At 57.4% G+C, this 43,845-nt stretch carries 29 protein-coding genes and 1 pseudogene (1 of these 30 running past the window's edge); 13 read left to right on the forward strand and 17 right to left on the reverse strand.

What is annotated here, in order from left to right:
* Nucleotides 1-112, reverse strand: the start of a protein-coding gene (locus ACT3HL_RS13645; RefSeq protein ID WP_256309288.1) for a hypothetical protein. It extends 1,631 nt beyond the left edge of the window; only the first 112 of its 1,743 coding nucleotides appear in the window; the start codon lies at nucleotides 110-112; its stop codon lies beyond the left edge, outside the window.
* A gap of 608 nt (nucleotides 113-720) precedes the next feature.
* Between ACT3HL_RS13645 and ACT3HL_RS13650 the strand changes: the two genes are divergently transcribed.
* Nucleotides 721-2,517, forward strand: a complete 1,797-nt coding sequence (locus ACT3HL_RS13650) for a hypothetical protein (protein WP_256309287.1) — start codon at nucleotides 721-723, stop codon at nucleotides 2,515-2,517.
* A gap of 536 nt (nucleotides 2,518-3,053) precedes the next feature.
* Complete coding sequence (locus ACT3HL_RS13655; protein WP_256309286.1) at nucleotides 3,054-3,512, forward strand: DUF555 domain-containing protein; 459 nt, start codon at nucleotides 3,054-3,056, stop codon at nucleotides 3,510-3,512.
* 167 nt (nucleotides 3,513-3,679) lie between these two features.
* Here the strand turns inward: ACT3HL_RS13655 and ACT3HL_RS13660 are convergent, their stop codons facing one another.
* The 7 genes from ACT3HL_RS13660 to ACT3HL_RS13690 all read right to left on the reverse strand — a co-directional run bounded on the left by ACT3HL_RS13660 (nucleotide 3,680) and on the right by ACT3HL_RS13690 (nucleotide 18,059).
* Nucleotides 3,680-5,077: a Cdc6/Cdc18 family protein gene (locus ACT3HL_RS13660; RefSeq protein WP_123124665.1), complete on the reverse strand. Its 1,398-nt coding sequence runs from the start codon at nucleotides 5,075-5,077 to the stop codon at nucleotides 3,680-3,682.
* Between the two features lie 1,118 nt (nucleotides 5,078-6,195).
* Nucleotides 6,196-6,876, reverse strand: coding sequence for a hypothetical protein (locus ACT3HL_RS13665; RefSeq protein WP_256309285.1), 681 nt, complete (start codon nucleotides 6,874-6,876; stop codon nucleotides 6,196-6,198).
* Nucleotides 6,877-7,822: 946 nt separating this feature from the next.
* Nucleotides 7,823-9,364 carry a hypothetical protein gene (locus ACT3HL_RS13670; RefSeq protein ID WP_256309284.1) on the reverse strand — a complete coding sequence of 514 codons (1,542 nt, stop codon included), beginning with the start codon at nucleotides 9,362-9,364 and terminating at the stop codon, nucleotides 7,823-7,825.
* 448 nt (nucleotides 9,365-9,812) lie between these two features.
* A complete protein-coding gene (locus ACT3HL_RS13675) occupies nucleotides 9,813-10,145 on the reverse strand; it encodes a hypothetical protein (RefSeq protein ID WP_256309283.1) in 333 nt (110 codons plus the stop codon).
* A 113-nt stretch (nucleotides 10,146-10,258) separates the two neighbouring features.
* Nucleotides 10,259-12,394 (reverse strand): phage NrS-1 polymerase family protein, encoded by a 2,136-nt coding sequence (locus ACT3HL_RS13680; RefSeq protein ID WP_256309282.1) that lies wholly within the window; start codon nucleotides 12,392-12,394, stop codon nucleotides 10,259-10,261.
* Nucleotides 12,395-12,997: 603 nt separating this feature from the next.
* Nucleotides 12,998-17,272 (reverse strand): hypothetical protein, encoded by a 4,275-nt coding sequence (locus ACT3HL_RS13685; RefSeq protein WP_256309281.1) that lies wholly within the window; start codon nucleotides 17,270-17,272, stop codon nucleotides 12,998-13,000.
* A 250-nt stretch (nucleotides 17,273-17,522) separates the two neighbouring features.
* Complete coding sequence (locus ACT3HL_RS13690; protein ID WP_120083793.1) at nucleotides 17,523-18,059, reverse strand: hypothetical protein; 537 nt, start codon at nucleotides 18,057-18,059, stop codon at nucleotides 17,523-17,525.
* 11 nt (nucleotides 18,060-18,070) lie between these two features.
* Between ACT3HL_RS13690 and ACT3HL_RS13695 the strand changes: the two genes are divergently transcribed.
* Nucleotides 18,071-18,325: a hypothetical protein gene (locus tag ACT3HL_RS13695; protein WP_112077717.1), complete on the forward strand. Its 255-nt coding sequence runs from the start codon at nucleotides 18,071-18,073 to the stop codon at nucleotides 18,323-18,325.
* A gap of 69 nt (nucleotides 18,326-18,394) precedes the next feature.
* On the opposite strand, the gene ACT3HL_RS13700 is transcribed toward ACT3HL_RS13695, so the two are convergent.
* The 4 genes from ACT3HL_RS13700 to ACT3HL_RS13715 all read right to left on the reverse strand — a co-directional run bounded on the left by ACT3HL_RS13700 (nucleotide 18,395) and on the right by ACT3HL_RS13715 (nucleotide 22,641).
* Nucleotides 18,395-19,129: a DUF192 domain-containing protein gene (locus tag ACT3HL_RS13700; protein WP_112077718.1), complete on the reverse strand. Its 735-nt coding sequence runs from the start codon at nucleotides 19,127-19,129 to the stop codon at nucleotides 18,395-18,397.
* The gene (locus tag ACT3HL_RS13705) at nucleotides 19,126-19,629 is read right to left on the reverse strand and encodes a hypothetical protein (protein ID WP_445087337.1); all 504 of its coding nucleotides are present in this window, start codon (nucleotides 19,627-19,629) and stop codon (nucleotides 19,126-19,128) included. Before ACT3HL_RS13705 ends, ACT3HL_RS13700 begins: the two co-directional genes overlap by 4 nt.
* Nucleotides 19,626-21,950 carry a hypothetical protein gene (locus tag ACT3HL_RS13710; protein ID WP_445087338.1) on the reverse strand — a complete coding sequence of 775 codons (2,325 nt, stop codon included), beginning with the start codon at nucleotides 21,948-21,950 and terminating at the stop codon, nucleotides 19,626-19,628. The genes ACT3HL_RS13705 and ACT3HL_RS13710 overlap by 4 nt, the downstream gene beginning before the upstream one ends.
* A gap of 124 nt (nucleotides 21,951-22,074) precedes the next feature.
* On the reverse strand, nucleotides 22,075-22,641 hold the full coding sequence (locus tag ACT3HL_RS13715; RefSeq protein ID WP_445087339.1) for a hypothetical protein: 567 nt from the start codon (nucleotides 22,639-22,641) through the stop codon (nucleotides 22,075-22,077).
* Nucleotides 22,642-22,963: 322 nt separating this feature from the next.
* Here ACT3HL_RS13715 and ACT3HL_RS13720 point away from each other — a divergent pair, with 322 nt between their 5' ends.
* The 10 genes from ACT3HL_RS13720 to ACT3HL_RS13765 all read left to right on the forward strand — a co-directional run bounded on the left by ACT3HL_RS13720 (nucleotide 22,964) and on the right by ACT3HL_RS13765 (nucleotide 34,723).
* Nucleotides 22,964-23,629 (forward strand): hypothetical protein, encoded by a 666-nt coding sequence (locus ACT3HL_RS13720; protein WP_251331494.1) that lies wholly within the window; start codon nucleotides 22,964-22,966, stop codon nucleotides 23,627-23,629.
* A 113-nt stretch (nucleotides 23,630-23,742) separates the two neighbouring features.
* Entirely contained in the window at nucleotides 23,743-23,931 is a 189-nt protein-coding gene (locus ACT3HL_RS13725; RefSeq protein ID WP_199710303.1) for a hypothetical protein, read from the forward strand.
* On the forward strand, nucleotides 23,928-24,419 hold the full coding sequence (locus ACT3HL_RS13730; protein ID WP_251331496.1) for a hypothetical protein: 492 nt from the start codon (nucleotides 23,928-23,930) through the stop codon (nucleotides 24,417-24,419). Before ACT3HL_RS13725 ends, ACT3HL_RS13730 begins: the two co-directional genes overlap by 4 nt.
* A complete protein-coding gene (locus ACT3HL_RS13735; protein WP_445087340.1) occupies nucleotides 24,412-26,046 on the forward strand; it encodes a DUF7139 domain-containing protein in 1,635 nt (544 codons plus the stop codon). Before ACT3HL_RS13730 ends, ACT3HL_RS13735 begins: the two co-directional genes overlap by 8 nt.
* A complete protein-coding gene (locus tag ACT3HL_RS13740; protein ID WP_445087341.1) occupies nucleotides 26,043-28,367 on the forward strand; it encodes a helicase HerA domain-containing protein in 2,325 nt (774 codons plus the stop codon). Before ACT3HL_RS13735 ends, ACT3HL_RS13740 begins: the two co-directional genes overlap by 4 nt.
* Entirely contained in the window at nucleotides 28,367-30,223 is a 1,857-nt protein-coding gene (locus ACT3HL_RS13745) for a hypothetical protein (RefSeq protein WP_445087342.1), read from the forward strand. Before ACT3HL_RS13740 ends, ACT3HL_RS13745 begins: the two co-directional genes overlap by 1 nt.
* Nucleotides 30,224-30,500: 277 nt before the next feature.
* A complete protein-coding gene (locus tag ACT3HL_RS13750) occupies nucleotides 30,501-32,093 on the forward strand; it encodes an AAA family ATPase (RefSeq protein WP_445087343.1) in 1,593 nt (530 codons plus the stop codon).
* Between the two features lie 436 nt (nucleotides 32,094-32,529).
* Nucleotides 32,530-33,615 carry a replication factor A gene (locus ACT3HL_RS13755; RefSeq protein ID WP_445087344.1) on the forward strand — a complete coding sequence of 362 codons (1,086 nt, stop codon included), beginning with the start codon at nucleotides 32,530-32,532 and terminating at the stop codon, nucleotides 33,613-33,615.
* Nucleotides 33,581-34,339: an RPA family protein gene (locus ACT3HL_RS13760; RefSeq protein WP_445087345.1), complete on the forward strand. Its 759-nt coding sequence runs from the start codon at nucleotides 33,581-33,583 to the stop codon at nucleotides 34,337-34,339. Before ACT3HL_RS13755 ends, ACT3HL_RS13760 begins: the two co-directional genes overlap by 35 nt.
* Before the next feature lie 6 nt (nucleotides 34,340-34,345).
* The gene (locus ACT3HL_RS13765; RefSeq protein ID WP_445087346.1) at nucleotides 34,346-34,723 is read left to right on the forward strand and encodes an HNH endonuclease; all 378 of its coding nucleotides are present in this window, start codon (nucleotides 34,346-34,348) and stop codon (nucleotides 34,721-34,723) included.
* 48 nt (nucleotides 34,724-34,771) lie between these two features.
* On the opposite strand, the gene ACT3HL_RS13770 is transcribed toward ACT3HL_RS13765, so the two are convergent.
* From ACT3HL_RS13770 to ACT3HL_RS13790, 5 genes and pseudogenes are all read right to left on the reverse strand, one after another.
* A complete protein-coding gene (locus ACT3HL_RS13770; RefSeq protein ID WP_445087347.1) occupies nucleotides 34,772-35,557 on the reverse strand; it encodes a hypothetical protein in 786 nt (261 codons plus the stop codon).
* 180 nt (nucleotides 35,558-35,737) lie between these two features.
* Nucleotides 35,738-39,376 carry a helicase-related protein gene (locus ACT3HL_RS13775; RefSeq protein WP_445087348.1) on the reverse strand — a complete coding sequence of 1,213 codons (3,639 nt, stop codon included), beginning with the start codon at nucleotides 39,374-39,376 and terminating at the stop codon, nucleotides 35,738-35,740.
* The gene (locus ACT3HL_RS13780; RefSeq protein WP_445087349.1) at nucleotides 39,376-42,231 is read right to left on the reverse strand and encodes a DUF1156 domain-containing protein; all 2,856 of its coding nucleotides are present in this window, start codon (nucleotides 42,229-42,231) and stop codon (nucleotides 39,376-39,378) included. Before ACT3HL_RS13780 ends, ACT3HL_RS13775 begins: the two co-directional genes overlap by 1 nt.
* A 7-nt stretch (nucleotides 42,232-42,238) precedes the next feature.
* Nucleotides 42,239-42,856, reverse strand: a complete 618-nt coding sequence (locus tag ACT3HL_RS13785; RefSeq protein WP_445087350.1) for a DUF7680 family protein — start codon at nucleotides 42,854-42,856, stop codon at nucleotides 42,239-42,241.
* A pseudogene (locus ACT3HL_RS13790) lies at nucleotides 42,853-43,845 on the reverse strand (ATP-binding protein); the annotation flags it as partial. The pseudogene ACT3HL_RS13790 and the gene ACT3HL_RS13785, both read right to left, overlap by 4 nt.

Here is a 43,845-nt window from a genome sequence, read left to right on the forward strand (position 1 = left end):
TTTCGAGGTGCGGTGACTCGTAGAGGCCGCGCATGGTGAGTTCGTCGAACCGGTCGTCCTGTTCGACGTCGCCGTTCGTGAGCTGGTCGTCTCCGTTGTGGTAGTACGTCATCTGGTAGTCACTCCATCTGGGTGAGGTCTGAGGCGATCTGAACCGACAGCGGCGCTGCTGTCGACCCTCTCTCACTCCCTCAGCCCCATTTGGGGTCCAAAACTGAGCGCAAGCTAGCCAATCGCGTCTTTAGGAACGTGTCACGTCTTCAGGTGTCCCCCGGTCAGTTCCCGCCCGCATTCGCTGGGGGTAGTCGATGAGCGTGTTCGGGCGGGATTATGAGGGGTAACGTCCGAGGACAGGCTACTGTGCTATGGACTGGGTGGTCGGTAGCCGATACGATTATATCTATATCCTGAGTAGCTAATAGTGAGCCTTGAACGGCTCATCATAACAATGTGGGAAAGGCGATTCTCGTCTTTCCACTTCCACACTTCTTGAGCGATTGCGACGTTCTATAACGGTCTGTGAGGACGAATTGAGAGGCTATGGGCGACGATGAGTGTTGCTGGCGCGAGCGATCTAGTCGGAGGCTCTGTTAGAAGGGAGCGGTATTTCGGGGGTTTTCATCAGAAAACCGCATTACTGCGCGGTGATAGGCGCGATACAGTTATAGACGGTTCGAGCGTCTATGCGAATGGAAAGCACGGTCGCTTTCCCACATTGTTATGAGTGGAAACACCGACAGTGTCCACCTCTCTGAGGCTGGTCACGAGAAGAACGGTAGAACCGAAATCGAATATGAGAATCCGACCCACATTGCCCGTCGCTACGATGGGTGGTTCGACGATCTCCGCTCCCTCGATTGCGAGGAACGCCGTCGCTTGGACGGTAACGTGGAGTCGCCGACTATCCGCTGGCACGCTGGCCTCGATGAGTCCGAGCGTCGCCTCGATGCGGACGGCGTGGAGTCGCAAGGCGCAATCTCTGAATTCACGTCTGGCTCCGAACACGAGTTCGAGAGCGAGAGTTCCGATGATTACTACGGCTGGTACAACGACCAACCGATGGTCCCATCCCGTAGTGATGAGCGGAGGGCTGAGATGAACGCGAGAGGCCGTCCGGCTGATGCGATCACTGAACCCGACGCTCTCTCGACTGGCGAGTACATCTACATGGGCCACGACCGCCTGACCGACCCAACTGGCGATCAGTTGACGGGCACAGCGTCTGGTCTTGAAGAGTACATCCCCACGAGTTCGTCTACTGCCCCCGTACAGTTGGGACAGAAGCTCGAATCTGTCGAAACCCTCGACCTAGACACTCAACGGCTTCGTGAGCTGAAGATCATCCCCAACGATGAACAGACGCCTCGCGAATCAGAAGGTGTCACGACGTCCGAATTAGAAGTGCTGCTTCCCTATGGCGAAGTTGCCTCCCTTCGGAGCGTCGTGCCGAACCCCGAGGACTACTCTCGGTCGTCGATAACCGGAATCGAATTCCGCCTAGCGTTGGATGAAGAGCTCAAGCGGAGCTCTCATGGTATCGACGAAAACGGTCACATGACAGGTGTGGCTGCTCTCTTGAATCAACACACAGACATCCTTGCTCGTTTCCGCACGGAACACGATCGCACGCTTCCTGAGCGACGGGATCGAAACCGGCGGAGCTTCGAACAACGGTTCAAACAGCAGATCTACGACCGAGCTGCTCCGTTGCGCGAGCTGGGTAAGGAAGATCCCGATCTTCGTGAAGAAATTCTTGCCGAGACACGCAGACTGCTTGACGGGAATGCACTGCACGAAATTCGGAAACCACCGGTCACTGTCGCTTCCCAACTTGCACGCCGTGTGCAGGCTGGGACGGACATCACGACCGCGTTCCTTTCGGTTGTCGAAGAGGAGCAGACCGACCCGAGAAACGTCATCAGGATCAACGCGATTTTGAAGGCGAATCTCGCGTCCTCGAAAGGCTATGTCACGACACAGGGCGTCGTGAAGAAAATCTACTATCCACCAGTTCCTAGCCTGAAGTTTGCTATGATTCTAAAGGATGGTAACCGCCGCGAGGATGAGGTCCGCGTTTCCGTCTGGGAGTCCAGCGAATACGAAGAGACTGCGTCAACGGCTGACCCCGATGATGTCGATGGCGAAGTCCTAATCTCGAAGAAGACCCTCATCGAACCGAACGAGGGCGACACTGTGCGTCTGGTGGATTTCAAGCTTCCACGCCAGAGATCCAAGCAGACGTACCAAGGTCAACCGAAGCTCGATTCACGATGGGCATCTGAAATCGAGATTGTCGAACGCGCTCCTGTCAAGTCATCCGATCAGACGTCGACGACTGCCAGACCGCAATATGTTGGTCGTTCGTCGAGTCCGTCTGACGATGGTGAACCAGTTCCCCGGAGTGAGGCTGCGAATTTCGACGGTGAAGTCTGTGTCTCCTGGCCCGAGCCAGTGATGATTGCTGACTTTATCGCCGATGAGCTCACCCGCATTGCCCAGACTGGTGATACTGCATGAGTACACGCGTAGTGCGTACTCCTCGGTATGGATTCGATGACGGAATACCGTCTCCGTACTGTCACCCCGAAATGTAACGAACCCTAACAACCACCCGAGTTCCCCCGACGAACTCAGAAAACTAATCCTTCCTTTTCACAGACCACAGAGCGAGCGGTCTTGATATCGATCGCGATCTCGCAGTCATCCATGTTTAGGATATCGAGACGATATCGAAAGAAGTGGAATGTGGGGGATGTGACGGATGTGACGGATGTGAGGCTACAGTAAATGTGAACGGCAAATCATCTTATAACGTGACAGCGTTGGGTGCGGTACGGTTGCGAACCGGGATGTTTAGTCATCCCGGCCGCTGACGCGACCGGTCGAAACACCCTCCAACAACACGGAATTGGCTCGGCTCGGCCCTCGTTGTGTCATTGACGTGGGCGGATCGAGCGGATTCTCCCTCCACCGATGACACCGAGACCTCCATCGACAGCGAATAGGAGACGGCGATACACAGTTGATGCCCGCGTAACTGGTCGGCGATCGCGATGACGAGCTGGCGCAGCGACGACGAGATGAGTATCGATGAGCAGTGGTACGAAATTCAGTTGTCGGTCCCGTGGGTCGTCGCCGGCGCGAAGAGCGTCCAAGACGCAATCAACATCGCAGTTGCGGAAGTCGGTACGCGAACGAAGTCAACAGAAGCCCGGTCGTCGGAGATCCTCGTCCAAGATGTCGTCTGTCCCTCCTGTGGGTATGAAATGGAGGCGGCGCTCTGTACGACGGATTTTGCGCTGGTCGTACTGACTGTTATCGTCGAGATGTTGGCAGAGTCTCACGAGGAGAGCGAGCGTGTCGCGAAGCGCGAGTTGGGCGTCCGCATGAAGGACATCCCGCTCACGGTGTTGGAGACGCGACCGGTTGACGAAGCGGATGAAAAGCCAGAAATGAACTTCGCGGATCTTGGTCGCGACGTCCAATCCAGAAACGAAACAAAGCAAACGTGAGTTTAAGCGGGGTCAAACCGAAGGATTAGCATAAAATATTCCCGAGAAGAACATTATGCGTGAATAATACATTCTATATGGTTTTTACTGTAAATAGATCCTACCGGTTCATCATACTTCCAGAGGACTACACTAAATTCTTTTATCACAACCTCAAAGCGGTCTAATCAGGCGAACCGTTTCAGCGAGGATTTAGAGATTTCTCTAAATCGAGTATCCTCCATTACAATATCAAGGATAGTCTCAGGATTGTGGAGTAGCCGATGAGAGTTATGGCGGCCGCCGCCTTTTCCCATATTTACCTCTTTAGTTTCAATTACCTGACTGAGTTGCATCTCATCGAGGATATCCCGGAACCGCCGTATCCCGATCGTGTCCATATCTATTGCGTTAGTGATCTGCTGGTACGCATCATATAGTTCACCTGTGATAACATAATCGTCGCGCGAGTAGAGCGACTTGGCAGAGATTGAGAGGCATGCGGCTTTCATTTGAGTTGGGGTTCCCTGGAGGAAGTCGCGGAATCGATCCTTTTCAAGTGTGTCCTGAGCGCTTCGCACATGATCTTCTCCAACAACGTCTGATCCCTCGCGATCAGCAAGCTCTCCCGCTGTCCTGAATAATCGCATTGCCTTTCGCGCATCTCCGTGTTCCTGTGCTGAGAAAGCCGCAACAAGAGGAATAACGTCATCGGTTAGGACTCCATCACGGAAGGCGTCATCACGGCCTCGAAGAATTTCTTGAATTTGATTTGCGTTGTATGGGTCGAAATTGAGTTCTTGGGTCTGGAAGGCACTCTTCGTGCGTGGGTTTAGCTCGTCGAAGAAATTGATTTGATTGCTTATTGCGATAATTCCAATTTGACACGACGTATCATTCGATTCGACAGCCTTCGCGAGACTCATCAAAACGTGGTCGCTCTTGAGAAGGTCGACTTCGTCGAGAATGATGATAGCCGAATCATAGTGATCGAGAATCTGCCAGAGGCGTTTGTAGAACTTGTCTTTCGGTAGCCCGGTATCGGGCATTTTCACGATGTCTTCATCCTCGTCATAGATATCCTCGTCGTTCAGCTGTTGCCCGATTGTCGAGATGACTTGAACTTCAGTTGAGGATTTCGAACAGTCTAGATACGTATGACCTATTCGGATATCCTCAACAGATGCATTGACAGCGCGACGAGTGACGTATCGGGAGACAAGAGATTTTCCCGTTCCTGTTTTCCCGGTAATTGAGATATGATTTGGGGCACCACCATAGACAGCGTCGTTCAGACAGCTGCTGATAGTGGAAATATAATCGTCACGTCCGACAATTCGATCGCCATCAGGTACCCAACCGACACGGACCATCTCCTTATTTTGGAAAATTCCCTTCCGTTGAGAAAAGAGCGGGTCGTCAACTTTGAATTGTGTACCGTCCCCGTCGCTTGATGGCGGTTTTCCATTCTCGTCTGGACTCCCCTTCGGTTCCGATGTTTGGACGCGAGATCGGTCGTCTTGACCGTCTGAAGACGCAGATTCCAAATCTCGACTTTCATCGGAAGTCGAGGTCCCGTTTGACATAGAGGCATCGACGAAACCTGATTACTTAAATGTATTCCCACCTCGACTTCCGACGTAAATCTACCACCGAAGAGAATATAGTGGAAGGACTACCTCGGCCTCCGAACAACCACAGACCCCCAACACACACACCCCTTCGGTTCCGTCGTTACCGATGAACGTGTACCCCTCACAGGAAGCATAGGTACGATCACGGTCCAGAGGATAGAACGCGCCTCTACGGCGTTTCTCTGCGTTTCAATCTGTTACCGAATTTCGTCTCGAACAAATCAGTCGCTCCGCTTCTGCATATCTAGTACTTTGTCCTGCGGAATTGTTTTAGCTGTATTGGCATAAAGCTATGGGTAAACTAACTCAAATTTTACATATTTTTATCGTGAGATAGGATACGGATCACCTCTAATATTTTCAGTCTAGTTACCTGCTTTCGTGGCCGCTAACGTCGGAACCGGTGGGGTGTGTCTGATCATCCTATCCTCGATCTGGGCGGTCACCAATTCATCTAACGCCGGAACCGAAGGGGTGTGGGTCAACCATCGTGGGCTGGTAGAGTCTCCCGAGTATAACTCTCGTCTCTAACTTTCATATTCCATTTGTGGGATGCCGAATTATTCACTCTCAACGAGAGTTCTGAGGTAGTCTCCACCTGTCTTTTCATCTTATTTGTTCCGCTCTAATACTAAGAGAGTAGATTCACATGCTAACGTCGGAAATGGTGCGGTATCTCATCTTGATCTCTGGTGAGCTAATACGATCTATCCTTCATTTACGACGGAAGTCTTGGGGTGTCCCTTTGTGTTAACGTCGGAACCCGTGGGGGGCCGACCATCTCTCCTTACGACGGAACCGGAGGGGTGTCCCCTCTCTGAATTTTCTCTCCCCACGTTGGATCGTGGTATGTCCGATGTTCCGATTCACCTGTTCGTATGGAAGAGCGAGCCCCCGTATGAGATATCACCTGCACTCCCCTGTCAGGCCAAGCACTACTCAACATTGGGGTCCTGAACGGCATAGCCAAAAATAAAGTTGCATATTATTCTATCGCCAAGACGGGAAACTCTGAGCTCTCCCACTGCTGTTGGAGGACACAAACAAAGCGGTGTAGTAGCACTTCACTATTACTCTCGGAATTCTTCATCGAGGAGGTTGCGCTCGGCGGGGTCGCCGTCGTACCTGAACGAGACGAGTTCGTGGAAGTCTTGATTCGTCCGATCCTCAAGGTACACGCTGTAGTCCGTGTCCGCGTCGGGTTCGTCATCTTCGCCGTAGCCGAGGATGAGATACTCGGTCTCCGTCTCGTCGACGACGAAGTGAGCCCGCTCGACAAACCACTTATTCTCGACTCTGTACCAGCCCTCGTCCTTATTGATGTGGAAGATGCGTCCGTACTCTGGGTTCCCACCGTTTTTCGAGACTCTGATGGGATACATCGTCGGAACGACGTACTCGTCGGAACTCTTCCAGTCATCGATATCGACGGCCAGATCGAAGGTAAGGTCGACAAGCCAGACAGGGCCGTGATATTCGGTGTGATCCTTGTATTCGTTAATGATCCGGTAGAAATGGTACGGGTCGGAAACCGAGGCGGTGAGCGGGAAGACAGGCTCATCCGAGTCAGGCGTCGGGGTCGAACTCTCCCCACCATCATTCGTCCCGCCACTAGCGCTAGAGCTGGAGCAGCCGGCGATCGCGGTGATTGCTCCAGCACCGGCGAGCGCACCGCCCTCCTGGAGGAATGATCGGCGACCGAGAGTACTGTTCGAGTGCTGTGCGTCCGTGGAGGTATTGTTGGAGTTCATGATTGGAATGAACGAAATCGACCGAGAACAGCGGTTACACCGCCTCTTCGATCTCCATCACTCCTCTTCAGGGCCCACTACTCACACGATGCCGAGGAAGGAGCTTGGTGGGTGTTCATAGTCAGAACTAGCAGTGAAATGCAAGCATAACTCTTCGCGAACCACATTCAATGTAGCCGCCACATTTCACGATGTGTAGCGGGTTGCTCTGACCGCAATTGGTGACGTTAACGGTATCTCCAGATGAGATGAAGTCGTACGAAAGGCTCAAATCCTACGTTACTGTCCGAACGTAGATGCCGTTTGGTGTTGCGTAGGACAAGAACGGAGCGCCGGAACTGGCATCCGTCTGAAAACTGCTGGCGGATGGTCGAATGGTACAGAAAGTGACGATGCGAGAGCCAGGTGCGTCGTCAGACGTGGCATTGGCAATACTGGCCGACCTCCAAGGACCACGCTCTCAAGCGTATGGTCGGGTCGGCTGTGACTCTCGACGGGGACTCTGCGATGAGTTCGGTGGCGTTGCCAGATTGCTTTCTAGTGTTGCTATGAGTGGACACGGGCAGGACTCGTGCCAAGACTCCGGGAACGGAACCGATGGAAACAGAGTCGAACGGTCGGTGAGGGCTAGCGATTGATCGTCGTGAGGCCCGCGATCTTCGACGAAGGCAGTGATAAGCCGACCTCATCGATGGGGCGAGCACTAATAGATGGTCGAATCGCCCCTCACCTCCTTCAGGGGGCAAAAACTGGAGAAAAGAAGCGCCAGAGGGAACCAGAAATGGGTAGAAGCTAGTCAAGGGTCAAGAGCCGATGCAACCGCATACCGCTTGAGACCAGCGAACCGCCGTCGTACCGGGGGCACTCGGCAGATTTTCGATGCACAGTGACGGCGTGCCGGAGGGCGACGTTCACCCTAGCCGGACGGGAATATCCCGCGCCGCCCTTACTGGGCGGGAGCTGGCTCCGACTCGATGTCGCTGCCGGCAGGAGCGAGGTCCTCGGCTGCCGCCTGGACTGCCGCTTCGATGGCCGAGATATCACTGTTGTAGACGCTGAGAACGGCGTCCGCTGCATCCGATTCTCCGCTCTCGAGCGCGCCTAGTCGCGCCCGGGTCGCGTTAATGGTTTCAGCCATCCACGAGTCGCGAATCTCCCCGCCCACCGTCGAGATGTGCTCGGGCTGGATGGAGACGTTCACGCCGGCGTCCGTCTCGTACTGGTGGACCTTGCCGACCACTGCGACGAACGACGGGGTCTCGGCCGAGCGGAGCACAGCCATCGGCTCCTGCTGGTACTGCCCCGCGTAGATGTTCACAACTTCACCACCTGCCATGACGCGCCCCTTCCAGAACTCGGAGTCATCGCCGACATCCGAGGTTTCGATGAGAGCACCGACCACGAGCACGCGGTTGACCGCCTCACCCGAGGGGAGTAGCGTGAACTTTGGCGCACGATCGTCGCCCTCGTCCTCTGGACGGGTGAACGAGTGGGTCGCCATGTTCAGCTCTTCAGCGAACACGCGCTTGGCAGGTTGGCGCTGCGTGGCGGCGTCTGCGAGGGCTGCGTTACTGAGGCCGGCATTCTCTCCCGAGTAGGAGATCTCCTCGACCTCGTCGACGAGGAAGTACTCGCCGATGACCGGGCCCCGGATATCATACGTCCTGCCGATGAGCAACTCACGGAGCTCCGTTTCGACGACGCTGGGATCGAGGGCCTCAGAAGCCATCTCCATGGCGTCATCGAGACTCACTTCGGAGACTGCCTCAGTCATCTCAGCGTTGAACAGCGTGCGGACAGCACGGTTGCCATCGTCGAGGATGGCCTTCAGGCGAAGATCGAACACGCCATCGACGTCACCGTGTTCGGAGCAGCGACCGTTCTGGAGGACGCGCGTGCAGTCCTCGCTGGGGCAGCGCTTGATGAGGCCCGAACCCTCATCGAGGCCGACGAGCGTCCCAGTGGCGCGAATCGACCCGTCCGTGGGTTCGACGGCCTCCTCGGACTCCGTGACGCTGCTCGCCTTGTTGAGCGAGATGGAGTACTTGCCCTCGTACTCGTTCGTGACCGCCGAGGTGATGTCGTAGGTGACGCCTTCCTCGAGTGTCGGGAGCGAGTCAGTGTTCTTCGCCCAGACAACGAACTTCATTTGGGCCGTTTCGTCGGCGATGAGGCCGACCTGCCGCATGGAATCGGAGTGCGGCTCCCAGAGGTCGACGATCTGCGCCCGGACGTCCACCCATTCCTCGTCACCGAGGTTCGAGATATCCTCGAGAGCTATCCGGTCGAAGCCCCGGGAACTGCTGTTACCGGTGCCGACGAAGCCGGCAACCGCCTTGACCCCGTCCGAGAGGTCGTTGGATTCGAGGTCGTAGTCGTTGATGACGTTACGAACTGTCGTCTCGACCGCCGTCTCGATCGGAACGGAGAACTCCTGCATGGCCGCAATTCGCTCTTCAATGCTCGACACGGGGATCTCCACGCCCATCTCGCCGAACTCGCCGCTGATGTCTTCCGCGCGCTGTGCTACGTCTGTGGTAATGTTTGCACACATGTTTGTCACTCTCTGAGGGGATTTCTGAGAAACGGCTTCGGGACTGGGCACTCGACCGTCGCGCCCCACCCCACCCGCTCTCCCTCACCCCCTTTGGGGGCTAATACTCACGGGAGACGCAAGCAGGATAACCGGAAAGCGACGATTGGGACATCCCGACCGCCGCCGTATGGACTGATTCACTCCGAGGTTGAACCCCGGATCTCGGCGAGAATGAACGCAGTCACCGCTGCGCCCCTCTCTGACTTCCCTCACCCCTCTTTGGGGACCAAAACTCACGCTGCGAGGAGCTGGGGAAACCGAGAGAACAGAGGCACTTTGCCCGTCCGAGCCGTCTAGTCGGAAAGCAGTACGTACAGAATCGCGTTCACATCCTCGACGACTAGAAGGTGTAGTCGTCGCGATCGCGAGCTTCGGCACACGCCTCGCAGAGGATGTCGAATGGCGGCCACCCGGTCAGTCCGTCGGCATCTTCGAGGAGCGTGGTCGGGACCAGGCCCGACATCCCACACCCACCGTCACACGACGCCCAGGAATGGCTGACCGCGGCGAACGTCTCGCCATGTGGGTCATGGTGGGGCTTCCTGAACTCGGGGCCATCGCCGGTCTTGAACTGAACGCTCACGGGTTCTCGCGGCTCAATTTTGGCTTCGGTCGCTGATCTGCTGAAATCGCTGTCGATACGCCGCTCATCGGGGTTGATGTTGTCGTACATCTCACTTCCCTCACCCCCATTTGGGGTCCAATACTCACGCTGCGAGGAGCGGGGGTACACACGGAACGAACGGCGCGATCAGCCCGCCGGCCGAACAGTTCGGAACAGCGCCGTTACCTGAAGAGACGCGAGAGGAAGCCCTGTTTCTTGCGTCGTTCGCGTTCTTCGGCCTTGATACGTTCGTTCGCCTCTTCGTACTCTTGGAGGACGGCGTCGATTCCTGTGAGTGTCTCTTTTGCCGTCTTTGCGTCTTCGCGCCGAATCTTCGGACGCATAATCTGCTTGACTCGCTTCACGGGGTCGTCTGGGAGCTCGGCAGCGTCTCTCGAGAGCTCCCCGAGGTGCTTGAGTTGCGTACGATACTGAGCGCGTTCCTCCATCAGCTCATCCATCGTTTCGAGGTAGACCCTGAGGACAAACCGGAGGCGTTCGTTCTCCTCGCCCTGCTCGCTGAGTTCGGCGAGTTCCCTTGATTGCCGGTCGAGTTTCCGAGCGAGAATTCGCTGGTCTTCACGAGCGAGACGCATTGCCTGGTCGGTCGCGGAGTAGCCCCGGATCTCACCGATGGTCCAATCCGCTGGGTACTTCTCGTCATCATTGAGCGTCGGGTCGGTGCGTTCCCATCCCGGCCCGGCGTCGCGAGCGGACGCTTCCATCATTCGCTGGGTGCTCTCGTCGAGGTCGGAATCGGTGTCCACCCCACGCGGGTCAGCGGGTTCGCGACCATCCGTCGTCGGCGGCGCGGCCCCTGGCCCGGCCGTTCTCTGCCCTGAGACAGGACTATCATCAGCACTTGTCCCAGCTGTCGTGGAACCTTTGGGTGTGGTCGTCGACGAAGCGGCGTCATGACTATGGGCCCGGGCGTGGCTGTTCCCCTGTTCCGGTTCCTGCCTAGTTGCGTAGGCGTCAGCGACTGCTGCCGGGTCGCCATCTTCGTCGGGGTTGACGGGAATGAACTCTTCGTCGTCCTCGAGGTTAGGATGGACATCGGTATTGACGGCGGGGGATCCCCCGTTCGCCCCTTCGCTGTGCAGTGGGTTTGTCTCGTCCGTAGCGGCGTTGACAGTCTCGGACGGCTCGGAATCGGAGCCAATCTTGAAATCCATCGGCGGGAGATCGTGGTCGTCCGCCCCCGAGGATGACGATGAATCCGAGCCGTTGGAATCGGCCTTCGAGAACTTCACACCATCTTTGCTCGGGACTTCGTAGTAATCGTCCACCCGGAGGAGTGCACGGGCGAGCGTGACATCGCCGTAGGTTGCGCCACTCGCGTAGTGACGTCGCTCCCACTTATCGCGGTGCAGGCCGGATTCCTCGAACAGTGCGTTCATCCGTTTGGGGTCTTTCGCCGTCCAGAACGCGAGGTTGTGAGCGAGCGCCATATCTGCCTCGGACTGGCTTGGATAATCGGCGTCATGGGACCCCCACATCGAGGCGTCGCCTTCGTAGAGACGCTGCCTGCGGTCACCTCCCTGAGAGTCGAACATCCGCGTGAGTATCTCTTGATCTGATAGGTCCACACCGGGTCCCGCGAGGTCGGCGAACGTACTCGGACACTTGGAGGGAAGGTACTTCGTCGCGACCCGCTCGAGGGCCTCCTTGATTGCGGGGTCGTGGATGCTCTTGAAGGCGTCTCCATAACGCTCAATGAGCGAACTCGCACTCTGCTGCGCCCGGGCCTCGATGCCGCGGCGACCATCCGCGTCACCTCTGCTTTCTGAATCTTCAACTTCTGTCCCTCTGGTGAGAGTCGTCTGTCCACCTGGTCTCACGCCATCCTCGATGAACTCGCGGTGAACGGTCTCTATCTCATCCTGACGCTTCCGGATTTCTGTGGGGGTTCCCTCGACGTGAGCACCAGTCGTAGCGAAGTACCGTCCGGAGTCATACATCTCAATAGGGCCCTTCCGGTTTCCGCCGGGCGGAAGTTTCCCACTTGCGAGGATATGCACACCAGTCCCGGAAGCGGAAACCTCCGTATATGAGTCGACCTTGTCGATGATTGTTTGCGTCCATTCCTTGATTTCACCAGTATCAGAATCACGACAGTTATCGAGGTCGATACCGACGATGGTGACGTCGTCACTGAAGACGAACCCCAGACCATCGGCGTTCACGCGAGAGTCGTTGAGTGAATCCCAGGCGGTGTCGAAGTCTCGGCGATGTTCGGGGTTGGTAACGTCGGCATTAATGTCACCACTCGTCCGATATGGTTTAGTCGGAATCTTGGTAGATTTTCCGTCACGCATACCTTCACGCCAGCAAATCCAATTCCTGATAGTGCGGATTTTGTCCGGGATCCCGTCTTTAGCTACGTCTACTTTTGGCATGGATATTACCTATTGTCAGTCCGCCTCGTCGCCTCGTTTCGTCGGGCGAGACAAACCGATTTCGTCGATTTTCCCCGACTCAGGGCGAAAACCAACAGACAGCACACGAATTGTGAGCGAATGATCTCCCTCCCGTATCCAATACTATGTAAAATCACTCCGGAGGTGTCGAATGGAGCGATCTGGTTGGTTGATAGCCTGTCTAAAACGCTTTGCGCACGTGCGCTAAGTGCTGACGCTGAAGGAGTGTTAGAAAAGGCGGATTCTGACGATAGAGCTCCCATACTGCTGATGCGCGTCACACGCGAATTTTGCGCGAAGTTGCGAGCACTCGAAACCCCCGCAAACCCGGTGATTTCGCTTTGAACCTCAAAATGCCGTTTTAGAGCCTCTAAAACGCCTTGAACGCGCGCACTAAGTGCTGACGCTGAAGGGGCGTTAGAAAAGGCGGATTTGCGGGGTACAGCGTCCGTACTGCTCGTGCGCGTCGTGCGCGGACTTTGTGCGAATGCGTGGATGTGACTAGTCGAGATCATCGAGGAGATTTGGAGCGCCGACGAACGTCCACTTACCATCTTCACCCCAGATGGCTTCGGTGAGCTTCTCGTAGGTCCGCTTACTTCTCTTGGGGGGCAGTTCGTCGATCCGGCCAGCATTTGCGAGGGCTCGAGTGATATCCCATGCGACTGATAGATTGGGCACAATCCAGATTTTCATCTCGACGTCGAACCTGTTGAAGTCGTCATAGTGCTTGACCATCAGCGAGGGATGGACGTTTGAGATGACCTCTCCAATAATGACGGGATCTTTGCCATCGTAGCCGACCACGTCTGGCTTCACATCAGTCCCGTGAAGTGGCGTATATTTTTTAACAAAATAGTGATTGTTCGGGTCACGGGCGAGTGTGCGAGCGAACGCCTCTACCATCACCTTGTGGTAGGTCTTCTCGTTCACATCGCCCTGATCTTCGCCGGTAGCGACCTTCGCTCCACACGCTCGCTGGCCGTCGCGAGTCACAGTGTAGTAGACCCGCAGATTTTCGGTCCGCTTCTCGAGGTAGCCGAGTTCGATGAGCTTCTCTTCGTCTACCTCATCAAACTGATTCTTTATCCTCTCCATCGAGTTCACAACGTCGTAGGCAGGGTGGTTGCCGTTGACTGTGGTGACAATCGCGGTCAGGAAATGGCGTTCTTCAACTGTCAGACTCTTATCTATACCTTCTCGAGTCTCTCTATCCTTTTTGTCGGCACTCTCAGTGGCGTTCTCGTTGGGGGCATCAGACGCACTCTGATCGTCTGTATTGTCGGCACTTGTTCCCCTCTCCTCGTCGGTGTCTGCATCGTCGGTTTTGGACGGATCCTCGGAGCTAGGGTCAACTCCACCGTAGAGAAAGCCGTCAACTCGATCTCCCAGATTACTGTCTCCTTCATCAGCTGATCGTGGAACCCCGCCATCGGTCTCGTTGTCATCGTTCGTCTCTCGCGGCGGGCGGCGTGAACCGAGATCGTCTGTGAGGTCGTCTGCGGGAACTCGACTAGCTCCTGATTCGGCCTGTTCGCCGTGCTCGTTCGATCGGGGTTGTCCCTCTGTGCTGGGGGTGTTTGGACTCCCCGTGCCGAGTTGCGTCTGAGGGTTGGACCCAGTCTTCTTGCCTTCGCCGTTTGCGTCTCGGTTCTCGCCGGACACGCCAATCTCGAAGTCACGATTCTGGCTATTTTCACTACCGTTGATGCCGCGTCTGTGTTCGGCTGAGAGCTGCTCGTCGGAAGCGTCGGTGTTGCTTCCGGGTAGCAGGCAGTGGTCACGCCGCGTTGTACGGGTAATTTCTGCGTTGATGTCGCTGAAGACATGACCCTGCGTCGACACGGTCTTGTTGATCACGGGGTTGTCAGAATCGCTGTGACCGTCGGGGATATCGACGGGGAGCATCGTCACGATTTCGGGGATATCGGTCATGAACCCGGTGTCAGGGAGTTGAGCGACCCATTCTCCACGCGGGAGCGACGTGATCCGGTCGACGAGTTCCTCGTCCTCGATGCCTTCGTGGAACAGCGTCATCACGAGCTCGTCGTCGACGGCGAGTTTCCCGATGAGTTTCGTATTGATGTTCCGCAGAATTTCCTTGTACGAGGAGACGTCGAGGGCATCGGCCTTGACCTGCTCTGCGAAGTGGACGATGACTTCGAGGGAGAGACCGAATTCACGCCCGTCAGGAATCATGTCGTCGCGTACCAGTTCGGACTGGAGCATCGCCGCAGCTTCGTCGATGATGAGGTTGATAACGTATCCATCCTCGACCGGCGGGGTGTTCCTGAGTCGATGACGGAGACGAGCGCCCGACCAGATGTAGTCGAGCAGCATGAAGGTAAACAGATTGCTCGAGGCGGGCCGGAGGTCACCCGTATCGACGAGGACGACCTTCTTCGAGGCGAGGACGTCCTGGATGTCGAACATCGGCGATTGGTTGGCGTAGCAGCCCTTCTCGCCGTTCCACTCGGGAACGAAATTGAGGACACGCCAGACAAAGCTCCGCTCAGCGAGCTTCGTGATGCGGTTCATCACAGCATCGATCGACGTTTGGAACCGCTGCTCGTCGGCGTGGAGATGCCGCGTGAGAGCGAGGCGAAGCGTCCGGTCGCTCACTTCGGGGAGTTGCCCCTGCTGCATCTCGTAGGCAACCTGGAACAGGTCTTGGATGGGCCATGCGTCCCGGCCGTACACGGGGTCGAACATCGCCTTGATGAGGTTGTTGAGGATCTCTTGGGCGACGAACGCCTGCTGGGTCATTTCTCGGCCCAGCACGTACACGAGGAGTTCGTTGTAGCGGTCAACTTTCTCTTGGACGGCGACCGTGCGTGAGACGCCGGCAGCGAGTTGCGGTCGAATGTCGAAGTACGGGAAAGCAAGCACCTCGTCGTTCGGCCCCGGGACGGGGACGTGGAGGACGTCATCGAGGTTGCCGAATTGCTTGAAGTGTGCTTTCTTGTACTCGTCGGCCATCGTCCCACCTTTCCGGTCGAAGACGAAGATGGGGCCGTCGAACGATTGATAGGCCGACAGCGCATCGTTGACCATTGCGGTTGTCTTCCCGCCGCCCGTCGTCGCTGCGCGGAGAATGTGGTGCGTCAGCTGCTCTGCACTGAGACGGATGGGAATGTCTCGCCGGTTGTCGACGGCGGTCTCGGCGTATCCAATGTGCATTCCGTAATCGTACTGCGAGAGCAGGTCTTCATCTGTTGCCGTGAGTGGCGATCGAGCGTCGGGTGACCCGCCCGATGACCCACGCGAGGCTCGCGGGAGGGCGTCCGTGTGCGGGACGACGACGAAGTTCGCGAGTTCGTCGGGAGAGGCACAGATGAGTGGGTCACCTTTACTGAAGCGCCCGGTAAAACCGCTGATGCTGGCCTGACGGGCGTGGCACAGGCGGGCGAACTCTTTATTGTTGAACCCGAGGAGTTCCCCCTCGATGCCATAATATGGCCCCGAGAGCGACGTGAACGCGTTTGAGATACTCTGGACAGTCTGTTCGTCGCAAGCAGCTCGGAGTGTGAGGTCGAACGTTGTGGTGGGTTGTTTGCGGTCGATCTGTTCCATCCGCGACCCCGTGATCTTGTCATCATCGCCGGCGCTGACGGACCCTCCGACCTGCTCGGAGATGTCTCCACGGTGGATGTTTCGGCGTTCCTGGTCGGATGTTCCAAACATCTGCCGGGCAAACTCGTTTTTAAACGCGGAGAGCGTCCCGTGGTTGCCCATTTTGAGGTTCCGCTTGTGGGTTTCAGCCTCACTAGTCCAGTTAGAGCGTGGCCTGAAGGTGGCCTGGAAGATGAACGGATCGTCGGTGTGGACGGCCTGCTCAAGGAGCACACTGAGCGGCGAGCGATACTGGTCGTCGCTGTCGATAGCCAAATCGCTGAACGGCCGAAGCAGCGTCATCCAGTCGTCTTTTTTTGAGGCAATGCCTTTCCACCGGACGAGCGAGGGACGCTTCTCTTCACGGACTTCCTCGGGACGGAGCGGAACGCCTTCCCTGACGAGCTGTTCTTCAGCCTGCTCGGAAGAAAGATCATGCCCGCTTCCAATACTATGATCCACAAAAACCTCGGGGTCCTCGAAGCCAGCGAGGTTCTCGAGGTCGATAATGTCGTCGAGCGAGGCGATACGTCGCCCGCCAACGCGGGCGTTCCCGTCTTCTGAGTCAAACGCCGCGACGGGGTTGAACGGGACGATCTCGAACTCGAAGGACTCGGGATACATCGCGGCGACGTTTGCGGCGAGCGTCTTGAACGCAGTCGCCTCGTAGGGCGTCACGGAGATATAGAAGTCGAATCGCTTCGTGTTCCGCGGCTTGTGGATGATAAACTCAAAGGTCTTCTTGTAGTCCTTGATGCCGAGGCTGGCTTTGAGATTGAACCGCGAAGTGCTCGTCACGCCCGCCCGGTACAAGCCAAAAAGCCCCGCGATGACGTTCCCGGGTGTGACCTGCTCACGGGCGGGTGAGATGTGGATATATGGCCGGGCTTCGATCGGATCATTGAGTTTCTTTCCCGGCCCAGTCGTGCCCTTGACCTCGTAGGGAGTGAGTTGCTCCTCACGCTCTTCGTTCTCCTGATCGACCTCGTTCTCGGTCGGAGGGACGCGGTCAAAGTTGGTCGGTTCTTCCTGATTCTGAGTGGGGTGGTCCCGTCCCGATTCGGTCGAGTCTTCTCCGCGCGTTGACGACAAAGAGTTGATGCGATCGTGGAGGGTGTCCTGTTCATGATCGTCCCGATTGGGGTCCGTGGATGGGGGAGTCATTGGCCCACCATCTTCTTGCGAGTAGACACACCCCTCCGCCGACACTGTACAACGGTCGAGTGCGTCCCAACCCATCGGGCGATTCGGTTAGATAGGCACACTATTGGACTGTTTGTTGTCATTTTGGATTGTGTTGTGTCGTTTGATTCAGCCGCTACTGGATTGTGACCTAATTCTCCCCACAATTGGAAATTCGGACACGAGCGGCGAGCGGGGAAGGCGTCCGTACCGTCTAGCCCGTCTAGACGGTTTACGGGGTGGCGATCCACTCCAAGACAGCCACGAAGATCGTGACGCCGAAGTAGAAAATCGTCATGCTCATTCCACCAATCATGAGCCACATCCCGTTCTCAGCGCGGTCGGAGTTTTTCCGGGCAGTGAACCACACGATCGCGCCAAAGGCGAGAGCCACGAGGCCAGCGTACTTCAGAACGAGCAGGACGGTGTCGTATAGATTGGTCATGATACCCTCGAAATCGGCTGGGGGCCCACTCTGCGCGGCGACTGGATCCACGAAAACGACTAGGACGAGGATTCCCAAGACGAGGGATGTGCTGTGCTTTCTCAGGAGTTTCTTTGTTCGGAGGGTGCTCATGTTACCCACCGGGAAGAGGTGAGAATCTATTATAAAGAAGAGTAGACTACATCTAATGTGGCAGATGTAGAACGGCGGTTTCAGGGTGTCAACGGGCGGGATTACGGGGGTTTTCACCGGAACAGTTATGTGGTTACCAATAGCACACCTAATTGTTGGACTTGGAACACCCTCCAGTGCCTCCTTGTCCATAGGTGATTGCAGTGCCAACAAACAGCTCCAAGCCCACCTCGAGTGATAACACCGACCGCGACCCCGAGACGACGATCAACATCTGCCTCCACCGGGATACGCATACGCGGTTGACCGCCTACAAGAACGACAACCCCCTGATAGAGAAGTCGTACGACGAAGCGATCAACGAAATCCTTGAAAAAATCGACTTCCCACAGGCTGAAATGATCGAGAACAAGTACCTTCCGTCAATGTCCGACGCACATCCTAGCGACTCAGACTGAGACGAACGACCCACCTACAACATGTTCTTTTTCACGCTGGTTTCCTTTCCCCACTGACGTAGCACGGTATTACGGAGAGCTGGCCGTCGGGCGGCGTTTCGAATTGATCGGGACATCGTTGTGAGGGCCGCTACTGGAGGCTATCGATATCCCACCTGTTTCGGTGCGCGGGGGGCCCCACCGGAACTCGACGGTATCACCGACGTCGATGCCGTTCTCGGTGGTCCAGTAGTAGGGGACTTCGAGGACGTATTTCGACTGGCCCCGGTACTCTGTGAGGGGATCCCTGTTTTTGAGTTCAGCGTGGTGGATCACGGTGATCCGCCCCTCCTTGTCGATAAAGATGATATCGATGGGGAAGGCCATGTCCCGCATCACGTAGGTGCGTTCTCGTTCTGTGTCGTGGAGAAAAATCATCCCGTGACCATCTTCGAGGGAGTCAGTATTCGAGAGGCCGGTGTATTGTTCTCGCCATGTGGCGGCGACATTTCCCTCGACGGACGCGAGGTAGTCGCCGCTCTCATCGTAGATGGTCGCAGTCCCGTAATCGGGAGAAGTCAGGTCTGCGTGAACAGTATAGCCGACCCATACGACCATCGGTACGAAAACGACGATGAGGATAGCGATGACCCAGGGGTTCTTGAGACGGTCAACAATTCGCCGAGCGATTGTGTCTTCAGGGAGCAACGGTTGGTTCGTGGGGCCGTACTCTTCTTGCTCCTGATCAAATCCCTGTTCTTGCCTGCGGTCGAGATTTCCATCACAATCTCTTCCGGCGTCCGGGCGTTGGCCGTTGCCGGTCATAGCAAAATCCACGCGAAAACGCTGAACACGTTGCCTCCGATGCTTCCACCGATGAGAGTAAGCCCCATTACGATCCCACGACGGCCGCGAGACTCGGCACGCGAATCGCGGCTGCCGAACGCCCACCACGTCACACCGATGATGAATAAGACGAGGCCAAGGCTGTGGAGGACGATGCTGAGAGCGGTGGCGAGCTGGGAGAGGTTGCTTTCGTGAACGCCGGTCACGGCGCCGTAGGGCCACCCATCCGGGAGGAACTTGCTTCCGAGGATGAACACGAGAACCTCGTAGATGACGTCGATAGCGACGATCGCTATGTAGCCGGCTCCGCCACCGACGGCCATCCCCCGGAAGCGGGCCATCGCTCGAGGACTTTTCGCGTAACCCCACCAGCCGATGATACCGATGACGAGCGCAATGAGGGTTCCGTAGCGCCCGATAATGGTCGCGATTTCGAGGATTTCGATTGCGGGCTCAGTAAATTCACTAACCTTGCTCATCCTGATTTCCCCTTGCTGGTGCGACGACGCATCCGCACCCACCACACGGCGAAGATCCCGAGGGCGAGCCACTCGACGAAGATGAGAACATTACTGATTGATGCCGAGATGTATTCCCCGACTGCGCCAACGGCCTCGAAATCGAGGGGTGAGGGCGGCAGGATATAGAGGAGTCGGTCACCCTTGTAGTAGGGGTCGCCGGGTGACCAAAACACGTCGCCGTCGTAGCGAGCGCGGAGAACCGATCCGTCCCACGCGATCTTGGCACGGCCATTATTGTCAGTCGTAACCGTCGATGTCGTTCCGTCATCTTGGGTGACAGTGATTTCCTTATTTTTGATGGAGTTGCCGTCAGTGTCCGTGAGAACGAGGACGCCATCGTGATCCGCGCCGGTAGATGAGACATTAACATCTGTCATCTGGAGGACGGTTGGCTCGTATGGTTGGCTATAGACTTCGAGCTGGTCTTCGCCGGAGACTGTCTTCCCGTCGAGTGGAGCACCGAACGGATTCGAGGCGTCGACGGTGACAGCTTCACCTGTGTCGAGGTCACTCGATCTGACGTCGATGACGTGATGTGTGTAGAGGTCGGTCGGCTGATCGTTATCGGGATCGTTGACGTTGGCAGGAAGTGGTGCTCCCGGGAGCGTCGTCGAAACTTGGCTATCGACGGTTTTCGTGTATCCCCATACTTGGTTGTCTTCACCCTTCTGTGGGAAAGCGGCGGTGACGTTGGCGACGCCTGTCTCGTAGCGGTAGATGGCAGGCCAGCGGTCGTTGTGGGTGTGCGTCGCGTTATGAGAGGTTGACCCGCCTCCGGTGAGGACTTCTACCTCGTCGTTGCGGGAGATACCGTAGAACCGCCACGGAGAGGTGAGGTGGATGGTTTTGTTGTCGATATTGACACTGATCCTTCTCCAGGGGTCGCTCGGGAAGTCTTGATTGCCCTTCCACCTCACGGCGAGGCGGTCGTGACCAGCGCCGTCGATGTGAGCGACATCGATCTCGAGATTCGGGGAATCCCAGTCCGTGATGGTGACGGGGACGCTGTATTTCGTCGTGTGAGTGTTCGTGCTCACACTCGTTCGCGACCATTCACTGCACTTCGAGCTGGTGACACCCCACCGAGTTTCGACTTCGCTGGTGACTTCGAGGGTCGCCGTCAGGGTGTATTCCCCTCGAGGATATTCGAGATTCTTACTCGATATAGATTCAATCGCGATCCAGGTTACCTTACCGAATCGGTTCCATTCGGACTCGCCCGTGAATCCGGGACGATCGAGTCGGACGGACGTGACGTTCGCCGTCGAATTGAGGAGATCGTATTCGGCCCACTCGGTCTTCGGGTAGGTGTGTGAGTGAGTACTGTTTCCGTGCGTGTGCGATCTCGTACACGTTGCACTTCGACTGAAATCCGCTGGGGCAACGGCTCGGTGATCATAGGGAACGTACGCACCTCGGGTTGGGGTCGACCCGGAAACGTATCTGTCACGATACCAGGCACCGCCAAAGAGGTCGTTGATGCCGACCCATGACTCGCGGACTGTATTGAAGTCACTCTGCCCCCATTTTCGGGACATACTCGCGCCGCTCGAGGTGGGGTAAAGCTCCCTGCCGTTCATTTTCGGGATGGCGATCCGATCTGAGTCCTGTGCGTACTTCGTGTATTGTTCGGCCGCGTGGAGGTTCCGTGAGATGATGCTCTCGTGCTTGGCCTGGTGAACGAGGGCGTCGTCAGGGTTTGAGACGTAGAGTTCTTCCGCGTCTGGATCCCATTTCACGTCGGCGTTATAGACGGGCCGCCACTCACCGTACTGGTTAGTAGCACGCACGAACCACTCACCGTCGTTACTTTTTGGCCCGTCGTAGGTGTTCTTCTCATGCACGTTGATGAATTGCGTTTCTGTATAGAACGGCATGCTGGAGTAGGGTTTCCACTCATCCTGGATGGGAATCGCGTTGTAATCGGAGAGGTCCGTGATGTAGACATCGCTTGTTGTGGAATACCGAAGCGATTGCGAGGGTGACAGTGTAGCCCGCCCGAGGTCGACTGGGTAGGCCGGGTAGTCGTTCTCGAAGTAGCCGGTGTAACTGACATCCGCGGGATCGACATCCACGTCGTTGTTCGCGAGGACACGATAGGTTTCGTCGTAGGTATTATCGACGCCAGGCTCGGGACTCGGAATGTCATAGATTGGGCCGATACCTGCAGCGTAGACAACGGTGACGGGTGCGATCACGAGGCTGGTCGCTAAAAGTACCGTCACGAGGATGCGGAATCCGTGTGACCAGCCCCGGAAAGCGTTCGCGGTGGCCTTCATCCCCACACTAGTTGTGGTAGTGAGTTTCGCTGCACACGCGGCGTAGAAGGCGTATATACGTCCTCTAAGCCTATCGGCCCAACTGTCCTCGTGTACCGATCCAGTCTCTCCGTCCCGACGTGAATCAGCCTGAGAGGACATAGTGAATCAGGCTGATGAAGATCGGGAAGGCGAACCCAATGATTGTGAGGACGAACCCGGTTGTTGCCATCGCGAACCCTCGACGGCGGTTGTTGATGGACGGGCTGATGAAGTACGCAATTATGCCGATGACAAGCGTGATAAGACCCGTCCACTTGAGTGCGCTCCCGACCCAACCAGGGAGTGTAACAGCGGCCTTTAGATCGGAAATAAGTGTGCTGAGGTCGGGGCCACTCTGGAGTGGGATAACCGATGCCTGCTGTGTGTGGGTGTCGGTATACAGGAGTACGCTCGCCGCAGTATCAACGACAGGATATAGGAGGGGACCGTGGCTGTACCCGACGAGTTCTGCTAGTATACGCGTGAACGTGGAGATGGCCCGATACCCTCCGAGTGGTACGAGTGGGCCGGTGATTTCTCGAATGTATGATCCCGTAAGATAGGCAACATCGGTACTTGCCGACAGTACTCCACCGACGGGAATGAGCCAGTTGATAAACAGTTCAAGCGCCTCTAGTTGGAGGGGGTTCATGAGATGGTGTTCTGTCATCGCCAGCGGTGCCGACGACGCTTGGAGTGGCTAATCTGAGGCTATCTGCGACTAAATATTCTCTTTACTCACACCCTCCACATGCGCTACATTCACCACAGTTGTTGTAGATTTGAAAAGTCCTTAACTGCCTGCTGCTTATGACGGCTGATGGCAAGTCCTGCAAAAATCCAGTCGCTCACCGGTACGTTGAGTGATGGCTCGCCCCTCCAGGACGAGCGCGAGTCGCCTGCACGTGACGATACGTGCGAGGGTGACTGCGTCTGTCCGGTGAGCTCCAAACAGGGCCCTTCCTCTAGCCTGGAAATGCGAGCACCCTCCCATGCCTGAAATTCAAGTCGACTGGTACTCTCGGGAAGAAGCTGACCGCCTACGCGATCTCCGTGATCGGCACGGGATGATATGGCGCGGCGTCCTCCTTGAGGGAGCCAAACACGCAGAAAGTATAGACCTCCTCAAAGCCCTCGTTGAGTTACACCCAGAACTCGCATACTCTCGACCGGGTGACCACGCTGGCGTTTCTGCCGAGAGAACAAATGTCACCGAGCAACTGCACGAGCAGATTCGCGAACGGCAACGTGCTCGCTCAACGACCGAAATCCCACTGTCTGGTTTCACAGATACGGATATGGACGCTAACGCGAACGGCAGTAGTGACGTCGATAGTGAGGGCAACCGTGACGATGAGGATGCCGGGCACTTTGACGTGAGTGCTGCCGTCGCTCAGGTGCAGGAGAATCGTACCCCCTCTTCCAACCATGTGCAGCGGTCGGTTGCGGCCGAACGTACCCGGGAAAGAGAATACAAACGTTGGGATGCCCAAGCGGCACAGGCCGCCGAAGGCGGCGAAACACTTCACCCCGCGGACGCACACGAGGATGTCGAAGATGTGCTTCGACACCCCGGCGACCGCGACGAGTGGGATATCGTCGACCCGCGCTATGATTACGAGGGCTACGCTGACGAATACGGCGGTGATTTTCGATGAGTCGGCCGTCGAGTCCCTCGGACTACAATACGCGAATCAATATCCCATCTCAAGAGGAGTATGAATGGTTAGACTCGGTTCGGAAAGGTCTCGGGCTGACCTGGCGTGGGATGATGCTGAAAGCCGAACAGCGACTTCTCGCTGCTGAACGAACGTGGCCGCCGGCACTCCGAACCCAGCATGTGGTTTCGGCCCCTGATCAATCGGACGCCGATATCGAAGCGGAACGCGACGTTGAGGCCGATACCGAAGCCGAAGCAGAGAGTGACAGTGACTCCGAGATTGACGAGGTGGCGAAATGAGCCAGGACGTACCGGTGGCATCTAATCTTCTCGCCTCGAAAATGTTCGGTGTCTCGGCCCGCAAATTGGCCGAATCGATGGGGCCGCCCCTTATTCTCCCGCTTATACTCTACACTATCGGTCTCCCGCTGCTGGTGACGCTCCCGTTGGTGTTCGTCGGATTCCTCGTGGGACTGTTCATCTATAGCCGCACTCCGCCGGGACAGCGCCCTCTGCAATATGCAGCAGCGATGGCACGGCACCTGCGTGGGCGAACGGATTACGTCTGGAAGCCTCCGGAGCCTAACAAGGACGATCTCGCGTATCATGAACCCTTTGAGGCGTGGATCACGCGACGCCCAAAGCCAGTTGTCGCCGATGCTGACGGAGTTCGTGATGATGCTGACGAGATAGGTGCGGAGACGGAGACGGACGAACCAACGGACTCGGACGACGGCCTTGACACGGATTGGCCGATCGCGACGTATGGAGGACAAACAAATGACTGAATACGAAGACGCCGGTTCGACGCTGGACCTCATGGATTTCAAGAATGTCCGTGACGGCGGCGTCGTGGAAACGCCTACCACCTATGCGATGGTGATGCAGATACAGCCTCGAGACTGGCTAATCCTCTCTGAAGAACGCAAAGAAAGCCTCTATCTATCGTTCTTGACGTTCCTGCGCGGGGTTCAGTTTCCAACACAGATCCTCTCGATGACGACGGCATACGATCCCGAACCCTACCTCAAGCAGTTTGAGGGAGCCGAAAATATGCTCATCAACTCGGGCGACGACGAGGAAGATGTTGACCCGTTGGATGAGTCGCCGCTGCTCGACTACGGCCGAAAGTACCACACTGAGTGGCTCCGGGGCGTCGTCGATGTCGCGGAAATTCGTGACCGCGACTTCTACTTCGCGGTTGCAGTCGCTAAAGATGAGGAGGCTGACGATGGCCTCAAGGCCCAGATCCAGTCGTTGATGCCTAGCGGGAACGACGTTGAGGTCGACGACGAAGCCAAGTATATCGAGGAAGTGAAAGCCCGCGCCCAGCGTGTGGCGTCGAAGCTCCCCCAGACGCAGGTGGAAGCCGAGATTCTGGACACTCGCCCGGCTGTCCTTGAGGTCCTCTACGAAGTCTATCACGGAGAGAAGCCACCTATCTCGTTCGAGCAAGGTAGCTTCTCACTCCCGGCCGATAGGGCACAGGAGGTCGCCAACGCAGCCTATACTCCCGAAGAAGCGGCACAGGCCGAGGCGAATGAGGATGGTGACTACGAGTTCGATCGCGCTTCCGACGGACATCCCGAAATCGAACCCGAACCAGATTCCGAATTTGATTCCGACCCGCTGGCGGCGGTTGGTGATGGTGGGTACGCACACCCGGACTCCGTTGAGCGCGTCGCAGAATCGCGTATCCTGAGCTGGTACGCTCGTAATATCGGGCCTATTGGACACGGATCACTCCCAGTCGTCCCGCGAGCGGTCTACGCGGGTGTGTTTCTGGGCCTCCTAAGCCTCATACTCAGTGTGGGGGCGTTCGCCACGTTCATCTGGTCGATGAATATCGCCGAACGCGGTACGGACATCTACTGGCTGGCTCGGACCGTGTCGTTCGCGACGGCTGCGGCGAGTCTGCCTGGATTCGTGCTGAGTCTTGTCGTATTGTTCCCTTCGGAGCGAAGAACGAAGGGACTCGCAGTGGCCGGCCTCGCAGCGGCAGGCTATGCACTCACTATGTTCCTTGGAGCGTATCCCCAAGACTGGGACTCAAATCCCGCTGTGACCACGTTCACGCTTGAGGTGTACGCGGTGGGCATCTTCGCGCTGCTCATCGCTGTCGTCCTCGCGGTACGTTCGCGACAAAAGGTGGACCTCTCGAACCTAGTAGTCGCTTCTGACCCCGACGCGTCTGATGTGGCGACCGACGGCGGGGGCGCAGGCATTCCTTCCATCCCCGTCGATGACACTGACGATGAAGACGCTGGCGTTGACCTCGATGAGTGTCGTGACACTGACATCGGTGTTGTCGAGGTCGACACCGACGGCGTCGATATAGAGGGCCCCGATGCTGATACTGGCGCTGACACCACGGACCCCGGGACGACTGAAAATGAATCTGAGGTTACAAAATGAATCCCCTTGAGAAACTCCTCGGAAAGAACGAACCCGAGGAAGACGAGCCTGAACGTATTCCGATCGACGATCTCTCCGGCAAGGAAACCCAGGTCGCACTCGAATACCTAGAACTCCTCGATCGGGAAGCTACCCGGAAGAACATCGAGTGGGCGGCCTACCAGCTCCAGGCCGAAGAAGTTCCGCTTGTCTCTCCTACGGAATCCCTCGAAGAGCGAGAGACGCTTGATAAGAAGCTGGTCGCACCGCGAGCAATGGAGCGCCACCCTGAGTTCCAAGTCCGTGAAGAGAAGGTCACGCAAATCATGACCGTCACGGCCTTCCCTCGGAAAGTCAACCTCGGGTGGCTCGTACCGCTTACTATCGCGGACGTAAACCTCCGCCTCTCGCTGCACATTACACCACGAGATCCGGCAAAGACACGTAAACAGCTCCAGCGCCGCTACACGCAGACCACGACGGCGCTCACGCTCAAGTCCCGAAAGGGTCGGACGGACACCCACCAAGAGGAATTGGAGCGCGAGGACCTCCTACGGATTCTTCAAGACGTGATTCGCGGGACAACGAAGGTCTTTGACATCGCCATCTACATGGAACTTGCCGCGGACTCGCACGAGAAACTCGACGAGATGCGCGAGCGCGTTGACACCATTCTCGCGGAACAGGACGTCGAGACAACGGTACTGCACCACCAACAGATCGAGGGTAATGGGACTATTGTCCCTCTCGCGACGGACACAATCAAGAACGTCCACCCCATCCAGCTCGAGGCGCTTGGGACGCTGTTCAACCTCGTCGAGCCGCCGATCTACGACGAAGACGGCATCATGATGGGCTTCGACGACACATCGCGCCCAGTAATCCTCGACCGCTACGCCCACTCCGGATTCGGGATGACCATCTCGGGGAAAACTGGCTCTGGGAAGTCCTACGCTAGGAAACTCGAAATCTACCGCCGACTGCTGACCGACCCCACGGTGCAGTGCATCTTGTTCGACCCGGCGGGTGATGACTATCCACAGTTCGCGAAGAAACTGGGTGGTGAGGTCATCCGCTTTGGTGGGTCGCAGAAAGTCAATCCGATGGACATCTCAGCACCCACGGGTGAGATTGGAGCGTCCGAGGACACCTACCCTCTCACGGTGCGTTCCGTGGTAGAGATGCTGAACACCCACTACGAAGACCGTGGCGGGCTCCCTGCTGCGGAAGAGGGGATGCTCATCCAAGCGACGCACTACGCCTACCTCTCGAAGGGGATCATCCTTGGCGAGTACGACACCTACGCGAACGAATCACCCATCATCGACGATCTCATCAAGGGTGTGAAAATCATCACAGAAGGGGGTTTCATGGAGGCGCTCGAATCGGACCTCGTCGACGGGGCGGTGCTCGAGCACTTCCAAGAGTTGGACATTCTCGACGAGGACGGCAACCCAGTCACGGAGACGCACATTTCTGTGCCGATGGCAGTAATCACGCCCTCGAAGAAGCACCAGGAGGTCGCGAAGGCGCTGGAACCAAAGTTCGAGTCGTTCAAGCCAGGTGGTATCAACGCGAACCTGAACGGCCAAACAAACCTCGAACTGAACTCGCGTCTCGTCGTGATGGACATGAGTTCGTTTGCCGATACAGGCGAGATGCCGCTGATCCTCCATGCGATGCTCCAGTGGGCGTACCTCGAGGCCAAACGGTCGCCAGATCGCTTCGACGTGACCTTCGATGAGGCCCACTACCTACTGGGGCGTGAATCGACGCGGGATCTAATCAATCTCTTCATCAGGCACGCACGCCACTACGACGCGGGCCTCACCCTGATGAGTCAGACGGCTCACGAGTTCATGCGGACGGACGCTCGCCGCGAAATCTATGAGAACTGCGACATCAAGCTCTTGTTCTATGCACAGTCTGTGTCGGACGCGACGAAGGAGTACTTCGATCTTTCTCCGGCTGAGGTGAAGTACCTCCAATCGGCTCCACGTGGACAGGAGTCCGGATACTCCGGATGTTTGCTGTCGACGACAAAGCACGGGCGCCGCCGTCTCGAGATCCATTCCGGTGACTTCGAGCACTACATGATCGACGACAATCTCGACCCGTGGGACTACATTGAGGAAATCGAGGGACCGATGCGCTCCGGTGAAGCTGATTCCAATGCGGAGCCCGATTTCGAGACGTCCGAAATGCCTCCGGTGTCGAATCGGGAGCTGGACATGGAACTGTCGAGTGCGTTCGCAGAAGACAGAACGACGCAGGAACAGTCCGAGAGTATCGCTGACGACGACACGACGAAATCCTTGACATCCGGCTCTGGTGACCGTTAATGGCGATGGCGATACCGGTCGAACCGCTCCTGCTGATGACGTTCGTCCCCCTCCAACTCGGGCTGGGTGACCTTCCTGAGGCGATAGCGGAGGCGCTCTTTGGGTGGATCGCGGACACGGCTGACGCGATTGCGACCGAACTATCGACGGCACTGACGGACGAACTCATCAAGGGTCTGCTGAAGGTCCCGAACCCGTATGACTCAGCGACGGCGGGCAACGCGTGGACTGGAATGTTCGAGATATCGCTCGTCTTGCTTCCGATAATGATCGCGCTCGCGCTCATCGCGTGGCCGTTCAGCGAAGACCGTGAATCCGGGTTGTTGGATCTCGTCGTCCGTGTCGTGATGATCTTGCTGTTTATTGGCATCTCCCAGCCTGCATGGGGGTTCGCGATTGATGCGACAAACGCTGTAACGGTTGCCATCTTGAACCTTGACCCGGGTAGTGGTGTCAATTATGGGTACGAGAACGGGCTTGTTGGAGCTTCCACCACATTCGGTGTGTGGGTGCTGAAGTTCATCGTCTCGATAGTCGCCGCGATTCTCGCAATCCTGGCACTGTTACTGTCGATATTCTTCCTGCTCCTGCGCTGGTTCATGATCTGGATGGCCTACATCGGGACTCCGTTCTTCGCGGTTGTCTGGTTCGCAGGGCGCGGCCCGCTGAAGTCCGTTGGCAGCGTTGGCGCGACGTTCATGCGGATGGGTGTGTTTTCCCTGTTAGCCGGCCCTGTAATCGCCGTTATTGTGCTGACGTTCCAGGTCATTGAGCATGGCGCGATTCTCCAGACCGCAAAGAGTGGCATTATTGGGAATATTGGCCTTGTGTTCGCTGAACTCGCGCTAATGCTTCTCTTCCCAGTCCTGCTCATCGTGACGATCTGGAAGCTCATTTCGTGGGCCGGCCAGCCCATTGGGGCTGGTGAAGCCGCTTCGGTCGCGACATTGGCTGTCACGGCGGCTGTCGGTGGCGCCGTTGTCGGTGCAGCAGGCGGCAGTGCGTCCGCGGCTGGCAGTGCAGCAGGCGGTAGCGGCGGTAGTGGCGCGGCAGCCGGTGGAACTGCTGGTGGTGCATCAGGCAGTAGCGCGTCTGCGTCTGCCTCGAGTGCAGGTGCCGGAGGCGCCGGAAGTGCGAACGTGGGTGCAGGTGGGTCGGGCTTAGCAAGTCGGATGACGACCAGGGCGAAGGGTGCGGTAGGAAAAGCGAAGAACGTCGCGGGCAAGAAGGCAGCTCAGCGTTCCAGATATGCTGGGACAACCCAGAAGCTCAATAAGGCGAAGTCCTCCCTGAACGCGGCGCAACAGGATGAACAAGCGGCCGGTTCGCAGGCCAAGTTCATCCAGAACTCGATGGCGTCGCGCGACATGGATATGGCCGAGGCGAAAGAGCAGAGATTCCTTGACGCCGAGCCCGTCGAAGGACAGACGCCGAAATTCAAGACCGACCCCGACACGAATGACGTGAAGATGAGTTACGTGGGCACGGACGGGGCCCCTCGGGCCGTTAACCTCACACAAAAGTACAAGTCTGCGAAGGCTGAGCAGCGCGATGCCGGTCAGCGTGTTGAGGAAGCACAGTCGCAGGTCGACGCGACGTCAGTCCGGAAGCGCCGAGCCGACATGGGTAAGACTGTGGGCAAAGCTGGCGTCAAGGCCGGGGCGTTCACGACGAGGACCGGCGTGGCCGCAATGACTGGTGGTGTCGGTGGGAACTCGTATCTCGCACACTCTATGGGTCGTCGGTCATCCCAGCCGATGATCACTTCGGAGTTCGGCCGGGCATCTGGCGGGAAGGCGTCCAAGCCCAACGAAATGGGTGATGAAGGTAACAACGACGACGGCGGAGGGCTGTAGCTTTAGCCCGCCGCTAGTTGTTTTGGAATGGACGTGTAGGAGTAAGCGACTTTGTCTTCGTGTTCGAACCGTTCGGGTGTCTTAGACCCTTGTAAACAGCCTGCTGACGATCTGCTGATCGCACGTAGGCTTATATACCATCACGAGATATAATACGTGAGTCACTCTGTTCGACTGTGAATTTCACGCGGTTCACAGGTGTCTTCGCTCGAAAAAACGCCGAATCAACAACCGACCGCCCCACCCAAACAACGCAAGACATCGCCGAAATCAACACATGTCACTATCAGCTGCCACAACTACCTACATCGCTGCCGACGTCGTCTACGGATACGTCCGAAAGCGTGACGGCTTTCCCACCTACGGTCGGCGTGGCCGCCTCATCGAAGCCTCGCTCATCGCGGCTGTCGTAATGGGCTGGGCGTGGGCGGTCGCACCACTCGTCCTCGATCCCTTTTGGACGGGCGTCGCGGGACTTGCGGTGTACGGCCTGCTGTTCATCCCCGGATTCGCCGCCCTTTGGCTCCTCAAGCGACCACTGTACCTCCCGCTCGGGGTGAGTGGACTGCTGTTTTTCGTCTTAGCGCTCTTGCTCGTTGGGGTGAACGCTTTCCTCCCGAGCACGTCCGGCGACGCCTACTCGGACGCGCTCACGGTTCCGCTTATTACGGGGAATGTACTCGCCGTCATCGCCGGAACGTACGTTGCGACCACGCTGACGGACAAGCGGCGAAACGATCAGGAGAATGAGCGTGAGCGAGCACGAATCCCCTCCGGTCCAACTTCTCCCTCCTCGACCTGGAACACGAACATGGACAGGGATCCCAGTCCAAGCAGTCACGAGGTGAACGATGCTGTCGTCGCCCAGGACGTGTCTACCGACGGAACGCCGGGGACTCATTCCTCGACCGAGAGTAGCCCGTCCGAGGTACAGTTACGGAACCTGACGTACGACTGGCAGCACCCGCCGCAGCGATTCACCGACATCGGCGGCTACGATGACGTGAAAGCCGATCTCGAACGCCGTGTCCTCGAACCCCTCCTGGCGCATCGCGATGGGGATGACCGCTTCTCGCGGTTCAGTGTCGAGCCTGAGAGCGGCATCATGCTGTATGGTCCGCCGGGAACGGGAAAGACGATGTTCGCGAGAGCGCTTGCTGGCGAACTCACTGTCCCGTTCGTCGAGCTCTCTCCAGCGGACGTGACGTCGATGTGGATCAACGAGAGCAGTGACCGGGTCAAGACGCTGTTTGACGAGGCAAAACAGATTGGGCCGTGTGTCATCTTCCTCGACGAAGCCGAACATCTGTTCGGAGCGCGCGAATACTCAGGGAAGGGTTCGCATGCTGAGGACCGGAAGGTGACCAGCGAATTTCTCGCGCAGCTCACTCACGAGGACCGTGAGGCTATCGTGGTTGCGGCGACGAACCGACCGGGTGATATCGACCGGGCGATCCTTCGACCGGGACGGTTGGCTGCACACTTTGAGATTGGCCTCCCGGACGAGGAAGCCCGTACCGCCATCCTCCGGACGCATTTGACCGATGTGCCGTCGTCGCTCTCGGATGCCGAGTACGCGAATCTCGCGACGCATACGGCTGGGATGACGGGAGCGGATCTCGCTGACCTCGTCGACGAGGCCCGACGGAACGCGGCTGACCGCGATGCTCGCGTTTTGACTCGTGACGACTTCCCATCGACTGAGGACCTCCAAGTAATAGCGACAGAGCTGGAACCCGAGACGGACGATCTCCCGACCGTCGACGACGGAGATAACGACGAGGACGACCCTCGAGATCCGGATGCCGCCGTCCGTTCGAAGGCAGATGATGACAGCGGGTCCGACGACTCGGCCATCGGCTACCAGTAGAAGCGCTTCTTACCTATCGGTCCTCTCCACTTCATCCCGTACTGCCCGGACCTCACAGCGCGAACGTGACATCGCTAATTCCCCTACGTTACGCTTCGTATTGTAGTCGTACAGATTGTTACGTAGGACAGCAGTGACGCACTCATTCCCCCTCGCGGTGCTGTGTATCGAGCGGTTGCGGTAGAGGGTCGACCTGTTCTCGACTGCGAGACGGCAGTCGAAGGTGGGACACCCCGCTATCGAAGTGTATTCTGCATCTACATTCACACCTCCATCCGTGTCTGGACGTTGTTTCAGTTGGTGGCGACACGCCGGTAAGGTGACGTGTTGAAGAGTGGCGGGATTCCGGGGGTATCGGCCCAAAAAACAGCGCTGACACCCAAATTTGCTGGATTTATTTATACTACCAGAAAGCGTAGTTCAGGCCGTAGATCATATGAGCCCCCTCCGAGAAGACGCGCAGTCACTCCATGAGCAGTTGGCTCCCCATCTGCCGGATGACTGCGTTGATGAGTATGACGTCGACGCGCTCGCGACGCTCTTCGACTCCTACGTCAACACGTATCGAGTGCCGAGGACCCAGGCGTTCGAGAGTGTTCGAGGCCACGTTCTCAAAGAGGTGGGCATCGACACTGACGCGTTCTGGGCGGCTCAACGCGATAGTGAACGGGGAACGACCGACGATCCTCTCCCTCTTGCTGAGTGTACCACCGATAACGAGTGGGTCACAATTCGCGCGAAGGTCGTCGAACTCTGGGAACCGAAGCACGAGTCTATCCACCAGGTCGGCCTCATCGGCGATGAGAGCGGACGGCTCAAGTTTACCGCGTGGGCAAAGTCGGACCCACCAGACATCGAGGAAGACACGACCTACACGTTCAAAGACGTCGTCGTTGAGGAGTACGAAGGCTCCTATTCGGTGAAAATCAACTCGCGTAGCGAGATTATCGAGCACGCGCATGATAGCGCGGAAGTCGTGACAGATGTCGGGACGATGATCACGACGCACGAGGGATTCTTTGTCGCTATCCAGGGGCAGTCTGGACTCATCAAGCGGTGCTCGGCTTCCGATTGCACTCGCGTCGTCACGGGCGGTGAGTGCAGCGAACACGGCGCCGTCGACGGCGAGTTCGACCTGCGTATCAAAGCGGTCATCGACGATGGGCACACGGCCCAGGAATGCCTGTTCACTCATGGCGTCACTGAGGAGGTCACGGGGATCGACTTGGAGGAGGCCAAGGAGCTGGCGGCCGACGCGCTGGATTTCACCGTCGTCTCCGACCGCTTCACTGACATTCTGATCGGGCGGCGTTTCACCGTCGAAGGCCCCCTGCTCGGGCGGTATCTCCTGGTCGAGGAAGTCGAAGAAACACTGGAGAGGGCGTTCTCGAATGGCTACCAGGAGGCAGTCGTGGAACTGCTCGCAGAACACAACTACGATGGGCCGGGGCTCACAGCTGCGTCCATCGAGGATCTCCCGCGCTCGTATGATGCACACGCGGGCGGTCTTGGAGGCGACTGAAAAGATGGCAACAAGCGACTCTCAATCACAGCAGGGGACGACTGTCCCAGACCGCGAGGTGGCGAAGCACGTCTTTGCCGCCGAGCTGAACGAAGCGACATACACGTTCAAGACCTCACAAGACGAGCGTGCCCCGGTTTACGTTGCACTCCCTACCGGAGTGCGAGCGAACCGAGTGTGTGTCATGGGAACTGTCACGGACGTCGAGGATGTCGGAACCGACGACCAGGAGTACCTTCGAGTGCGTGTCGTCGACCCGACTGGGACGTTCTGGGTGTACGCCGGGCAGTACCAGCATGAGGCACTCAAGAACTTAAAGAAGATTCAGCCACCCGAGTTCCTCGCGGTCATCGGCAAGCCCCGGACGTACAAGACCGACGACGGAGCGATTAATGTCTCACTTGTCCCCGAGGACGTCGGTGTCGTCGACATCAGTACGCGCGATATCTGGGTATTCGAGGCAGCGCGGCGAACACTCGAGCGTGTCGAGTCGGCGCGGGAGACCTCCCCGAAGGTAGCCGCACTCGCTCGCGAACAGTACGGCCATGATGGGTCGTACTTCGCGCATGTCGCGGCGTTCGCGCTCCAGAACCTCCTCGATGGTGACGAATCTGCGACGGAGCTCGACGCGGAGACGATCGAGGAGCGTCTTGAGGAAGCCGAAGCCAAGGGTGACGACGTCGACGGCGAAGAGCTGGAACGGGAAACATTGATCGAGGACTAACGAGTGATGTTTGGGCGTAGTTCCGGAATCAACTCGAAATACGACGATCCCAGCAGTCACGACGAGAAGTATCCGCCTGACTGGGACGCTCGCCGGAAGGCCGTCTACGAACGCGATAACTACACGTGTCAAGAGTGTGGGCGACGGAGTGGACCTCACGCCGGCGACGGCGGGGCGACTCTCCACGCGCACCACCTAATCTCACTCCGTGACGGCGGGTGGCATCATCTGGCGAACCTCGTGACGGTCTGTCAGTACTGTCACGACGGTATCCACGGCCACCCGACCGGGAGTCAGTACGATGAGGGCGAACACAATGCCCTGCGGGTCCTCCGAGTAGTCGGCAGAGTGGCTCTCCGCATTCTCAGGCGTGTGATTCGGTAGTCATGGGCGGATGAGTCTGTCTCCGCTCACCTACCTGGTCAAATCAGATTAGTTGTGCCTGATCGCGCCGGGGATCGGCGCCGAGTACGGCCCCGGTTCTTCCATCACGAGGTCGTCGTGGGGCGCTGCACGGACGGCGAGTGTCGGACTGGGGACAGAGTCAATCGTATGCATGAATCCGGGTTCACTGCTGTAGATGCTGAACGCATCGATGGCGACTCTGACGAGTTCAGCGCGAACGGCATCGGTGTCGACGCCAGCGATGAGCTTCTCCTCGGGCCCAGGTTCGGAGCCGGTGGGGACGACCTCGATTCGGATGTCTTCCACTGGCGGTTGCGACGGCTCGGCCCACGGTGTGAGTGTGTAACGGTCAACTGGCCCGACAAATTCGGGGATGGCGTATCCCAGTGCATCCTCGAGGAGCGTTCGCACGTACGGTCCGCTTAGGAAGAGAATGTCGTCGAAGTGGGCGGGGCCGCGACCGGCTGACGGATTGCCCACGTCGGCGTTGTCAATCGCTTCGAGTTCGGAGCCGACCGGTTCGTCATCGTCGCCATCACTCGGGCTGTAGCCTTGCACATCGAGGTACTTCGAGCGGTCTGCCTGTCCGATGAGCTGGCGTGTGAGGAAGTTCCCGTTGTGTGCGGCTGAGAGCGCGAGCTGGAGTTCGTCAAGGGCACGGACAGAGAGGGGAAGGTATTCGGGCGGGAGGCCTCGCTGCCCGACTGCGGCGTGGAGCGCGGAGACGGAGACCGGCGAGTACTTCGGTTCGCTGGAGGGTGCGTCTGGGGCGGTGTCGAATGGAGACTCGTTCCCACTGGAGGGTGCAGTCATTTCTGTTCTACACGCATCCCTTCCTTCGTCTTGGTATATAAATCAGAGCACGGGGTTCGACCATTCACAGTCTTGGGTCCCCTTTCGATGGGCCGACTCACTGAATGGATCTCTTCTAGTTGCCCCTCTACGAGAGAAACATTCGGACGGTACGTTTGATAACGTCAGCAAATATGCCTGCTAATCTGTTGATGGCAGCTGTGATAACCAGTCTAGGACAGTCTGCTCAGCATCATCGATCTCTGATATGGAATTCGTCCCACCTAGTAGATTATTCACCCCTTCACTCGTTACTGCGGGCTCTATAACAGCTGTCTGTTTTGCATCAGCTACCCGGCTACTTCGAGTAACTGACGACCCACTTTCTCCATGCCGGCCACAGACGAACTCCAGGCTATCAACCTCTTCAGGAGCGGCTTCTCGGACGAGCGCCTCAAATAGCGGATCTCCAGGTAGCAGCAGTCGAACTGACGGATACTTCTCAGCAATTTCTGGCTTGAACGTCACTACAACACCGCTGCCACCGCCAAGTTGCGCTTGAGCCGTCTCTCCGAGGGACTCCGGCATTGCTACCGCTCCCTTTTCTGGCAACTCCAGCACGTACGCGTCATCGACGATATCTTCGAAATCGTCGGCGCGGGTATGATTGCGTAAGGCAGTAAACGACCACTCAGTCTCTTCGAGCCGATCACTTTGCGTAATCTGTGTCTCGATCGTTTCCAAACTCACCAACGGCTCATATGACCGATCACCGGTACCGATCTCATCGAACGCCGGATAGCAATATGGTTCCCACCCGTCAAGTCCTGAACTCTCGATGATCGCTTCTCGTGTCGACCCCTCACCGGGCTGCCTCGCTAGGCCGGTCTCCTCAGCTTTCTCTTGCGCCTGTTTTGCCCGTGAGTCTGCTTCTTCAACGACTTGCTCACTGGGCTCTTTGGCTCCCTCTGAGTCTGAACTACCCATTACGGCCTCTTTGATGTCCTGCTCGATGCTGTTCAGTACCGGACGCATCGGCCCAACCACGTTCTCGAACAACTGCAACCGCCCCTCAAGTTCCTCGTAGATGTCGCCGTCGATGCTGTCCTTGTAGGCGTAGTTGATGATCTTCACGACCTCGTTCTTCTGGCCAATACGGTCGATTCGACCGATGCGTTGTTCAACCCGCATCGGATTCCACGGCAAATCGAAATTGATCAGCGCATCCGCAGTTTGGAGGTTCAGCCCCTCACTCGCGCTGTCTGTACAGATCAGGATATTGGTATCCCCGTCAGTGAAATCGCGCTTGATCGCCTCTTTACCGACGTTCACCCACTCTCCGGTTGTTTCGTCGTACTGCATCCCGCCGCCACCACTGTACGTACCGACGTTTGGATGCGTGTCTGTCAGCGTCTCACGGATATGCTCGAGGGTGTCGTGATACTGCGTGAAGATGATAATGTTATCACGGGCGCTCTGACGGAGTGAGCGAATGTCGCGGCGCAGTTGCGCTACCTTCGGGTCGGTGTGGGCTTGCCTGAGATCGTCCACGAACTCTTGGAGGGCCGTCCGCTCCGCCTGAATCACGTCGGCGGCACCACGACTACTCGGCTGATAGGCGTCGAGGGACGCTTGGCCGATCGCCTCGTCGATGGTCGCCTCCGTCACTCCGGCGTCCCTACTAAGCTCGGAGACTTCCTCGGTCATGTCCTCAACCTTCTCGTCGAGTTTCTCCATCCGGCGCTGGAGGCTTTGCTTGATGGCGTGGAGACTGCTCGTCAGGCGTTGACGATACGTGGTCATCACGAAGCCCAACGCGAGCTTCTCCTTCCCCGTCAGGACTTTCTGCGATTGCTTATACGTCTCATCAATATACTGCTCTACCTGATCGTACAGCGGGGCTGCGTCACCCAGCTCGATACGTTTTGTCTCGACATCCCGAGTCGGAACCGTATCGTCGAGGAGCCCCAGATCCTGACACTGCTCCAAGACCGCTCGAGTATTCCGGAAGATGCGGGACTGAACCGGTGTCGCCCACTGAGAAGCTTCCACAAGTGCGCTCCACTCCGTTGGCCCACAGTCGAAAATGAGCGAGCGAGGATCGTCAAAGCGAGGTGAGGTTTCGCGCACGCCGACGAGTTTCTCGAGGGCTTTCCGCTGTTGAATTGACTCCGTGTCCGTCGCCTCGACTAGCGCCTTCGCCTGCTCGTCGTAGCCGGGATTCGACGTGAGATGTTCGTGAATGAGTTTCCCGAACCGTTCAATTCTCGGTCGGCCTTCGTCCTCCTCCAGATCGAGCTCTTTCTGGAACTGTTGGAGAACCTGTTGCTGTCCATCAGCTATATTCTGATACCGAGAGCCGACGGAACTGAGACTATCTTCGAGTGCTTGCCGTGTTTCGAAGAACTCGACGAATCGGTCCTTGTCGTTCCAACCCTCTGGGAGATCACATAGTCGAAGGAGATCGTAGAGCTCGCCAACATTCAGCTGCATGGGCGTCGCCGTGAGAGCGTAGAGACACCGGGAGGCCTCTTCGGCCTGTCCGAGCAGGTCGTAGAGTTTCGTCTCCTCGCGAGCACTGTGTGCCTCGTCGACGACCGTGAGATCCCACACACTCTCGTCGGTGCGTGGAGCGACGTGTTCCTGATTACCCTCGCGGCGGGCGGTATGCCACGACTCGATTACGACGGTTGGCTCATCCCTCTCCGTAACGAACGAACCAATCGGCGTGTTCTCCCAGGCATCGGCGTCGACCGCTCCGGATGTGGGGATGCGGTGATCCTCTGTGTCTCCGAGAGGACCGATCATGTAATCGCCGTCGTAGGATCGTTCGTGATAGTAGGCGTGAATATTGAAGCGGTCGAGGAGTTCGTTCTGCCACTGCTGTACCAACCCTGCAGGAACCAGAAACAGCGCCTGCTCAGCTTCCCCGACCTGCATCAGCCGTGAGAGGGTCAGGCCTGCTTCGATGGTTTTGCCGAGCCCCACCTCGTCACAGAACAGGAGGTTGTTCGGATAGATACTGACAGCGGTATCGGAGATCGTTCGTTGATGGGGCCAGGGCGTGACAGTACTGATTTCCTCTGCGAGATGGATTCCTCCCGGTGTTCGTCCGGCGACCGAGACGACGCCAGCGGTATCGTCTTCGGGCACCGTCGTCTGGGGGTCGTGATTCTGGACCCGCTCGACGTGTTCCTCGAGCGTTCCATCGGTGTCCTTCCAGTCGATGAGGTCCTGGCGTGCAGCTTCGTCGAGCTCGAAGACATCGACGGAGGGGTGGAAGCCGTTCCAGAGTGCGTTGAACGTCGAGACGTCTTCCTCGACGTACTTCGCTTCGCCGCGGCTCCAGGAGCGATGAACTTTGAAGCGTTCGTAGTTGTATTGCCACGCACTGAGCGTCTCGTTGATACTCCCCTCGAAGCTGATCTTGTTGCCCTCGCGATCGACACCGATGCCGAGCTTCGGGTGGAAGAGTCCGTCACCGCCTTTGGGGTCGCCGACCTTGATTTGGAGGTCGCCGCGGTCGAGGAGGGTCGCGATGATGGTGAGTTGGGACTCAACCCACGGTTCGAGGGGTTCATCTGCGTCAGGGAACATCGCTCCTTTCTCGCGCTTCTGGAGGTCGGCTCCAGCGATAACACGTACTGTTCCATCAGTCTCGAGGAGGGAGTCAACCCCTTCGAGAGCGTGCGCAAGACTACGCAGACTCAGATAGCCGGCGAGCCGGTCGTAGCGGATGACCTCGTTGAGGAATGGCCGGTAGAACGTCTCCATGAGCGTCCGGTTGGTCCGGAACTCGCTCTCGTACACCGGCTCCCACGAGACATCCCTGAGGGTCATTATTGGTGATCGCTGAGCTCGGTCTGCCCTTCTTTCGTCATATCGATATGACTGAGGTTGATGTCAAGGTAATCGCCGGTCTCACCAGAGACGAGGTTAACAAGGGTTTCACGCATATCAGATTCAGCGGGGAGCACTTCTAGTAGCGCGGTAACTGTCACCTCAAACTCCCGATTGGACTTGAGGTTTCGATCCGAGAGCCACTGCCAAGCTGCGCGCGCTCCCTCCCGCTCGTAGACGTGGATGGCTGAGTGGACAGCATCAATGTTGTAGGTAAACCGTGTGTCAGTCGGGTTTACCGGGTACTTCCGAGAGGACGGATTATCTGCGCTGTCGCTCTTCAGCATGACGATATCTTGAACACGATCAGTGTGGTCCTTTAGCTGGATGTCTTTGCCGCTCTTACCCCAGATTTTTGTTGAACGCTTGATGTTGTCAATATCGACGTTGGCAGCCACGCCCAGCTGTCGCGCCTCATCGTAGGGGATCGTGTCGTTCTCGTATATGAGCCAGGAGAGGATGTACCAGCGCGAAAGCGAGTCAATCTGTTCAATACCGTCCGTCTTGAGGAACCGCTCTGCGAGGACGCCAGTGACCGCCTCTCGGGCCTGACTCAGCGCCTCCCGGGGCCGGATCTCCTCGCCCTTCTTGTTCACGACGGGATACTCCTCGGCGTACTTCTGGAGCGTCGGGCCGTAGGCGGCGATGGCCGTGTCCGTCTTCGAGATGTTGTACCCTGAATCGAGGATTTCCTCGGCTTGGTCCCGGGCCGCCTGTCGGATGTCGTCCTGAACCTCCTCCCAGAGCGTCCGTGAAGGGGATTGGGCCTCCTCTTTCCGAGCGACGAGGAAGATGGAACTGTCGGCGCTGGCCTTGCCTTGGACGCCGATCCGGTCGGACATCTCCGTCTTGATGGGGTGGGTGGCGGTGATGGTGAACCCCGCACTGATGAGCGCAGAGGTGAGGGTGTCCCACGCGTCCATCTCCCGGTGGGTGAACATGACGGTCATCACGCCGCCGGGGCTGAGGAGTTCCTGCACTTCTGCGAAGATCTCCTCCATCTTGCTCTCGTAGTGTTGGTCTGCGAGATCGTCCTTCGACTGCTCGTCGTCGGCGATCTCCTCAAACCGGTACGGGTTCGCCACCGCTTCGTTGTCTTTGTCGGTGAGGTTCGATCCGTAAATCTCGGGGTGGACATCCTCCAGATACTCCTTCTGGATGACGTAGAACACGTCCGAGAGTTCCGCGTACATGATACTGCTGTAGTACGGCGGGTCCACGATTGCTGCATCCACACTCCCGGACTCGAATTTTGAACTAAGTTGGCCTGCGTCTCCGAAGGACAACTCTGCTGCTTCGGAGTGTGGGATATACGATACCAGAGTCTCATATGCGTCTATGACGTGCTCAGAGTGGTTTTTGTAACCCCTTCGAGGGGCGGACAAGTTGTTGTCAACAGACATTTTCTTGAGCACGAGATTGTTGTCCGTGAAAATGTGGCTCCCATAGCCCCGAGAATCTCTCCATTGATTCAAGCGGGTGTTATAGTTCATCGTCCGGCTTGCTGCGAGAGAAAGCACAGTTAGAATCGCGTCCGATTTCTCACCCTTGTATTCCTGACGGATCTCCGGCTTATACTGTTCAAAGGCCCGGTATAGCTCGTACTGAACGACGAGCTGTCGAGGGGTAAAGATGTCCCGCCACTCATCCATACCGTAATTACTCGGATCGCTAATCCGGCTACTCACATCGACAGGTTCGCTCAGGAAAGTGAGCAGGTCAAAGTCAGATTCGACTCTTTCGGCTGCCTTCTCCATCCCTTCCTCGTCACATGCACCACCAGCGCGGTATCCTCGCTCTCCAGTTGCGGTTTCGTAGTTTACCCCGTAGATGCTGAACTCGAAGTTACCTTCTTGAATTTTGCTCTGCACGCTCTCCTGCTCGTTCACTACGTCGCAGTGAGGGCATTCCGCACTCTCTCCGCGGAGTGGCCCCTCGTCCGGGTCGTAATCTTCCGGCGCAGCATTCATCCGAGAATAGCTGTACTCTACACTACCATCCTCGTACTGCGGAACGATCACGTCCCCACCGTCCGAGTCCTTGTTCAGCCACCATTTCGAGACGAGCGGGATCTCCCCTCCACAGGAGTCACACTGGATGATGTACGTGAGGGCGGAGTTCAGAATCTGCCGGTCCGGCTCCTCGGTCGGGAAGTACGGCTCGATGTTCTCCTTGGCCGTCTCGTGGATCTTGTCTCGCCACTCCCGGATATCCGGGTCGAGTGAGCCGACCTTCGGCGCATACTCCAATCCCGCTTTCAGGATGAGCGACGGGACGGGGTTCAGTTCGTTGGCCTTCGCCGGGAGGCCATAGCGGATCGCCTCGAAGGGGATGATGCCTCGGCCAGCAGTCGGGTCAAGGATCGTCGGTAACTCCCCGCCCCACGCCTCCCGGAGCGTTCCCTGCAGCTTCTCTATCTCCGCCTTCGTCGGGGACTGCGTGTTGGGGTTCGGATAGCCGTAGTGGTCGTCGAGGGTGCCGCTCCCCTTCTCCTCGGTGAACTTGTTCTCGACGAACTCTGCGAGACCGCTGTCGAGTTCCTTCGGCCCGATCTTCATCAGCCGGAGGAGTTCGTCGGAGTCGATCTCACCCGGATACACCGATGCGAGAACGGCGAGCCGGACTGCCGGCGTCGGCCGGGCGGCAAACCACTTGTGGAGGCTCCGGAGGGAGTGGTATCGCCCGGACTCCATGTCTTTCTGGCTCTCGATGTCGATTGCATTCAAGGGTAGCTTCGACTCGATGGCGACGGTATCTGGTACACCCTCTTCGTCGGTGAATGATTGCTCAGACATTGGTTTATTAGATATGATCGGCGAGTAAGACGCGAAGTGCTTTCGTACCGCTTGGGGAGGACGGTGAACGAGCCTTGGCGTGCCAGTAGTAGCATTCACCCAGACTCATCTGGTCGATTCCCTTTGCGACTTCACGGAGACGGTCTCGGCGTCGCATCGGCTTCATCGCACGGAACGCGATCGAAAGCCGAACACCGGCCGCTTCGGGGAGACTTACGCTTGCTGGATCTCCTGTACAGATGGTCTCGGGATCAAGACTCAGCTCACGGAAGGTGGATTCGATGAGGAAACTCACCTCGTTGAACGCCCCGCCGCGTAACGTCGCGATACGAATCGCACACCAGTCATCCCAATCGTACGCTGCGTCATCTGCTCCGGGGAGTTCGGACGGAGAACGGTCGCCGATAATGGCCTCCTCCAGTTCACGTACTGAGACGCTTACTGCTTTTTGCACTCTCTCGAACCGTTCTCGTCGAGCCGTCGCGATATCACGGGGCGCCAGCTCGTAGAGCGTGATTTCGTGCTGGTCGTCGACCCGTTCGCGCGTCAACACGAACGTCGGTCGATTCCCGTACGCGCCGGTAGTGAAGGCGAACGAATTCCCCTCGGCGATACCTTGACTCATACTTGGGTCACCTCGCTGGATTCAATCACACGGATTTGCGTGTGCATCGTGACGGTGAACGCATTGTCGACAGCGAGCAGTTCGTCGAGCGAATCGAACATTTCCGAATAAATTCGCTCGTCATCCTTTTTGAACTCGATGGCGAATTCTGCTTCGGCGGTTCGACCACCATCCGGGTTCGCGAGGTCCTCAGGTTCCATATTGAACCGGAGGTGATTCGCGAAGACGTCCGGGCGTCCCTCGAAATCGACTTCGAACTCCGATTTCGATTCAGCACCGTCGTTGGCTTCATAATCGAAGTCCATCGTGGTGTCTTCCGCGAAATCATCTGAGTTGCTGAGCTTGTTCGCGGTGAACCACGCACCTTTCCACGCATCAGCCCCGTCCAGATGGATCCAGACGCCTTCGACGATGGGCGTCAGTTCGTCAGGGTGTTCGTCGTACTCCTCGCGAGCGCTGGTAAGTTCGTCCGCGATGTCAGCCCGCATTTCCTGCAGGGCCCGAGAGACGTGTGCGGGCTCGGAGGTTCGAACTTCGATGAGTTTACTGAACGGCTCAGGTTCGTCATCGCCACCTGAACCGCCGCCGCTACTACCGCCAGTTTCCTCATCATCGCCGTCAGTAGTCTCGTCTTCTTGCTCATCGTCTTCGTCGGGTTCCTCCCAGTCGATTTCACTCCCGACGTCGTCGACCAGCTCATCGAGCGAGGTGTAGAGTGTGTGCGACTGCGAGAGCTTCACGTCCTGATAGCTGAGCCCCGCGTGCAGATTCTTCGCGTCGCCGAGTTCGTGATCGGTTGCTGTGAGCGCCGTCTCGGGCGTGTAGTACCCGGTCTTCTGCTCCTCGTCCCAGTAGGCGTACCCGTCTTCACGGACGAGCTGGGCGATCGTCTTTCGCAGTGGGATGGGTGACAGGAGAATCTCCGCATCCTGGCGTTTCCCGAACTGTTCTTCGATTGCTCTCGTCGTCATCGAGGTCGAGCCGACGTT

This window comes from Halobellus sp. GM3 (assembly GCF_052545375.1).

Excerpts from the sequence above, each read along its gene's own strand:
- ACT3HL_RS13760 (WP_445087345.1), top strand. The coding sequence starts at position 33,581 with ATGATGCACACGCGGGCGGTCTTGGAGGCGACTGAAAAGATGGCAACA.
- ACT3HL_RS13740 (WP_445087341.1), top strand. The coding sequence starts at position 26,043 with ATGAATCCCCTTGAGAAACTCCTCGGAAAGAACGAACCCGAGGAAGAC.
- ACT3HL_RS13665 (WP_256309285.1), bottom strand. The coding sequence starts at position 6,876 with ATGAACTCCAACAATACCTCCACGGACGCACAGCACTCGAACAGTACT.
- ACT3HL_RS13650 (WP_256309287.1), top strand. The coding sequence starts at position 721 with ATGAGTGGAAACACCGACAGTGTCCACCTCTCTGAGGCTGGTCACGAG.
- ACT3HL_RS13725 (WP_199710303.1), top strand. The coding sequence starts at position 23,743 with ATGCTGAAAGCCGAACAGCGACTTCTCGCTGCTGAACGAACGTGGCCG.
- ACT3HL_RS13705 (WP_445087337.1), bottom strand. The coding sequence starts at position 19,629 with ATGAGCAAGGTTAGTGAATTTACTGAGCCCGCAATCGAAATCCTCGAA.
- ACT3HL_RS13750 (WP_445087343.1), top strand. The coding sequence starts at position 30,501 with ATGTCACTATCAGCTGCCACAACTACCTACATCGCTGCCGACGTCGTC.
- ACT3HL_RS13775 (WP_445087348.1), bottom strand. The coding sequence starts at position 39,376 with ATGACCCTCAGGGATGTCTCGTGGGAGCCGGTGTACGAGAGCGAGTTC.
- ACT3HL_RS13680 (WP_256309282.1), bottom strand. The coding sequence starts at position 12,394 with ATGCGTGACGGAAAATCTACCAAGATTCCGACTAAACCATATCGGACG.
- ACT3HL_RS13675 (WP_256309283.1), bottom strand. The coding sequence starts at position 10,145 with ATGTACGACAACATCAACCCCGATGAGCGGCGTATCGACAGCGATTTC.
- ACT3HL_RS13670 (WP_256309284.1), bottom strand. The coding sequence starts at position 9,364 with ATGGGCGTGGAGATCCCCGTGTCGAGCATTGAAGAGCGAATTGCGGCC.
- ACT3HL_RS13660 (WP_123124665.1), bottom strand. The coding sequence starts at position 5,077 with ATGTCAAACGGGACCTCGACTTCCGATGAAAGTCGAGATTTGGAATCT.
- ACT3HL_RS13730 (WP_251331496.1), top strand. The coding sequence starts at position 23,928 with ATGAGCCAGGACGTACCGGTGGCATCTAATCTTCTCGCCTCGAAAATG.
- ACT3HL_RS13745 (WP_445087342.1), top strand. The coding sequence starts at position 28,367 with ATGGCGATGGCGATACCGGTCGAACCGCTCCTGCTGATGACGTTCGTC.
- ACT3HL_RS13700 (WP_112077718.1), bottom strand. The coding sequence starts at position 19,129 with ATGACCGGCAACGGCCAACGCCCGGACGCCGGAAGAGATTGTGATGGA.
- ACT3HL_RS13735 (WP_445087340.1), top strand. The coding sequence starts at position 24,412 with ATGACTGAATACGAAGACGCCGGTTCGACGCTGGACCTCATGGATTTC.
- ACT3HL_RS13690 (WP_120083793.1), bottom strand. The coding sequence starts at position 18,059 with ATGGACAAGGAGGCACTGGAGGGTGTTCCAAGTCCAACAATTAGGTGT.
- ACT3HL_RS13655 (WP_256309286.1), top strand. The coding sequence starts at position 3,054 with ATGACGAGCTGGCGCAGCGACGACGAGATGAGTATCGATGAGCAGTGG.
- ACT3HL_RS13755 (WP_445087344.1), top strand. The coding sequence starts at position 32,530 with ATGAGCCCCCTCCGAGAAGACGCGCAGTCACTCCATGAGCAGTTGGCT.
- ACT3HL_RS13720 (WP_251331494.1), top strand. The coding sequence starts at position 22,964 with ATGCCTGAAATTCAAGTCGACTGGTACTCTCGGGAAGAAGCTGACCGC.
- ACT3HL_RS13710 (WP_445087338.1), bottom strand. The coding sequence starts at position 21,950 with ATGAAGGCCACCGCGAACGCTTTCCGGGGCTGGTCACACGGATTCCGC.
- ACT3HL_RS13780 (WP_445087349.1), bottom strand. The coding sequence starts at position 42,231 with ATGTCTGAGCAATCATTCACCGACGAAGAGGGTGTACCAGATACCGTC.
- ACT3HL_RS13715 (WP_445087339.1), bottom strand. The coding sequence starts at position 22,641 with ATGACAGAACACCATCTCATGAACCCCCTCCAACTAGAGGCGCTTGAA.
- ACT3HL_RS13685 (WP_256309281.1), bottom strand. The coding sequence starts at position 17,272 with ATGACTCCCCCATCCACGGACCCCAATCGGGACGATCATGAACAGGAC.
- ACT3HL_RS13770 (WP_445087347.1), bottom strand. The coding sequence starts at position 35,557 with ATGACTGCACCCTCCAGTGGGAACGAGTCTCCATTCGACACCGCCCCA.
- ACT3HL_RS13765 (WP_445087346.1), top strand. The coding sequence starts at position 34,346 with ATGTTTGGGCGTAGTTCCGGAATCAACTCGAAATACGACGATCCCAGC.
- ACT3HL_RS13785 (WP_445087350.1), bottom strand. The coding sequence starts at position 42,856 with ATGAGTCAAGGTATCGCCGAGGGGAATTCGTTCGCCTTCACTACCGGC.